Origin of the sequence: Cryobacterium sp. Hz7, from assembly GCF_004402815.1 — a bacterium.
GTDB classification, from domain to species: Bacteria; Actinomycetota; Actinomycetes; order Actinomycetales; family Microbacteriaceae; genus Cryobacterium; species Cryobacterium sandaracinum.
This window is the reverse complement of sequence record NZ_SOFB01000006.1, coordinates 1-40,439: the sequence shown is the minus strand read 5'-3', so window position 1 is coordinate 40,439 and position 40,439 is coordinate 1. Positions and strand designations below refer to the sequence as shown.

The 40,439-nt window shown below is 66.5% G+C and carries 30 protein-coding genes, 1 tRNA gene and 1 other RNA gene; 29 read left to right on the top strand and 3 right to left on the bottom strand.

Annotated features, from left to right (window positions below; genetic code table 11):
• Positions 1–343 (top strand): hypothetical protein (locus E3N86_RS01020; RefSeq protein ID WP_241985898.1); only part of this gene is annotated, 343 nt, incomplete at its 5' end.
• Between the two features lie 484 nt (positions 344–827).
• On the opposite strand, the gene E3N86_RS01015 is transcribed toward E3N86_RS01020, so the two are convergent.
• Positions 828–915: transfer RNA gene (locus E3N86_RS01015), tRNA-Ser, on the bottom strand.
• A 218-nt stretch (positions 916–1,133) separates the two neighbouring features.
• On the opposite strand from E3N86_RS01015, the gene ffs reads away from it, so the two are divergent.
• From ffs to recR, 7 genes are all read left to right on the top strand, one after another.
• An RNA gene (ffs, locus tag E3N86_RS01010) (signal recognition particle sRNA small type) lies at positions 1,134–1,230 on the top strand.
• Between the two features lie 169 nt (positions 1,231–1,399).
• Positions 1,400–3,868 (top strand): phosphoketolase, encoded by a 2,469-nt coding sequence (locus tag E3N86_RS01005; RefSeq protein WP_134511160.1) that lies wholly within the window; start codon positions 1,400–1,402, stop codon positions 3,866–3,868.
• A gap of 3 nt (positions 3,869–3,871) precedes the next feature.
• Positions 3,872–6,133 carry a phosphate acetyltransferase gene (gene pta / locus E3N86_RS01000; protein WP_104099833.1) on the top strand — a complete coding sequence of 754 codons (2,262 nt, stop codon included), beginning with the start codon at positions 3,872–3,874 and terminating at the stop codon, positions 6,131–6,133.
• Entirely contained in the window at positions 6,130–7,344 is a 1,215-nt protein-coding gene (locus E3N86_RS00995) for an acetate/propionate family kinase (protein WP_134511159.1), read from the top strand. Before pta ends, E3N86_RS00995 begins: the two co-directional genes overlap by 4 nt.
• 352 nt (positions 7,345–7,696) lie before the next feature.
• Positions 7,697–8,107 (top strand): YccF domain-containing protein, encoded by a 411-nt coding sequence (locus tag E3N86_RS00990; RefSeq protein ID WP_134511158.1) that lies wholly within the window; start codon positions 7,697–7,699, stop codon positions 8,105–8,107.
• Positions 8,108–8,349: 242 nt separating this feature from the next.
• Complete coding sequence (locus tag E3N86_RS00985; RefSeq protein WP_241985897.1) at positions 8,350–11,169, top strand: DNA polymerase III subunit gamma and tau; 2,820 nt, start codon at positions 8,350–8,352, stop codon at positions 11,167–11,169.
• Positions 11,170–11,172: 3 nt separating this feature from the next.
• On the top strand, positions 11,173–11,772 hold the full coding sequence (gene recR, locus E3N86_RS00980; protein WP_104099829.1) for a recombination mediator RecR: 600 nt from the start codon (positions 11,173–11,175) through the stop codon (positions 11,770–11,772).
• 228 nt (positions 11,773–12,000) lie between these two features.
• On the opposite strand, the gene E3N86_RS00975 is transcribed toward recR, so the two are convergent.
• Positions 12,001–12,999 (bottom strand): DUF5692 family protein, encoded by a 999-nt coding sequence (locus E3N86_RS00975; protein ID WP_134511156.1) that lies wholly within the window; start codon positions 12,997–12,999, stop codon positions 12,001–12,003.
• 51 nt (positions 13,000–13,050) lie between these two features.
• Entirely contained in the window at positions 13,051–13,707 is a 657-nt protein-coding gene (locus E3N86_RS00970; protein WP_134511155.1) for a TetR/AcrR family transcriptional regulator, read from the bottom strand.
• Between the two features lie 202 nt (positions 13,708–13,909).
• Between E3N86_RS00970 and E3N86_RS00965 the strand changes: the two genes are divergently transcribed.
• The 21 genes from E3N86_RS00965 to E3N86_RS00860 all read left to right on the top strand — a co-directional run bounded on the left by E3N86_RS00965 (position 13,910) and on the right by E3N86_RS00860 (position 40,194).
• Positions 13,910–15,247: an aspartate kinase gene (locus E3N86_RS00965; RefSeq protein WP_134342256.1), complete on the top strand. Its 1,338-nt coding sequence runs from the start codon at positions 13,910–13,912 to the stop codon at positions 15,245–15,247.
• 445 nt (positions 15,248–15,692) lie between these two features.
• Positions 15,693–16,736, top strand: coding sequence for an aspartate-semialdehyde dehydrogenase (locus E3N86_RS00955; protein WP_241985899.1), 1,044 nt, complete (start codon positions 15,693–15,695; stop codon positions 16,734–16,736).
• A gap of 52 nt (positions 16,737–16,788) precedes the next feature.
• Entirely contained in the window at positions 16,789–19,284 is a 2,496-nt protein-coding gene (locus E3N86_RS00950) for an EAL domain-containing protein (RefSeq protein WP_134511152.1), read from the top strand.
• Positions 19,281–19,733, top strand: coding sequence for a DUF1801 domain-containing protein (locus E3N86_RS17180; protein ID WP_134342253.1), 453 nt, complete (start codon positions 19,281–19,283; stop codon positions 19,731–19,733). Before E3N86_RS00950 ends, E3N86_RS17180 begins: the two co-directional genes overlap by 4 nt.
• A 164-nt stretch (positions 19,734–19,897) precedes the next feature.
• Positions 19,898–21,367 (top strand): malate:quinone oxidoreductase, encoded by a 1,470-nt coding sequence (locus E3N86_RS00940; RefSeq protein WP_134511151.1) that lies wholly within the window; start codon positions 19,898–19,900, stop codon positions 21,365–21,367.
• A 193-nt stretch (positions 21,368–21,560) separates the two neighbouring features.
• The gene (locus E3N86_RS00935; RefSeq protein WP_134511150.1) at positions 21,561–21,872 is read left to right on the top strand and encodes a transposase; all 312 of its coding nucleotides are present in this window, start codon (positions 21,561–21,563) and stop codon (positions 21,870–21,872) included.
• Positions 21,869–22,723 (top strand): IS3 family transposase, encoded by an 855-nt coding sequence (locus E3N86_RS00930; RefSeq protein WP_134511149.1) that lies wholly within the window; start codon positions 21,869–21,871, stop codon positions 22,721–22,723. Before E3N86_RS00935 ends, E3N86_RS00930 begins: the two co-directional genes overlap by 4 nt.
• A gap of 974 nt (positions 22,724–23,697) precedes the next feature.
• Complete coding sequence (locus tag E3N86_RS00925) at positions 23,698–25,044, top strand: sensor histidine kinase (protein ID WP_134511148.1); 1,347 nt, start codon at positions 23,698–23,700, stop codon at positions 25,042–25,044.
• Positions 25,041–26,381: a hypothetical protein gene (locus tag E3N86_RS00920; RefSeq protein ID WP_134511147.1), complete on the top strand. Its 1,341-nt coding sequence runs from the start codon at positions 25,041–25,043 to the stop codon at positions 26,379–26,381. Before E3N86_RS00925 ends, E3N86_RS00920 begins: the two co-directional genes overlap by 4 nt.
• Positions 26,382–26,473: 92 nt before the next feature.
• Positions 26,474–27,103, top strand: coding sequence for a thymidine kinase (locus tag E3N86_RS00915; protein ID WP_134372096.1), 630 nt, complete (start codon positions 26,474–26,476; stop codon positions 27,101–27,103).
• 247 nt (positions 27,104–27,350) lie between these two features.
• Positions 27,351–28,004, top strand: coding sequence for a response regulator transcription factor (locus E3N86_RS00910; RefSeq protein WP_104099815.1), 654 nt, complete (start codon positions 27,351–27,353; stop codon positions 28,002–28,004).
• Positions 28,001–30,343 (top strand): sensor histidine kinase, encoded by a 2,343-nt coding sequence (locus E3N86_RS00905; RefSeq protein WP_134511146.1) that lies wholly within the window; start codon positions 28,001–28,003, stop codon positions 30,341–30,343. Before E3N86_RS00910 ends, E3N86_RS00905 begins: the two co-directional genes overlap by 4 nt.
• 134 nt (positions 30,344–30,477) lie before the next feature.
• Complete coding sequence (locus E3N86_RS00900; protein ID WP_134511145.1) at positions 30,478–31,920, top strand: polysaccharide biosynthesis tyrosine autokinase; 1,443 nt, start codon at positions 30,478–30,480, stop codon at positions 31,918–31,920.
• The gene (locus E3N86_RS00895; protein ID WP_104170751.1) at positions 31,920–32,525 is read left to right on the top strand and encodes a low molecular weight phosphatase family protein; all 606 of its coding nucleotides are present in this window, start codon (positions 31,920–31,922) and stop codon (positions 32,523–32,525) included. The genes E3N86_RS00900 and E3N86_RS00895 overlap by 1 nt, the downstream gene beginning before the upstream one ends.
• Before the next feature lie 50 nt (positions 32,526–32,575).
• The gene (locus tag E3N86_RS00890) at positions 32,576–33,511 is read left to right on the top strand and encodes a hypothetical protein (RefSeq protein ID WP_134511144.1); all 936 of its coding nucleotides are present in this window, start codon (positions 32,576–32,578) and stop codon (positions 33,509–33,511) included.
• Positions 33,502–35,355, top strand: coding sequence for a nucleoside-diphosphate sugar epimerase/dehydratase (locus E3N86_RS00885; protein WP_241985896.1), 1,854 nt, complete (start codon positions 33,502–33,504; stop codon positions 35,353–35,355). The genes E3N86_RS00890 and E3N86_RS00885 overlap by 10 nt, the downstream gene beginning before the upstream one ends.
• Positions 35,352–36,488: a DegT/DnrJ/EryC1/StrS aminotransferase family protein gene (locus tag E3N86_RS00880; protein ID WP_134511143.1), complete on the top strand. Its 1,137-nt coding sequence runs from the start codon at positions 35,352–35,354 to the stop codon at positions 36,486–36,488. The genes E3N86_RS00885 and E3N86_RS00880 overlap by 4 nt, the downstream gene beginning before the upstream one ends.
• Positions 36,485–37,129 carry a sugar transferase gene (locus tag E3N86_RS00875; RefSeq protein ID WP_134511142.1) on the top strand — a complete coding sequence of 215 codons (645 nt, stop codon included), beginning with the start codon at positions 36,485–36,487 and terminating at the stop codon, positions 37,127–37,129. Before E3N86_RS00880 ends, E3N86_RS00875 begins: the two co-directional genes overlap by 4 nt.
• On the top strand, positions 37,126–37,770 hold the full coding sequence (locus E3N86_RS00870; protein ID WP_134511141.1) for an acetyltransferase: 645 nt from the start codon (positions 37,126–37,128) through the stop codon (positions 37,768–37,770). The genes E3N86_RS00875 and E3N86_RS00870 overlap by 4 nt, the downstream gene beginning before the upstream one ends.
• 203 nt (positions 37,771–37,973) lie before the next feature.
• Positions 37,974–38,927, top strand: a complete 954-nt coding sequence (locus tag E3N86_RS00865) for an NAD-dependent epimerase/dehydratase family protein (RefSeq protein ID WP_134511140.1) — start codon at positions 37,974–37,976, stop codon at positions 38,925–38,927.
• 100 nt (positions 38,928–39,027) lie between these two features.
• A complete protein-coding gene (locus E3N86_RS00860; RefSeq protein WP_134511139.1) occupies positions 39,028–40,194 on the top strand; it encodes a glycosyltransferase family 4 protein in 1,167 nt (388 codons plus the stop codon).
• Positions 40,195–40,439: the final 245 nt, after the last annotated feature.

Genomic DNA, 40,439 nt, shown 5'->3' with positions numbered 1-40,439 from the left:
GGTGCGGCTGGGCCGGGCGCCGCGCGGCTGGGTGCGGCTGGGCCGGGCGCCGCGCGGCCGGGCTGCGCTCGGCTCGGGCTCGAAGAGTAGGCTCAGCCGGATGAGCCTCGCCGCCGCCCAATTCGTCTCCAGCACCACCCTCGGAACCCGAATCGTGGTGCGCACCCGCATCGAAGGCGGGGTCACGGATGCCGTGGGTTACTTGCGGTCCGTCTCCGACACAGGGTGCATGGTTGAGACCAAACGCGGTCTGGTCGTCCTCGCGCTCGCCGATGTCGTGGCCGCGAAGCCGGTGCCGCCGCCGCCCGTGCCGCGTGCGCCGCGGCATCCGCTCGCCGACTAGCCCCCGGGCTCGCCGGTGCCCGCCGGGGCTCGCCGGTGCCCGCCGGACCTGCCCCGACACTTCCGTGGCCAACTCAGGAGATCCCTGGGCGGCCGCAGTCTGCTCCGCACTGGTCTGCGGCCACGGCGGAGCGGTCCGCGCGGATCTCCTGAGTTGGCCCCATGCCAGGCACGGTCGGAGCCTCGCTACGTGCATAACTCCTGCCAATTCTCGGCGGTGGGCTGTTTCAGGGCTCTATTGGCCACATCCGGCAGAATGTGCGGGAGCTATGGACGCGGGTCGGTGGCTAACTCAGGAGAACCACGGCCAGTTGCGGTTCCCGCCCCCGGAATCAGGCGGTGGATGTTTGCGTGCGGCTCGAATCTCCTGAGTTAGCCCCATCCGGGCACGGAAGCAGCATTGCGGGGGCGGAAGATTCGAACCCCCGAGAGTTGATTGTCGAGTTCGTCGAGACTAATGCCCGCCCGCGTGCTGCAGCGCGATCTGGCGGAGAATGGGGGATTCGAACCCCCGAGGGCTCTCACCCAACACGCTTTCCAAGCGTGCGCCATAGGCCACTAGGCGAATTCTCCTGGCCGAACGTTCCCTCAAGGAACGACCTAGGGAAGCTTACCTGTTTCCGGCGGCCTCCGCGCACACTCGCCCCGGCCGCCCGGTACAGACCCGGTACAGACTTGGTACAGACTTGGTACAAGACCCGGTGCAGACCCGGTGCAGACCCGGTGCAGACTCGGAATCGACTCGGAATCGGCCCGTTTTCGGCCTCGCCGGCTTTGCGTCTAAACTAAGGGTCGGCTCCTCGCGTGGCGCCATCTCGGCCAACTCCCCCAGGACGGAAACGTAGCAAGGGTAACCGGGCTCTGGTGGGTGCGCGAGGAGTCTTTTTCATGCCCGCACGCGCCGGAAAAACAGCCACAGCCCCGCCACAGCCCCGCCACAGCCCCGCCACAGCCCCGCCACAGCCGCAGGCCGTTAGCAATGATAACGATTTCGCCTCATCTCGTAAGATGAAACGGCGCAGATAACGCCCCCGCCCCGATAGTGCCTGGAGGCACCATGGCTGAAATATTCGGTAAACCCTTTCTCTGGCCAGACCGGTCACCGCATCCGCTCAGCGCTGAAGCGCTCGCCAGCGTCGATGCCTGGTGGCGGGCCGCCAACTATCTGTCGGTAGGGCAGATCTACCTGCTCGACAACCCGTTTTTGCGTGAGCCGCTCACGCGGGACCACATCAAGCCGCGTCTGCTCGGCCATTGGGGAACCACTCCGGGGCTCAATTTTCTTTATGCCCACCTGAACCGCGCCATCCAGGAACGGTCGATCAGCACCCTCTACGTCACCGGCCCCGGCCACGGCGGCCCCGGGATGGTGGCCAACGCCTACCTCGACGGCACGTACTCCGAGATCTACTCCGGCGTCGACCAGAGCGAGCAGGGCGTCAAGGCCCTGTTCCGCCAGTTCTCGTTCCCCGGCGGCATCCCCAGCCACGCCTCGCCCGAGACGCCCGGCTCGATCCACGAGGGCGGCGAGCTCGGTTACGCGCTCAGCCACGCCTACGGCGCCGCGTTCGACAACCCCGACCTGCTGGTCGCCGCGGTCGTCGGCGACGGCGAGGCCGAGACCGGCCCGCTGGCCACCAGCTGGCACTCGAACAAGTTCATCGATCCGCTTCAGGATGGCGTCGTGCTGCCGATCCTGCACCTCAACGGGTACAAGATCGCCAACCCCACCGTGCTCGCCCGCATCCCGGAAGAGGAACTCCTCGACCTGATGCGCGGCTACGGCCACAAGCCCTACATCGTGGATGGCGGCTTCGACGGCGAGGATCCCCTTCTCGTTCACCAGCGCATGGCGCTCACCCTCGACGAGGTGCTCAACGAGATCGCCGCGATCAAGGCGCGCGCCCTCGCCGGCGACACCGAGCGTCCGCGCTGGCCGATGATCATCCTGCGCACGCCCAAGGGCTGGACCTGCCCGCCCGTCATCGACGGGGTGCAGGTCGTCGACTCCTGGCGTTCGCACCAGGTGCCCCTGAGCAACGCCCGCGACACCGAGGCTCACACCCGGCTGCTCGAAGAGTGGCTGGCCTCTTACCGGCCGGGCGAACTCTTCGACGCGAACGGCGCCCCCGCCGCAGAGATCTCGGCGCTGGCCCCCGCGGGCGACCTGCGGATGAGCGCGAACCCGGTCTCCAACGGTGGGCTGCTGCGCCGGGCGCTGAAGCTGCCCGACTTCCGGGAGTACGCGGTGGATGTCCCTTCCCCGGGCGCCACCACCGATGAGGCGACCAAGGTTCTCGGCACCTGGCTGGCCGACGTCATCCGTGACAACCCCGACAATTTCCGCATCTTCGGGCCCGACGAGACGGCCTCCAACCGCCTCGCCCCGGCCGTCTACGCGGCCACGGACAAGCAGTGGAACGCGGAATTCCACGAGGGTGACACGAACCTCGCCCGCGCCGGCCGCGTGATGGAGATGCTCAGCGAACACCAGTGCCAGGGCTGGCTGGAGGGCTACCTGCTCACCGGCCGTCACGGCCTGTTCAACTGCTACGAGGCCTTCATTCACATCGTCGACTCGATGTTCAACCAGCACGCGAAGTGGCTCAAGGTCACCCGCGAGATCCCGTGGCGCCGCTCAATCTCGAGCCTGAACTACCTGCTCAGCTCGCACGTCTGGCGCCAGGATCACAACGGGTTCTCGCATCAGGACCCCGGGTTCATCGACCACGTCGTCAACAAGAGTGCGGATGTCGTACGCGTCTACCTGCCGTTCGACGCCAACACGCAGCTCGCCACCTACAGCCACTGCCTGCGCAGTGTGGACTACGTCAACGTGGTCGTCGCCGGCAAGCAGCCCGCGCCGAACTGGCTCACCATGGACCAGGCCGTCGCGCACTGCAAGCGGGGTCTGGGCATCTTCGACTGGGCCGGAACCGAGACGTTCGGCACCTCACCCGACGTCGTGCTGGCCGCCGCCGGCGAGGTGCCCACCCTCGAGGTGCTGGCCGCGGCCGCCATCCTGCGGGAATGGCTGCCCGACCTATCGGTGCGCGTTGTGAACGTCGTTGACCTGATGCGCCTGCAGTCCGAGGCGGACCACCCGCACGGCCTCAGCGACAACGAGTTCGACGCCATCTTCACGGCAGACAAGCCGATCGTGTTCGCCTACCACGGGTATCCGTGGCTGATCCATCGCCTGACCTACAAGCGCACCGGGCACGGTAACCTGCACGCCCGCGGCTACAAGGAGAACGGCACCACCACCACGCCGTTCGACATGGTCATGCTCAACGACCTCGACCGGTACCACCTGGTGATGGACGTCATCGACCGGGTTCCCGGACTCGGCGCCCGCGCCGCCCTGCTTCGCCAGGAGATGCAGGATGCCCGCCTTCGGGCCCGCAATTACACCCGCGACCACGGGGAAGACATCCCCGCCGTCACCGAATGGGTCTGGGACGCCGATGGCGTCGGCGTGACCCCCGACAATGCCGGTGTCTCCACCGGCGGAGACAACGTATAAACCGTGGCTGACAGTATCTACATCACCTCTGCCGAGGGAAATACCGGCAAATCCACCATCGCCCTGGGCGTGCTCGACACCCTGCTCCGTTCGGTGGAGCGCGTCGGTGTGTTCCGGCCCGTGGCTCGCTCGGCGCACCATCCCGACTACGTGCTCAAGCTGCTGCTCTCGCACCTGTCGAGTGCGTCTGCGCTCACCGTGCAGCCCCCGCTGACCTACGACGACTGCGTCGGCGTCACCTACGACGAGGTGCACCTCGACCCCGACGCGGCCCTCGGCCGCATCGTGCAGCGCTTCAAGGCCGTCGAGGCCCAGTGTGACGCGGTGGTCGTGATCGGCTCCGATTACACGGATGTCGGCAGTCCCACCGAGCTCGCCTTCAACCTGCGCATCGCCGCCAACCTGGGGGTGCCGGTGCTGCTGGTGCTCGGCGGGCGGGTCGGTCCCGGCCAGCGCGACACGCTCAGCCAGGGTGACCGGCAGCTCGGCCAGAGCGACCCGCGCACGGCCGAGGACATCCGCCAGTTGACCGACGTGACCCTGGCGGAACTGCGCGACGAGCACGTTTCACTGCTTGGCGTGATCGTCAACCGCGCCGATCCGACTCGGCTCGATGAGCTCATCGACGCCGTGCGGAGCGTCGTCGACGCCGACACGAAGCCCGGCAGCGGGCGCAACGCGGTGCCGGTCTGGGCGCTGCCCGAAGACCCGTTCCTCGTGGCCCCGAGCATGAAGAGCATCCTCAAGGCCACCGACGGCACGCTCGTCAAGGGTGACCCCGCGCTGCTGTCCCGGGAGGCGCTCGGCGTGGTCGTGGCGGCCATGTCGATGGTCAACGTGCTGCCGCGCCTGTTCGAGGGCGCCGTGGTTGTGGTTCCCAGCGACCGCCCGCAGGTGCTGCTGGCCGTTCTGATGGCGAACTCGTCCGCTACGTTCCCGTCGATCGCCGGCATCGTGCTGGTCGGCGGCTTCGCCCTGCCCGAGGAGATCGGGCGGCTCGTCGAGGGGCTCGACGCCTCGGTGCCGATCATCAGCACCGAGCTGAACTCCTATGACGCCGCGCTGCGCATCACACACACGCCCGGACGGATGGCCGCCGACTCGCAACGCAAGCGCGACACGGCGCTGGCGCTCTTCGAAGGCCACGTGGAGGCATCCGTGCTGCTCGACCGGCTCAAGGTGAGCCGCGCCGACGTGGTGACGCCGCTGATGTTCGAGTACATGCTGCTCGAACGCGCACGCACCAACCAAAAGCGCATCGTGCTGCCCGAAGGGGACGACGACCGCGTGCTGCGCGCCGCCGCGACCCTGCTGGCCCGCGATGTGGCCGACATCACGATTCTCGGTGAGGAGTTCGAGGTGCGCTCGCGTGCCATCGGCCTCGGCCTGGACATCGCCAAGGCGCAGGTTCTGAGCCCCTTCGACGACGTGCTGCGGCGCAAGTTCGCGGAGGCGTACGCGAAGCTGCGCGCCCACAAGGGCGTCACGGTCGAGCAGGCCATGGAACTCGTCACCGACGTGTCCTACTTCGGCACCATGATGGTGCAGCTCGGGCTGGCGGACGGCATGGTCTCCGGGGCGACGCACACCACGGCGCACACCATCCGGCCGAGCCTGCAGATCATCAAGACGCGTCCGGGAGTCTCGGTCGTGTCCAGCGTGTTCCTGATGGCGCTGGCCGACAAGGTTCTCGTCTACGGCGACTGCGCGGTGAACCCTGACCCCACCGCGGAGCAGCTCGCCGACATCGCCATCTCGGCGTCGGAGACGGCCGTCGAATTCGGTATCGAGCCGCGCATCGCCATGCTGAGCTACTCGACCGGCGAGTCCGGGCAGGGTGCCGACGTGGACAAGGTGCGGGCCGCCACCGCCCTCGTGCGGGAGCGTCGCCCCGACCTTCTGATCGAGGGTCCCATCCAGTACGACGCGGCAGCGGATGCCGCCGTCGCCGCCACGAAGATGCCCGGTTCGGCTGTCGCCGGCCGCGCCACCGTCTTCATCTTCCCCGACCTGAATACGGGCAACAACACGTACAAGGCCGTGCAGCGGAGCGCCGGAGCAGTGGCCATCGGCCCCGTCCTCCAGGGCCTGCGCAAACCCATCAATGACCTTTCTCGAGGAGCACTAGTGCAGGACATCGTCAACACCGTAGCCATCACCGCGATCCAGGCCGCGACGCTCGCAGCGTCCGAGTCCGGCACCCCGGCAGCTTCGGCTTCCGGTGCGGCATCTTCCGCATCGGCCGCAGCGGCGGTGTCCGCATGACCGCCATCCTGGTCGTCAACTCCGGATCGTCGTCGTTCAAGTACCAGCTGATCGACATGGACACCGAAACGGAGTTCGCCAGCGGCCTGGTCGAGCGCATCGGCGAGCCGATCGGGCACTCACGGCACACCGCGGGAACGTCGAAGGGCGGCCGCACCGAGCGCGACCTGCCGATCATGGACCACACCGCCGGCTTCGCCGTGATGATCGAGGCCTTCGCCGAGCACGGCCCGAAGCTGTCCGAGACGAACCTGATCGCCGTCGGCCACCGCGTGGTGCAGGGCGGCAACCGGTTCTTCGAGCCGACCGAGATCACCCACCTGGTCGAGCTGAACATCGAGGACCTCTCCGAGATCGCTCCGCTGCACAACCCGGCCAACGTGCAGGGCATCCGTGCCGCCCGCGCCAGCTTCCCGAACGTGCCTCACGTCGCCGTGTTCGACACCGCGTTTCACCAGACGCTGCCGCCGGCCGCGTACACCTACGCGATCGACAGGGACATCGCGACGCGGTACCGCGTGCGCAAGTACGGCTTCCACGGCACCTCGCACAAGTTCGTCTCGGAGGCCGCGGCGGCCTACCTCGACCGGCCCCTGGCCGAGCTCAAGACGATCGTGCTGCACCTGGGAAACGGGGCATCCGTGTGTGCCGTCGACGGCGGCGAATCGATCGACACCTCCATGGGCATGACCCCGCTGCAGGGGCTCGCGATGGGCACCCGCTCGGGCGACATCGACCCGGCCGTGATCTTCCACCTGCGCCGCCGGGCCGGGATGACCACCGCCGAGCTCGACGACCTGCTCAACCGCCGCGGCGGCATGCTGGCCCTGGCCGGCAACGGCGATATGCGCGACGTGGAGGATGCCGCGGTCGCGGGCGACCCGGTCGCCCAGGCTGCCCTCGACGTGTACTTCCACCGCGTCAAAGGCTATGTCGGCAACTACTACGCGCAACTCGGAACCGTGGACGTCATCGTCTTCACCGCGGGCGTCGGTGAGAACTCGCCGATCGTGCGCGCGGGCGCCCTGGCCGGACTCGAGGGCATGGGGATCGAAATCGACCCCGTGCGCAACGAAGCCAAGTCCCGCACGCCGCGCGTGATCTCCACGGACAACTCCCGGGTAACCGTGCTCGTCATCCCGACGAACGAGGAGCTGGAGATCGCCCGGCAGACGCTGGGGACGATCAAGCGCACGCATCCTTCGGTGTAGGGGGTTCGCTGATAGGGGTTTCGGCTCCTGTGTCTCGTTGATGCCTTTGTTGATGCTTTCGTTGATCGGCCGTTCCCGGGTTCCGGGGGCGGCCGATTGGCGTGTGGGGGTTCGGGGCGCTCGGGATGCGGGGTGCGAGGTGCGGGGTGCTGTAGGACGTGACTTCGAAGTTTTTAGGCGACACGGGTCACCCCAGCGCCGTGGGCGGCGTGTTGCGAAATTCTCCGAGTTTAAAGTCGAGCCGGGAGCCGGGTGCCGGGAGGGCAACACGCGGCCGGCGACGGATGTCCGCGCTCGCCGCGCCCGATTCCGATCTCGCGACCTCCGCCTCCTGCGCGGGTAGTATTTTCGCGTGAGCACACTCCTGAACTTGATCTGGCTCGTGCTGAGCGGGTTCTGGCTGTTCCTGGGCTACCTCGCCGCAGGCATTCTGCTCTGCGTGCTGATCGTTACGATCCCGTGGGGCATCGCGTCGTTCCGCATCGCCGCCTACGCGCTCTGGCCGTTCGGCCGCACCGTCGTGGCCAAACCCACCAGTGGAGCGTTCTCGTTCATCGGCAACGTGATCTGGGTGATCCTCGCGGGCTGGTGGCTGGCCCTGGCGCACATCGTCTCGGGAATCGCGCTCTGCCTCACCATCATCGGAATCCCCCTCGGCATCGCCGACGTCAAGATGGTGCCGGTTTCGCTCGCGCCCCTCGGCAAGCAAATCGTGAGCAATCGCCCCGGCGCGTTCGACCAGGCCGTCGCCCGCCGCGCCTGAGCCGCCGTGCCTGAGCCGCCGCGCCTGAGCCCCGCCCGCTTGAGCCCCGCCGCGCCTGAGCCTGCCCACCTGACAAACGGATGCCACCCGCCCTACCACACACCCCACCCACACCACACGCACCCCGCACACACGCCCCGCCCCACGCACCGCCCCACACCGCACTGTCAGTGGCTCCGGCTACGATTGACCTCGTGGTTACCGCCCTGTATCGCCGCTACCGGCCCGAGACTTTTGCCGAAATGATCGGTCAGTCTCAGGTGACCGATCCGCTGATGACGGCCCTGCGCACGAACCGGGTGAATCACGCCTATCTGTTCAGCGGGCCCCGAGGTTGCGGCAAGACGACATCCGCCCGTATTCTCGCGCGCTGCCTGAACTGCGCCGAGGGTCCCACCGACACACCATGCGGGGTCTGCCCGAGCTGTGTGGAGCTGTCCCGCGACGGCGGCGGATCCCTCGACGTGGTCGAGATCGACGCGGCCAGCCACAACGGGGTCGACGATGCCCGGGACATCCGTGAGCGCGCGATCTTCGCTCCCGCCCGCGACCGATACAAGATCTTCATCCTGGACGAGGCGCACATGGTCACGCCGCAGGGCTTCAACGCGCTGCTGAAGATCGTCGAAGAGCCGCCCGAGCACGTCAAGTTCATCTTTGCGACAACGGAGCCCGAAAAGGTGATCGGCACCATCCGTTCGCGCACGCATCACTACCCGTTCCGGCTCGTGCCGCCCGGGCCGATGCTCGAATACGTGCAGCAGATGTGCGACACCGAGCAAATGACCGTCGCGCCGGGCGTGCTGCCGCTCGTGGTGCGGGCCGGCGGCGGGTCGCCGCGCGACACCTTGTCGCTGCTCGATCAGCTGATGGCCGGATCCGACGGGCACTCCGTCGAATACGACCGCGCCGTGGCGCTGCTCGGCTACACGAACGCGTCGCTGCTCGACGAGTCCATCGACGCGATCGCCGACCGCGACCCGTCCGCCGCGTTCGACGCCGTCGACCGGGTCGTGCAGACCGGCCAGGACCCGCGCCGCTTCGTCGAAGACCTGCTCGAACGCCTGCGCGACCTCATCATCGTGGGCGCCACGAGTGCCGCCGCCGCTGCCGCCGTGCTGCGCGGCGTGCCGCAGGAGGAACTCGACCGCATGGCCGTGCAAGCCGCGAAGTTCGGCCCCGCCGAGCTCTCCCGCACCGCCGACGTGATCAACGCCGCCCTCACCGAGATGACCGGCGCGACCAGCCCCCGCCTGCACCTCGAACTCATGATTGCCCGCGTGCTCATCCCTGCGAGCGACGATTCCACCCGCGGCGCGCTCGCCCGCGTCGAACGCCTCGAACGCCGCATCGGGGTCGGTTCCGGTTCTGGTTCCGGGTCTGGTTCTGGTTCTGATCCCGGCGACAGCCCGGCGACGGATGCCCCAGCCACCAGCCCGGTCGGCTCGCCCCCGCGCGCGGCTGCGGTCTCGGCGACGCATGCCTCCGGCCGGCCCGCGGTCTCCGGCGGTGCTGCTGCTGCTGCTGCTTCTGCCGCCGCGCCTGCTGCCGCTGCGCCCGCGACCCAAGTCGCGGCCCCGCCCCGCCCTGTCGGACCCGTCACCCTGCAGCAGGTAAAGGACTCTTGGCCGCAGATCCTCGAGGCAGTCAAGGCCGCCAAGATCAGCGCCTGGCTCGTGCTCTACACGGCCCGCGCCATGGAACTGCGTGGCGGCGACCTGTTGGTGCTCTCCTTCCCGAGCCAGAACGACGTCGCCGGACTCAAGCAGTCGGCGGCCCCCGGGCAGGGCGTCGGCGACTATCTCAAGCGCGCCGTCAACGAGGTGCTCGGCTTCACGCCCCAGCTCACCGCCCGGGTCGACTCCCCGAGAACGGATGCCCCAGCCACCCCCAACGCATCCGCCCCCGCTCCGGCACCGGTCGCCCCGGTCCCCCCGGGGGCAGGGTTCGGCGTGCAGGACTCCACCGCGCCGAGCCCTGTCGCGCGGGCCACAACCGTCAGCGGCTCGGCCGCAGCCGGGTCCGGAAGCGGCGACACCGGCTCCAGGACGACACCCAAATCCGCAGCTGCAACAACCGACGAGGCGTCGCCCGCCGACGCCGACCCCGATCCGGCTGCTGCCGCCGACCCCGATCCGGCTGCTGCCGTGAACGCTGCAGCCGGTTCCGCCCCGGCCGGCGTTGGCAAGGTTGACGCCCCAGAAGCGCCTGCGGCATCGGCTGCCGGCCCCACGGTGACCAGCCCCACGGTGACCAGCCCCACGGCGGCCAGCCCGGCGGCGGCCAGCCCGGCAGTGGCCAGCCCGACAGTGCCCGAGTCGCCGGTGACCAGCCGCGCAACTGCCAGCCCGGCGGTCGCCGCGACCGCGACCGGCTGGGCGACCGCTGCCATTCCGAGTCCCTCGGATGCCGGCACCGGCTGGGCCACGGTGGCCATCCCGGGGTCAGCCCCGGCTGCTGAATCCGCTGCTCCTGCGTCTGCGGCCTCCGCTGCGACCCCCGATGCCCCCGCGCACGCATCCGCCCCGCAGACCGCCCCGCGTTCCACGCCGAGCGCGCCGGCGCCCACGACGCTTCCCGCGTCCGGGCGAGACCCTGAACCGCGGCCGCCCTACGACGACGAGCCCCCGCCCTACGACGAGGAATTCCCGCCGGACCTGCACCCGAACGGCGGCCAGCCCGGCCGCTACCAGGCGCCCGCCGCGCGTGCGGGATTGTCCGCAGCGGGAGCCCAGCACCAATCGGGAGCCCAGTCTCAGCCGGGAGCCCAGGCCCAGGCCCAGTCCCAGTCCCAGTCTCAGTCTCAGCCGGGAGTCCAGTCCCAGTCCCAGTCTCAGAACGGCGCCCAGAACGGCTTCCCAAACGGCGCCCAGCCCGGAACCCCGGCGCGCACCCAGGTGCAGGCTCCGAACCGGGCGGGCGGCGAAGCATCCGTTGCCCGTCGTGGGCCCGCCTTTGCGGAGAAGCAGCGCTACGGCGAGTCGGTGGTGCGCGAAATCCTCGGCGCCACCTTCCTCGAAGAACAGCCGCACGATCCGGCATCCCGAACCAGAGGCGATTAAACCATGTACGAAGGCATCGTTCAGGAACTGATCGACGAGCTCGGCACGCTGCCCGGAATCGGGCCCAAGTCCGCGCAGAGGATCGCGTTCCACATCTTGCAGACCGAGCAGTTCGACGTGACCCGGCTCGCCAACGTGCTGCTCGAGGTGCGCGACAAGGTGAAGTTCTGCGACATCTGCGGCAACGTGTCCGAGCAGAAGACCTGCATGATCTGCCGCGACCCGCGCCGCAATCCCGCGATGATCTGCGTGGTGGAAGAGGCCAAGGACGTCGTCGCGATCGAGCGCACCCGCGAATTCAAGGGGCTCTACCACGTGCTCGGCGGGGCGATCAGCCCCATCGACGGCGTCGGACCGGACGACCTGCGCATCCGTCAGCTGATGCAGCGCCTTGCCGACAACACGGTGCAGGAGGTCATCATCGCCACCGACCCGAACCTCGAGGGGGAGGCGACCGCGACCTACCTGTCGCGCCTGCTGACCACCCTCGAGATCAAGGTCTCCCGGCTCGCGTCAGGGCTGCCGGTCGGCGGCGACCTCGAGTACGCCGACGAGGTCACTCTCGGGCGGGCCTTCGAGGGCCGCCGTACCGTCACGAACTAGCCCCCCCCCCGCGCCGCCTGCCCACTGCCGCAAGTGTTGCCGGAGCGGACAACTGTGCCCGGTGTGCCGGCAACAGTTGTCCGCTCGGGCAACAGTTGCCGTCAGGAGTGGCCAGGGGACAGCATCCGCCACCGACCTCGCCGGACTGGACCGCCCGCCCGCCCGGACGACAGACGGGCCGGGGCGACGGATGCCGCGTGTCGCGAAATTCTCCGCAGTTACGGCGTTCTATTTCGCGCTGGCGGTCGCCCGCGGGTGCGCGGCTGGAGCAGCCGCCGCCGGCACCAGCGGCTTGTTCGCTTCGAGCACCGTGCGGTACGCGGGCAGGTGCGTGAACAGCCCGTCGATGAGCGGGTTGCGGCGTCTCTTCACGATCGTGTAGATCTGGTAGACCACAACGGCGATGTTGGCCGCGAGGGCCACGGCGCTCACCCAGAACAGGGCGACCGGGTCGTGCGACGACTTCACTGCGAACTGCGAACTGCGAACTGCGAACTGCGAGCTCGACACGAAGGTCGTGAAGGCCATGGTGAACATCATCCAGAACGCCAGGGTCTGCGCGCGGTGCTGCAGCCAGGCGCCGCGCTTGATGAAGAAGGCGGGGATCGTGCACAACACGAGCAGGGCCGCGCCGGCGTAGAACGAGTGGTCGCCGACCGCGTTGTAGACGTAGGCGAAGTTCCAGAGGTCGTAGGCGATGATCCAGAACCACAGCATGTCCGGCCAGATCATGTCCTTCTTGGGGCCGCGGCTGATGATGATCCCGGCCCAGCCGCAGATCGTGAGCAGGTTCAGCAGCCCGGCGATACCGTTCATGATGTTCCACGGCCCGCCCACCATGAACACTCCGTCGACCATCCCGTTCAGCCCGTAGACCTGGAAGTCGCGAATCACGGCCTCGAAGATGTTGAGAGCCAGAATGAGCGCGGGGAACATCAGCGCGTACCGGTTCTTGGCCAGACGCGGAATGAAACGGATGGCCATGAAGTCCAGGCATCCGGCAAGTGCCGAGTAGACCTTGACCCAGTGAAACCAGGTGCCCGTGCTGGACCCGGCGCCGACGGTGGTGGGCCATACGAAGATCGTCAGCGCCACCGGCAGTGCAATAAACAGCGCCAGCGACGCCCATTTGCTCGACCGTGCGACCTCGTTGGCGATCATCAGCCCCGCGACGACCGCGACCCACATCAGGGTCGACGACCACGGGATGGCATCGAATAGGAACATATGCGAATACTTCTTTGTACTGGGTGAAAAAGTGATGCTAGAGAAAAGTTCTTAGGCCGGCGCGTTGTGGTCGAGGTGGAGCGTCCGGCGCACAATCGCCACGAGCACATCGTCCGAGACGGTGGGCGTGGAACGTACGAGCCCGATCAGCCCGAACACCAGCACAGAGAACACCTCGGAGACGTTGTCGATCCGGATCTCGTGCCGCCGCGCGTAGGCCTCGACGGTCGTGACCTGCAGCCGGTCGACGACGGCCCTGACGGCCCGGTCGACGAACTCGTTGTAGAGCCCGGCGTACTCGGTGCGGCCGAGTTCCTCGCGGAAGAGGTCGGTGCGATGCAGGTGGTGACGGAACAGTGCGACGCACTCGACCAGCGCGCGGTCGATGTCGCCGGGGATGCGGGCGGCGTCCCAGAGGTTGAGGTCGGTCACGAACTCCGCGATGTGGTCCTCGCAGATGAGGTCGATGATCGCGTCCTTGTGCGGAAAGTAGTGGTAGATCAGGCCGCGGGTGACGCCGACCCGGGCGGCGATGTCGGTGATCTTCACGCGGGCCATGCCGCGCTCGGCGACCAGTTCCCGGGCGGCGCGCAGAATGTCGTCCCGGCGCTCGTCCGGCTGCTTGCTCTGGCGCACCGGCACCGGCACCGGCACCGGCACCGGCACCGGCACCGGCACCGGCGCTTTCGACGTGAACTCGTCGGGCATAGGAGCTTCCTCGGCAACTGGGTCAAAGCGCGTGGCGGGGCGGGATCCACCCTCTGCCCCGATCCTGCGACCGCGATTGACATAGTGTCAATGACAGGGCGTCAATGGGTGCCGCACACCGTCACATGACCGCTGCCGAATACAACAGCATTTATGATGGGAGCTTGCCTGTGCCCGCGTACCCGAACCCTTGGAGTGCCACGTGAGCTTGATCGTGCAGAAGTTCGGCGGATCATCCGTCGCCGACGCCGAAAGCATCAAACGCGTGGCCAAACGCATCGTCGACACCCGCAAAGCGGGCAACGAGGTCGTCGTCGCCGTCTCCGCGATGGGAGACTCCACCGACGAGCTGCTCGACCTTGCGCACCAGGTCACCCCGATCCCCGCGCCGCGCGAGCTCGACATGCTCCTCACCGCGGGCGAGCGCATCTCGATGGCGCTGCTCGCCATGGCGATCAAGAGCATGGGCTACGACGCCCGCTCCTTCACCGGCAGTCAGGCCGGCATGATCACGGATGCCCAACACGGCGCCGCCCGCATCGTCGACGTGACTCCCGGGCGCATCCGCGATGCCCTCGACGACGGTGCCGTGGCGATTGTCGCCGGTTTCCAGGGCTTCAATCGCGACACCAAGGACATCACCACGCTCGGCCGCGGCGGTTCTGACACGACCGCCGTCGCGCTGGCCGCCGCGCTCAGCGCCGATATCTGCGAGATCTACACGGATGTCGACGGCGTCTTCACCGCCGACCCGCGCGTCGTTCCCCGGGCCCACAAACTCGACCGCATCTCCAGCGAGGAAATGCTCGAGCTCGCCGCCGCTGGTGCGAAGGTCCTCTATATTCGGGCGGTGGAATATGCGCGTCGGCACGGTGTGACGCTGCATGTGCGGTCCTCGTTCAACAACAACGTGGGAACCATTGTCTACAACCCCGACACCACGAGCCCGCATGTCGCGATCCCGAATTCGTCGGCCACCGAGCGCACACATCCCAATAACGCATCCGCGAATGGAGAGACAGTGGAAGAGCCAATCATCGCCGGGGTCGCCGCCGACCTGAGCGAAGCCAAGGTCACGGTCGTCGGCGTTCCCGACATTCCGGGCAAAGCCGCGCAGATCTTCAAAATCGTCGCGAAGACCAACGCGAACGTCGACATGATCGTGCAGAACGTCTCGGCCGCGTCCACGGGACTGACCGACATTTCCTTCACCCTGCCCAAATCGGAGGGCCAGCAGGTGCTGACCGCGCTGAGCAACGAGCAGACCAACGTCGGGTTCGCCGGTCTGCAGTATGACGACCAGATCGGCAAGCTCGCGCTCGTCGGCGCCGGCATGCGCACCAACACGGGCGTGTCCGCGAAGCTGTTCGAGGCGCTGTTCGAGGCCGGGATCAACATTGAAATGATCTCGACCAGCGAGATCCGCATCTCCGTGGTCACCCGCGCCGACACCATCAACCAGGCGCTGCGGGTCGTGCACACCGCATTCGGCCTGGACTCCACCAACGACGCCGTCGTGCACGGCGGCACCGGCCGCTAGCCGGCATCCGTCGGCCCAACCGGGCTCGGCCGGACGCCAGCCGGGCTCGGTCCCACCCCGCCTCACCCCGGCTCACCCCACCCCGCCTCACCCCACCCCGACCCCGTTCAACCGGTTTCCCTGGGGCTAACTCAGGAGAACCAGAGGCCACAGGCGCGATCCGGCTGGAATTCGGGCCAAGTCGCGAGAATCTCCTGAGTTAGCCACAAATGCAAGTGCAGATGCAGATGCAGATGCAAGTGCAAGTGCAAGTGCAAGTGCAAGTGCAAGTGCAAGTGCACGTGCACGGGCGAGAGCGAGACCACCAGCACCACCAGCACCAGCAGCCACGGCATCCAGCGGAGGAAACACAGTGAACAGCACCGCAGCAAACAGCACCGCAGCAACCAGCACCGCAGCAACCAGCACCGCAGCAACCAGCACCGCAGCAACCAGCACCACAGGAATCCAGATCGGCGTCGTCGGGGCCACCGGCCAGGTCGGAGCCGTCGTGCGCAGCCTGCTCGAGGAACGGGACTTCCCGGTCGGCGGCATCCGTTTCTTCGCGTCGTCCCGGTCCGCCGGCTCCGTGCTGAACTTCAAGGGCGAGAAGATCGTCGTCGAAGACGCCGCCACCGCCGACCCCAGCGGACTCGACGTGGCCATCTTCTCCGCCGGCGCGACGCTCTCGAAAATTCAGGCTCCCCGGTTCGCCGCGGCCGGCGTCACCGTGATCGACAACTCCTCCGGGTGGCGGATGGACCCCGACGTGCCGCTGGTCGTCAGCGAGGTCAACCCCGAGGCCATCAAACTCGCCACCAAGGGCATCATCGCGAACCCGAACTGCACCACCATGGCGGCCATGCCCGTGCTCAAGGTGCTGCACGACGAGGCCGGCCTCGAACGCCTCATCGTCAGCACCTACCAGGCGGTCTCCGGCAGCGGCCTGGCCGGCGCCCGCGAGCTCGCCAGCCAGGTGCGGGCCGCCGCCCTGAGCGACAACCTGCTCCAGCTGGTCCACGACGGGTCCGCTGTGCCCATGCCGGCACCCATCGTCTACGCCCGCCCGATCGCGTTCGACGTGATCCCGCTGGCCGGTTCCATCGTCGACGACGGCGAATTCGAGACCGACGAGGAGAAGAAACTCCGCAACGAGAGCCGCAAGATCCTCGAGCTGCCCGATCTGCTCGTTTCCGGCACCTGCGTGCGCGTGCCCGTCTTCACCGGCCACGCCCTCTCGATCAACGCCGAGTTCGCCAACCCGTTGACCGTCGCCCGCGCCCTCGAACTGCTCGCCACCGCCCCCGGCGTGGTCGTGACGGATGTCCCCACACCCCTCGAAGCGGCCGGCCAGGACCCGAGCTTCGTCGGCCGCGTGCGTCAGGACCGCGGCGTGCCGAACGGGCGTGGATTGGCCCTGTTCATCACCAGCGACAACCTTCGTAAAGGTGCGGCACTCAACGCCGTGCAGATCGCGGAACTCGTCGCCGCGGACCTGCTCGTTCGCTGACCTCAGCGTGGTGGTGTATAACCGGGCGCTCACTCCGCTAGTGTCAGACTTCGTGGGCGGGAATCGGAACTCAAGGGGCGTCAAACGCCTGGCTTTCCTTGCGTTCGCCGGCATCGGCCTCGCGCTCATCGCCACGTCGTTCGTGCTGCTCCTTGATGACCCCTCAGACAGCTGGCTGATCGCCGGGGTCGGTGTGGTCTGCGCGGCCGCCCTCGAGCTCACCTGGGTGCGCGTGGGCGCCGTGGCGCACCGCAGCCCGATGATCAGCCTCCCCGTTCTGGCGCTGCCGGCGCTGGCCCCTACCCTCTCCCTGCCGGTCTCGGCCGGGCTGATCGCGCTCGGCGTTCTGCTGGCCATCCTGATCGAGTCCGGGCGGGCATCGGTCGCGCTCTACAGCGCCGGCCTGCAGGGTGCCGGCGCCCTCGCCGCCAGCGGCCTGTTCACCTGGTTCGGCGCGGGCGGACTGCCGATTCTGGTGGGCGTGGCCGCGGCATCCGTGGGCTATGTCTTCTTCATCATCGCGACCGAGGTGCTGCGCCAGCGCTTCGTCGCCGGCCCGCTTGGTCGGCGCAGCGGCGGGCGACCCCTGTCGCCGTTGCGGGTTCTGCTGGTGCTGGTCGGAACCGTCGTGGTCACGGTGACGGCCGCGCACTGGAGTGTCGTCGGGCTGCCGTTTCTGGTGGAGGTCACCAACACGCTCGATGCCGTCATCGTGCTGTTCGCCCTGATGATCGTCGCCTCCGTGGTCAAGGTCTCCACGGTGATGGCGGTCATGCGCCACCGGCTGGCCGGCATGGTCGCCGCCACGAGCGCGCTTGCCGCCGACCCGGCCACCGGGCCCTCCGGGTGGGTCACCCCAACGAGCCCAGCCACCACAGGCATCGGCGCCACGAGCGCCGCCGACAACACCTACCCCGCCACGAGTGCCGCCGACGCCACCCCAGAGCCCGAGCCCGGCTCCCCGGCGGCCGTCACCGACCTGCTGCGCCGGGTGGTGGCGGATGCAATCGGTGCCGAATCCGTCATCGTGCGCAGCGAGCCCGCGCAGCCCGGCGAGATCAGCATGCTGCTGCCGCTGGCCGGCGCCATCGGGCCGGACCAGTACATCGTGGCCCGGCGCGACGCCATGGACGGCGCCTTCACCGGCAACGACCGCCGCGCCCTCCAGGCCCTGGCCACGACCGCCGAGATGGTCGTGCGGGCCCGCCGCAACATCGCCGGCCTCACCCTGCGCGCCAACACCGATCCGCTCACGAGCCTGCCCAACTACGGCGCGTTCCAAGAGGCCCTGGCGAACATCAACGACCACCGGGATTACTCCGAAGCCCTGGCCGTGCTATTCATCGACCTCGACGAGTTCAAACGCCTGAACGACCGGTTCGGCCACCAGACCGGCGACGAGGTGCTGCGCGAGCTCGGGCGTCGGCTGAGCGCCGTGGTGCGCCCGAATGACGTGGTCGCCCGGGTCGGCGGCGACGAGTTCGTGATCATCCTCACCCACCTGGCGTCGCTGGCCGAGGCGAAGTCCATCGCCGAGCGCATCCTGGTGGTCTCCGGGGAGCCGATGCTCATCGGCCAGACGACCCACAGCCCGATTATCAGCGTGGGCCTGGCCTACTCGGCGCACCGCGAAACCGACGTCAACCAGCTGGTCCAGGATGCCGACCGGTCGATGCTCGCGATCAAGAAGTCACGGCGGCGCGGCGGCCCGTCGAAGGAGAGCAGCCTCAACATCTCGAGCCACCGCTCCTCGCAGATGAACGACATCATCGCCCACGCCATCGACGAGGACCTGCTCGAGCTGGCCTTCCAGCCCATCGTCAGCCTCGTCACCGGGCAGATCTGGGCGTTCGAAGCCCTCGTGCGCTACACCGACCCGGACCTCGGCCCGCTATCGCCGCCGTCGATCGTCGAGAAGGCGAAGGGCCTCGGCCGGCTCGACGCGATGACCCGCCAGGTGGCCGTGAAGGCCATGGCCGCCGCGGCGGACTTCCGGCTGATCGAGCCGCGCGTGGTGTGCATGACCATCAACGTTGAGGCCGGGCAGATCCTGCCCGAGCGTGTGGGCAACTACATCGAGGAGCTCGCGGACCGCTACCCCGGCATCTCGCTCTGCCTCGAGCTCAACGAGCGGTCGATGACCAAGGTCACCCCCGCGATCCGTGCTCAGGCCGACCGCCTGCGAGACCTCGGCATGATGATCGCGCTCGACGACTACGGTTCCCAGGATTCGTCGGTCGACGCCCTGGTACGGATGCCCATGGACATCCTCAAAATCGACCGCAGCCTGGTCGACGACCTCGACGACATCCGCCAGCGGGAGGTGCTCACCGCCCTGCAGGGTTTCGGTGACAACCTCGAGTACTCGATGATCGTCGAGGGTGTGGAGAACGATGCGATGGCGAACCACCTGAGTGCGCTGGGCATCCGTAGCGCGCAGGGGTTCCACTACGGCGTGCCGGAGAGCTTTGAGAAGACCCTGTCGCGGCTGGAGTTGTACGGCGCCCGTGCGGTCGTGCCGAGGCTCGGCATTACGCTTGTTTCATGAGCACAGAACCGGTTCCGTTCGAGGTGGAGACGATCGTTTTCGACCTCGAACCCGAGCGTCGGGCGGTGATCTACCCGGTGCTCGACGTCGTGCGCGATGCCATGCCCGCGGGGTATCGGCTCGGCGTCTACGGCGGCATGCTCGGCTGGGCGGTTCCGCTGGAACTGTTGGCGAACACCGACGACAAACAGCCGCTCGTCTACGTGAGCCTGGCCGCGCAGAAGCACTACAACTCGCTCTACCTGATGGGCCTCTGCAGCTTTCCCGAGAAGGATGCCGCGTTCCGCTCCCAATGGGACGCCACCGGACGCACGCTGAACATGGGCAACAGCTGCGTGCGGTTCAAGACGCTGGCCGACCTCGATCTCGACCTGATCGTGCGCGAGGTCGCGAGCGTGTCCGTCGACGACTTCATCGCCAACTACGAGCTCCTGAAAAGTCGCGGCTGAGCCGCTTTTGGTGGCAACTGAGTCGCTTATCGGTCGCGACTGGACCGGTTTTGAGCCGCGATTGGGTCGCTTTTGAGCTCGTTGCCGAGCTAACCGTGACCTGACGCGTCTGCGTCCCGGTGGGAGGCATCCGTTGCCACCGATATGGTGGAAGAGTGAATCCAATGGCGAAGATTGATGTCGTTCTTATTGGTGGCGGCATCATGAGCGCCACCCTCGGTACCTTGATCAAGCAGTTGCAGCCCGACTGGAGCATCGAGGTTTACGAGCGATTGGGGGAAGTCGCTCAGGAAAGCTCCAACCCGTGGAACAACGCGGGCACCGGCCATGCGGCTCTGTGCGAGCTGAACTACATGCCCGAATCGAAGGACGGCTCGGTGACCGCGGCCAAGGCCGTGGCGATCAACGAGCAGTTCCAGATCAGCCGCCAGCTGTGGGCACACCTGGTCGAGACGGGCGTGCTGCCCGAGCCCACCAACTTCATCAACTCCACCCCGCACATGACTTTCGTGCACGGCAAGAGCAGCGTCGAATACCTGCGCAAGCGGTTCGCGGTACTCCAGGGCGAGCCCCTCTTCGCGGGCATGGAATACAGCGAGGATCCGGCCGTGATCGGCACCTGGACCCCGCTCCTCACCCAGAAGCGCCCGAAGAACCAGAAGATCGCGGCGACGCGCATCGTGTCCGGCACCGACGTGGACTTCGGCGCCCTCACCCGCTACCTTTTCGCCAACCTCACCGCCGAGGGCGTGGGCGTGCACACGAACCAGCAGGTCACCGGCGTGAAACAGCTCACGGATGGCTCATGGAAGCTCAACCTGCGCCGTCTGGTCGGCAACCACCCGAGCGTCGTCAACGCCCGGTTCGTCTTCGTCGGCGCGGGTGGCGGCGCCCTGGCGCTGCTGCAGCAGAGCGGCATCCCCGAGATCAAGGGTTTCGGCGGGTTCCCGATCAGCGGGCAGTTCCTGCGCACCACGAACCAGAAGCTCGTCGCCCAGCACCACGCGAAGGTCTACGGCAAGGCGGCGAAGGGTGCTCCGCCCATGTCGGTGCCGCACCTCGATACCCGCGTCGTCGATGGAGAGACCTCGCTTCTGTTCGGACCATACGCCGGCTTCACCCCCAAGTTCCTCAAGTCGAGCAGCTGGCTCGACCTGCCGTTCTCGATCCGGGTGCACAACATCGGGCCGATGCTGGCTGTGGCGGTGCACAACTTCGGCCTGATGAAGTACCTGATCGGCGAGGTGTTCGCCTCAAAGAAGACGAAGCTCAAGGCGCTGCAGGAGTTCATCCCGACCGCGAAGCTCGCCGACTGGGAACTCATCACCGCCGGACAGCGCGTGCAGGTCATGAAGAAGGATCCGGAGCAGGGCGGCGTGCTGCAGTTCGGCACCGAGGTCATCACCTCGGCCGACGGCACCATCGCCGGGCTGCTCGGCGCCTCCCCGGGAGCCTCGACCGCGGCCCCGATCATGGTTGACCTGATCAAGCGCTGCTTCCCCGAGGAGTACCCGGCCTGGGAACCCAGACTGCGCGAGATGATCCCGAGCCTCGGCACGGAGCTCTCCGACGACCCGGCCGTTGCCGCCGCGTCGCTCGCCGCGACCGCGGCCGTGCTGAACCTGACCGCGTAGGAGGTTGCCCGGGGGTGGGGTTGCCCGGGCCCCACGGGCTGGGGGGGGGTGCCTGTTCTCTGCCCGTGCCCGCGGGCTGGGGGTGCCTGTTCTCTGCCCGTAACTGCGGAGTTTTTCGCAACATGCCGTCCTGGCGGGTGGGGTGACCCAGTGTTTCCGGACAGTCTTCCTGAATTCAGGATTGGATAGATAAATGGAACACGAGAAACACAAACACTTCAGCCCGGAGTTTCGGGCTGCCGCGGTGGCCCGCGTCGCGGAGGGCGACAAATCGATCGTGAAAGTCGCCGCAGCGCTCGGGATCAACCACCGGACTCTGTGGACTTGGGTCAACGCCGCGAGGCTGAAGACCATCGATCCTGCTGGTGAGCTCACGCCGCAAGCCCGGAAACGGATCCGGGACCTGGAGAAGGAAAACGCCCTGCTGCGGAGGGATCTCGACTTCGAGAAAAAAGCGAAGGCCTTCTTCCTGGAACTCGATCAAAACGACAACGGTTCGAAATGATCTCCCGGATGAAGGCCGACTTCCCCATCGCCTACCTCTGCCGCCGGCTCGGAGTATCAACATCAGGGTTCTACGACTGGTCGCACCACGTCACCGCGCCCGCGCAGAGGCGGCATGAAGACCTCACCGCGCAGGTGATGATCGCGTTCGCCGAGTCCAAGGGCGCGGCCGGATACCGCAAAGTCACCGCGGCTCTGAACCGGTCCCGGGTCCCGGTGAACCGCAAAACCATCGCCGGAATCATGCACGATCTGGGATTAATCTCCCCAGCTGCAGAACGCGCCTTCACGATCCGCTACCAGCGGGCCTCCAGACTGGCCGACCCGGTTGATCTGCTCCTGCGGGACTTCACCTCGCTGAGCGTCGGCACGATCCTCGTCGGTGATATCACCTACATCCACACCCGGGAAGGCTGGCTCTATCTCGCCACCGTCATCGACCTAGCCTCCCGCTCCGTGCTCGGCCACGCGACCGGGGCCCGCATGACCACCCAACTCATCACCCGGGCCATGAACATGGCCCTCGAGACCGGCCACGTCAAACCAGGAGCAGTTTTCCACTCCGACCACGGAGTCCAATACCGGTCGAAACGGTTCACGAAGTACTGCGGCCGACACGGCATCATCCGCTCCATGGGCGCGAAGATGCAGTGTTGGGACAACGCCGCCGCCGAAACGTTCTTCTCCAAACTCAAGAGCGAAAGCCTCAACTGGCAAACCCTCACGACAAGGCGCAAGGCCCGCACCGAAGTCATCAACTCCGTTCACCACTTCAGCAACGTTCGCCTGCACCAAACTCTCGGCTACTCAACACCCACCGAACGCCTCATCAAACTCACACTCGCCGCCTAAAATGAAACCGAGGACCCCGGCCGAAAAGACCGGGTCACCCCAGCGCCGTGGGCGGCGTGTTGCGAAATTCTCCGAAGTTAGCTCACACTGCTGCCCCGAACGGATGCCGCGCCGCCGCATCCGTCACGCCCTGTCGCTGGCTCGCCCAAGAGCCTCGACACCCGGCCCGTGGTGGGGCTAACTCAGGAGATCTCGCCCGAGTCGCGGCCGAGTGTCGGCTACTTTGGCACTGCTTCGCGCCCGTGGTCGGGACGCCGGCTGGGATCTCCTGAGTTAGCCACATCCGATGCCGGTGACCGCGGTCGCTGCGCCCTGCTCCTGCTCCAGGAGGGCCGATATCGGTGCGGGGAAGTCCCTGCACCGGTGCCGCCGTATTTTTTTGCCTTCGCCGTGGCCCGTACCCGAGCCATGCTCTGCATAACTCCTGCAGATTCTCAGAAGCGGGTCAAAGCGGGTCAAAACGGGCCGGAATCAGCCTATTTTGGCCGAATTGCAGGAGCTGTGCGTGTCCGGTGGTGGGAAGAGGCGGGGACTGGTGGCCAACTCAGGAGATCCCGGCGGGGTCGTGGCCGAGTCGCGGCGACTTCGGCACTGATCCGTGCCCGCGCCGTGGCCAGCGGCTGGGATCTCCTGAGTTAGCCACAACCGGGCGCGGGGGGATGGCAGGGAAGGCATGGAGGGGCGCGGGGGATGGCAGGGTGGCTAGGGCCAGAGCCGCCAGAGCCGCCGGAGCCGCCAGAGCCGCCGGAGCCGCAGCGCCACCCGACCGTACGCGACGGATGCCCCGCCGCCCCGCGCGACCCCAGCCGAACGAATTCGACGGAGATCTTGCACGATGATTGCGCAAAAGGGCCCCGTGGCCACGTTATTGTGCACAATCTCCGTCGAATTCGATCTGGGCGAAGCGGATTAGCCGGGGCAGCGCGGAAGCGCCCTCGCGGAATGAGAGAATCAACCGAACAGAGAGGGTTGCCATGACGCTTGGACTCCCGGACCACCTGGTCACGAGGGCCCTCAGCCATGCCCTCGCGCGGGCTGCGCACTGGTTTGCGCTGACCTGCCTGGCCGCCTCCCTCACCGCCATCATCCTCCTCAGTTTGTCTACAACCGCAGCCACAACCGCCACAACCGCAGCCACAACCGCCACAACCGCAGCCACCACAGCCGCCGCAACGCTCGCCACCACACCCACCGAAACCCTCGCCACCATCGTCGCCCTCCTCCTCATGGCCGCCGTGCTGATCGCCCTCTCCCTGCGCCGCACCGTCGCCCTGACGATCGCCTACCTCGTGACCGGCACCGTCGCCACCTACCTCTACACGATTACCGTGCTCGGCATCCCCGCCCTGTTCCCGAGCTCGAACGTCTTCCTCGTCACCCTGCCGAAACTGGCCCTGGTCATGATCGGCGGCGCCGGAGTCTCCGCCCGTGCCGGCGTGCTCTGGAGCACCACCGCCTTCGTCCTGGCCGAAGCCGTCACGGTGTACGCCGCCACGCAAACCGAGGTGCCCTACGGCGCGGACGTCTTCACCATCTCGACCTATCTCTTCCTCGTCAGCGTGCTGCTGCTCACGGTCTTCGTGCGCCGCGAGTGGTCTGTTCAAATCGCCCTGCACCGGGCCATGCAGACCGACCAGACCCGCCTGCTGCGCCACGAGCTCGACCTGCGCACCCTCGCCCTGGGTCAGGACACTACCCTCCAGCAGCTCGTCGCCCTCGCCCGCGCGCATCCCGGGCCGCTCAGCGCCAACCTGGCCGGCAGCATCAGTGACACCCTGCAGACCCTGCGCGGCACCGACTGGCTCACCGACGCCGATGCGCTGAGCGTCGAACCGCACGGGGGCACGGATGCCTGGCTCACCAGCGCGGTCTACGCCGCCATCGAGCGCAGTCGCGATCGTGGCCTCGTGGTCGAAGTCACGGGAGACCGCGCCGCCCTCGGCCGCCTGAGCCCGGCCAGCGACCGCGAGTTGAGCCTGGCGGTGCAGCAGTGCCTCGTGAACGTGATCCTCCACTCCGGCATCGTCGCTGCCGAGGTCGTGATCGAGTCCGAGCCGAGCAGCATTTCACTGATGGTGATGGATGCCGGGCGCGGCTTCACGGAATCGGAGACCGGCGCCGACCGTCTCGGCCTGCGCCAGGCGGTGCGCCGCCGGATCGAACGCCTGGGTGGCTCGGTGAGCATCCTCACCCGGCCGGGCGCCGGCACCTCGGTGATGCTGAGCGTGCCCGTGGCGATCGAGGAACCCGGCGGGCACGCCGAGCCGACAAAACAGCCCGAACAAACAGAAACCCCAGACCCCGAGCGGGTGGCCCAGTGACACCCACGAACGCAACCTCGCCATCAGGCAGCGCCGCGGCCACGGCCGCAGCTGCAGCCGCACAGCAGAACCACACCCCCGTCCCCACGCCTCACACCAAACCGCACGCCTTCACCCAGCAGCGCCTCGACCCGCTCGGCGCCCTCGCGGTCTGGACGATCGTGCCCGGCATCGCCCTGGTCGTGTTCGGCTACGCGGTGGTGACCACGGTGCTGCAGGCCGACGAGATCCGGCATCCGTTCCTGGCCGTGCTCGCGCTCGTCGCCACCGCAGCGGCGTCCGCCGCGCTCGTGTCGGCCGTACGACCGTCGCGGTCCCCGGTGCGCCAGACGTCGCTGCTGCTGATCATCAGCCTCGGCCTGGCCGCCCACCTGCTTGACCAGGCCGCCCGCTGGGGCAGCAACTCCCTGGTGCAAGACGACTTCGGCCCGATCACCATCGGCTTCCTGCTCGTGGCCCTCGCCCCCTTCCGCCCCTGGCGTGAACTGGCGCTGACCGCGGTGCTCGCCTCTGTCATCGTGGCCGCGGTCACACTGCCGCAGGAACCGTTCCGCTCGCTGCGGGTGCCGTCGGGCGTCTTCGTGGTCGTCGCGGTCACCCAGGTGCTCGCACTCGGCCTCGCCGCCGCTGCGTATTCCCGCCGCATCGTGCGTCAACTGCTGGCCTGGCAAACGGATGCCCGCCGCGCCATCGCCCGTCGCACCGAAGAATCCCGCGGCAGCGTGGTGCGCCAGGTGGTCGAGCAGCAGCTCGCCACCCTGCAGCCCGGTGTCTTCCCCCTCTTCGACGGCGTGCTCGAACGCGGCGTGGTGACCAAGGCCGACATCAATCGCGCGAACGAGCTCGCCGCCGGGGTTCGCCGGGCGATCGTGGCGCACATCGACGAGACCTGGCTCGACGCCGTCATCGCCCGCGAACGCACGGCGCTCCTCGAGCGTGGCAAGGATCCGCTGCTCGTCGTGGCCGACCCCGAGCACCGGGCGGCGCACTTCGGCACGCAGCAGCGCGCGGCCACCTCGGCCCTGATCAGCATGCTCTGCCTGGCCCCCGGCTTCGACCCGCGCAGCCTCGTGGTGCAGGCCGACACCGAGCCCGACTCCGAGCCCGACACCCAGGTCGATCCGCCGAGCGACCGCCAGCAGCGGCACTCCGGCATCGACACGTTCTCGATCCGGGTGGCGCTCGACCTCCCGCCGCGCCGGGTGCGCGCCCTGCTGCGCTCCTACACGGCGGTGCTGCGGGTGGTGTTCCCGTGGGTGCGGGTGAGCATCCGTCGCCCCGGCCTGACGCTGGAATTCGGCGACAAGCGCCCCCGCCCGGTTCCACCAGTACGCTGAGCTAGGCGCACGCAGCGCCACGACACGCAGCGCGGCATGACGCAGCGCAGCAGAGCGGCACGAGCGCGACCAGCCGAGGGGGCGACCACGCAATGGCGAAACTGTATTTCCGCTACGGAGCCATGAACAGCGGCAAGAGCACCTCGATGCTCCAGGCCGCCTACAACTATGAGGAACGCGGCCACCAGGTGCTGTTGGCCAAACCGTCGGTCGACACCAAGGGCGACCGGGGCATCCTCTCCCGGCTCGGCGTCACCCGGGCCGTGGACTACCTGCTCACTCCCGAGACGGATGCCTACGCCCTCTTCCACGAGCACCGCGCCCGGGTGCTCGCCGAGACCGGCCTCGACGTGAGCTCCCTGCTGGTGGACGAGGCGCAATTCCTCACCGAGCAGCAGGTGGACGATCTGCTGCGCATCGCGATCCTCGAGAACATTCCGGTGCTGGCCTACGGCATCCGCACCGATTTTCAGACGGTGGCCTTTCCGGGCAGTCGGCGCCTGCTCGAGGTGGCGCACAGCCTCGAAGAGCTGAAGACCATCTGCCGGTGTGGGCGCAAGGCCGTGTTCAACGGGCGCCAGATCGACGGGGTCTTCGTCTTCGACGGCGACCAGGTGGCCATCGACGGCGCCGAGGTAACCTACGAGTCGCTGTGCGGATCGTGCTACCTCGAGGAGAGCAATGGTGTGCTGAACAACCGCAGCCGGCCGGCATCCACATGAGCACCCACGCCCGCAGGACGGACCGCACCTGCGTGACAACTGGAAGGACGGGGCGCTCGAACGACTTCGGGATCGCGAGCGCCCCACCAACCCCCCGGTTGGTTTTCCCCATGCCTAAACGTAAGGGCCGCTTTCCGGACTGACCAGCCGTTACTTCTTGTGGCACCAGAACAGGGGTCACTCCGCACGTCGTTGAACCCTGCCCGAGACCCCGGCAGGCACCGCCCCGAGAATCCAAGGATCGCTGATGTCCCGCTTTCGCGTAGCCCTGATCGATGACCACGAGATCGTCGCCCGCGGATTCGCCGGCCTCTTCGCCACGATCCCCGAGATCGAGGTGGTGGCCACGGTCGCGACCGTGACCGAGCTGCTCGAGTCTGCCGTGCAGCAGACGCCCGTCGACCTGGTCATCCTGGATCTGCGGCTCTCCGACGGGTCCACCGCCACCGGCAACGTCGACCGGCTGCGCGGGGCGGGCGCGGCGGTGCTTGCGTTCACCGGTGGCGACGACGCCGCTCTGATGCGGGCCGCGGCGCGCAGCGGCGTGCTGGGTGTGGTGCGCAAGTCCGAGCCGACCGCGGTGCTGCTCGACGCCGTCACCCGGGCGGCGGCGGGGGAGACCGTGGTCTCCACCGAGTGGGCCGCGGCCCTCGACGGCGATCCCGACCTCTCCGACGCGGGCCTGAGCGTGCGCGAGTGCGAGGTGCTCTCGCTCTACGCTGCGGGCGCGAAGGCACCGCTGGTGGCCTCGCGGATGGGACTCTCCGAGGCCACGGTGATCGACTACATCCGTCGGGTGCGCTCGAAATATGAGCGGGTCGGCCGCCCGGCGAACACCAAGATCGACCTCTACAAGCGGGCACTGGAAGACGGCCTGCTGCCCATCCCCGGCCAGCCGTGACCGGGCGCGCAGCGACCCCCCGGCAGACCCCCCAGCAGGACCGACTGCACAGGCGACCCCGGCGGCCACCCCGACCGCCGCCCCGGCCGCAGTCCTCGACCGAGCGCCTCGCCCGCCTGCTCTACGGTGCACTCGGGCCCACCGCCCTCGTCTTCGGGCTGCTCTGCCTGGGCACCGTGCTCGAGCAGGCCTGGGAGCCGCAGCGGTCCTGGTCGGTGGCGGCGTGGCTGCTGATCTTCGGGCTGCCGATGCTGCTCGCCGTGCTCTCACGCCGGGTGCCTCTGCGCGTGCTGCGGGTGATCGCGCTCGCCGAGGGGGCCCTCTTCGTGCTGCTGCTGATGTTCTGGCTGACCGCCAGGGCGGAGCCGCTGCCGGCGGGCACGGACATCCCCTGGGCGATCAGCCTCACCGGCGTGCCCGTGATGGCCGTGGCGGTGACCACCCGCGACCGCACGGCCTGGGCCTACCTGGTGCTGGTCTGCACGATGAGCGGGCTGCTGCGTGCGGCCACCTCGACTGACCCCTCCCCGGTGCTGGTCGGTGTGGAAGACGGCCTCTACTCGTTCCTGCTGCTGAGCATGCTCGTGGGACTGACCACCATGGCGCGCCGCAGTGCCGGCAAGGTCGACCAGGCGGCCACGATCGCCCGCGTGCAACTCGTCGATCGCGCCGACCGCCTCGCGCGCAAACGGGAGCGGCTCACCATCGACGCCCTGGTGCACGACAGCGTCATCTCGACCCTGCTGATGGCCGGACGCGGCGGCACCTCGGTGCCGGTGCTGAGCCGGCACGCGGCCGACACCCTAGTGCGGCTCGACGCCCTGCGCGCCCCGCTACCCGACCCGAGTATGCCCGGCCCCCAGGTGACCCGGCGCCTCGAGCAGCTGGTGGCCGAGCTGGCACCGGATGCCCAGATCACCTCCAACCTGCCCGGCACCCTCACGGTGCCCGCCCTCGCCGTGACCGCCCTGCTCGGCGCCGTCGGCGAGGCCCTCCGCAACTCGGTCGCCGCCGACGTGCGGGAGCCCGTGCGGAGCCCGGTGGCCCGCACCCTCACCGTAAGCAGCTACCAGGGTGGCATCCGGGTGGCCGTGAATGACGACGGCGTCGGCTTCGACCCGGCAAGGGTGCCGGCCGAGCGCCTGGGCATCGCGCAGAGCATCATCGGCCGCATGGAGCGCCTCTCCGGGGGTGCCGCCGCCGTGCGCTCCCGCCCGGGCGTCGGCACCGAGGTGGTGGTCTCCTGGACGCCCACACCTGCAGCCCCCGCGCAGCCGGTCCCGTCCCTCTCGAGCGCACCCCCGACCCCGCCGCGACCCGCCACGCAGCTGAAGGGCGTGACCCGCCTGCCGAAGGCCCTGTCCACGTCCATCCTCATGGGATTCATCGCCGTGCACGCCCTTCTCGCCTTCGCCGACGGTGAACCCCTGTGGACCCTGCCCTACGAGATCCTCGGGTTCGTGGCGGTGTCTGCGGCGGCCGCCTGGCTCACCCTCGTCGTGCCTGACCCGGTGTCGCCTCGCAACGCCGTCATGGTGCTCGCGCTGTGCGGGCTGTCCGCCGTGGCCACGGCATTCCCGGTGCCGCCGGTCGGGTCGACCCCGTTCGCCCACTGGTACCTCGGCGCCATCACCATGCTGTTGGTCGTGCTGGCGGTGCGCGGCCGGCCCGGATTCGCCTGGTACGGCTACGGCATGATCATGGCCATCTCGATCGTCTGGGCGCTGCTGAACGGGCTGACGCTGCTCGACGGGGTGAACCTGGCTATCCGTCACGCCGGCACCCTGCTCGCCGGAACCCTGTTCGCCGTGGGTCTGAAGCGCTCCACCCAAACCCTGGCCGGGCTGAACCGGGAGCGGGCCCGCAGCGGCGCCGCGGCGGCCACGGCGGCGGCGGCCCTCGAGGAGCGCGAGACCCAGCTGACCCGGGTGAACATGCTGGCCCGCCCCACCCTGCAGCGCCTCGCGAATTTGCTGCAAAGCGACGCGCTTCAGATTGAACCGACCCTGCGAGCGGAAAGCCTGCTCGTGGAGGCCACCCTGCGCGATGCCATCCGGGGGCGCTCGCTCTTCGTCGAGCCGGTAATCAGTGCCGCCCGCGCCGCCCGCATCCGGGGCGTCGACGTGACCTTGCTCGACGACAGCGCCGACCGGCCGCCCCGGCAGCTGGCCGCCGCGGCCGCCATCGTGGCCGACCAGCTCGACGCCCTCACCCAGGGTCACCTGATCGCCCGTCTGCTGCCCGCGGACCGCCCCGCGATCGCCTCGATCGTGGTCGACGCCGGCGAGCCACGGATGCTCACGGTCACCCCCGACGGACTCCTCCAGCCGTCTTTGTAGCACTTCATCTAAAACGCGAGAGAACTTCACACCCCCCATGGGGGGTGGCCCCATACCCCTATGTGCAAGGATGGACAAGGGGATAATGCGATTCGAGCGGTTCCTCTCTGCCTAGTACTACCGGAGGAACGCGCGTGGAGCTCAAGGACTACCTCAGGATCTTTCATAAAAGTTGGATCCTGATTCTCGCTTGCACCCTCTTCGGAATCGCCGGCGCGGCCGGTGCGGCCATCGCGACCACCCCGAAGTACATCGCCAACACCCAGCTCTACGTCGCCGTGCAGGCCTCCGCCGGCGCTGTGACCGGAGACCTGGTTCAGGGAACCAGCTTTGCCCGGCAGGCCGTCACGTCGTACGTCGACGTCGTCAACAGTGCCATCGTGCTCGACGAGGTCATCAAGCAACTGAACCTCGACCTGACCGCCGCGCAGCTCGCCTCCACAATCACCTCCACGTCACCCCTCAACACCGTTCTGATCGACGTCTCCGTGACCAACAGCGACCCGGAGCTAGCCGCTCAGATCGCCAACTCCGTCGGGCAGAACTTCAGCAAGGTCGTCGTCGACCGGCTTGAGAAGCCCGATGGCGACGCAGCCAGCCCCGTGAAGATCGAGACGATCCAGCCGGCGATCGTGCCGACAACGCCGGCCAGCCCCAACGTGCCGCTCAACATCGCCCTCGGCCTTCTCGTGGGTCTCGCGGTCGGCATCGGGCTCGCTGTGCTGCGCAGCGTGCTCGACACCCGCATCCACAGCCTGCACGACATCGAGCTGGTCACCGACTCACCGATGCTCGGCGGCATCACCAACGACCCCAGCGCGAGCCTTCGCCCCCTGGTCGTGCACACCGACCCGAAGAACCCGCGGGCCGAGGCATTCCGCAGCCTGCGCACCAACCTGCAGTTCGTGAACATCGAGGGTGGCCCGCGCAGCTTCGTGGTCACCAGTTCGGTGCCCGGTGAGGGAAAGAGCACGACCACGGCGAACCTCGCAATCGCCCTCGCCGAGACCGGCGCCCGGGTCGCGTTGATCGACGGGGACCTGCGCCTGCCACGCGTGGCGGAATACATGGGCATCGAGGGCGGCGTCGGCCTTACCGACGTGCTCATCGGTCGCGCCGAGCTCGCGGACGTTCTGCAGAAGTGGGGCAAGAACAAGCTGTTCGTTCTGCCCAGCGGCCGCGTTCCCCCGAACCCGAGCGAATTGCTCGGCTCCGCTGCGATGGCCCGCATGCTCGGCGCGCTCACCGAGGAGTTCGACGTGGTGCTGATCGACGCCCCGCCGCTGCTCCTGGTGACGGATGCCGCCGTGCTGAGCAAGCTCTGCGGCGGCGCCATCATGGTGGTGGCCTCCGGGCGCACGAAGCGCAACGAGCTGACCAGCGCCGTGAAGGCTTTGGAGCGCGCGGGGAGCCGCCTCGTCGGCATGGTCATCACCATGCTTCCCACCAGGGGGCCCGACTCCTACGGCTACGGCCAGTACAGCTACGGCACGATTCACGAGGAAGAGAAAGCAACTGTCGGTGCCGCAGCGCCTGCGGTGCGGGGCATCCGCAAGGCCCGACGGAGAACCGCGTGATGCAGACCTTCTCCATTCTCACGGTCTGCTCGGGCAACATCTGCCGCTCGCCGCTGGCCGAACAGCTCTTACGTGTCGGCCTGGCGTCGTGGCCGCAGGTGCAGCTGGCCAGTGCCGGAACAATCGGCCTGACCGGTCAGGGCATGCCAGCGCAAGCCGCCGACCTGTCGCGCCATTTCGGCGGTGACCCGAGTGCCCACGTGGCCCAAGAGCTGACCGCCGAGCACGTGCAGAACGCCGACCTGGTGTTCGCGATGTCCCGCGAACACCGACGCGCCATCGTTGAGTTGGTGCCACGCGCCATCCGTTACACGTTCACGATCCGCGAGTTCGCGCGTCTCGTTGCGGACCTCACCGATGACGACCTCGACGAGGCTGCCGCTCTGCCCCTCGATGACCTTGTTGGGCGCCTCTCCACTCTGATCGGGTTGGCCGCGTCTCAGCGTGGCGCTGTCGCCCCCCTATTATCGGCCGATGACGACGACGTTGTTGACCCCTATCGCCGTAGCGACGAGGTCTATGTGGAGTCCGCCCAACAGCTCGTGCCGGCCATTAACGCTGTCACTGCCCTGTTCCATAGAGCCGCAACGGTGCAGCCGAGCTAGTGAACGCCGTGGGAGGAAATAGGCCTAAGAGTCGCAAGAACCGCGACAGCGTGCTTCGCCGTCGCCTGCTCATTGCGGGTCTGGCCGTGTTCGTGCTGTTCGACGTTGCCCTGGTGTCCTTTGCACTCACCGCGTCGAAGCCTTCCGCCAATGCGGGCACGGCGGTCGGGCCTGTCGAGACCACGACGCCGACCGCAGAGCCCGCGGCAACGGAGCAGCCGGTGGTCGAGCCTGTCGAGCCCACGGCAATTGAATCTTCGACCCCTGGCCGTATCCTCACCGCCCTCGACGCGTCCACACTCTGGCGTGCCACGACCGGTGAGTGCCCCGCTGCCACCGCGAACCCGGAGCTCTCCACCGACGCCGGTGAAACCTGGACAGCACTCGACGCTTCGGCCGACACCGATTCCTCCTCCGTCCTGTCGATCACTATCTCCAGCGAGTCGGAGGCCTCCATGGTCACGCTCACGGCCGCAGACTGCACCCCGCAACGCGTGACTACCTTCGTGGCCGGAGATCAGTGGCAGGAATACCCCGATCGCGTCGGTGCCGACTGGTATGTCAACCCGGCCGACCGAGCGAGCGTGCACAGCCCGGCAGGTTCATTCGCCGCACCCTGTTCCGCGGTGATCGCACTTGCACCCCGCACCGACTCGACGGCTGCCCTGCTTTGCTCAGACGGATCCCTCTTTCGCACCGGCGATGGTGCCGCGACCTACGGGCCCGGGGTCGCTCTTCCCGGTGCCGCAAACCTGACCGTCAGTGACGACGGCTACATCATCGTGGCCACCGAGCAGGCCGGCTGCGCGGGCGCACAGCTGCTCGCGACGTCAGACGAGCTCGACGGGGCGCTGACCCCGAGCGGGTGCCGTGAGGCGGGAGTGACGCCGAGCGACCTGGCAGTGGCAAGCGCCGATGGAATTTTCTGGCTGTGGGTGGGGGACATAGTGAGTAGTTCGAGCGATGGGGGCACAACATGGCCGTAAGCGACTTTGCAACGACCAGAATGCAGGAGCTGCACGGGTCTGTGCCTCTCGTGCGTTTCGGTACTCAGCTCGCAATCGATGCAGGAGCTTGGGTTGTCGCCCTGTTCTTGGCCGAGATTCTTCGCTACGAGTTCGACTGGCGGCTGATTGACCTGGTGCCGCTGCTGGCTCTGTGCGCGGCTGCGTGCCTGGTTCAGTTTCTTGCGGGCGGTGCCAACCACCTCTACCAGGGGCGCCACATCTACGGGAGCTTTTCCGAGGTAAGGGCGCTGCTCGGGGTGGTCCTCGCCTCGACCGTCATCCTGGGTATCCCGGTTGCCGTCGCCGGCACGGTGGTCGGCATTCCCCGCAGCACGGTCTTCATCGCCCTGCCCATGGCCTTCGTCTTGATGGGCGGCGTGCGTTACATCAAGCGTCTCCTGGTGGAACGGTCGGTGGTTCCCAAAGAAGACATTCAGAAGGCCCTGATTTTCGGCGCCGGCTACATGGGAGCGTCGATTGCCCGGCGCATGACCACCGACCGAAACTCGCCATTCCTGGCGGTGGGGCTCATCGACGACGATCCGCGCAAGCGCAATCTGTGGCTCCATGACGTTCGCGTCGTCGGTTCACGTGCCTCCCTCTCCGCAGCGGCTCAAGCCACCGGGGCAACTGCGCTGGTCGTGGCCATTGCCAAGGCCGATGCCTCCTTGCTGCGTGACATTACCGATGCCGCCAAGGCCGCACATCTCAAGGTCCTGGTTCTCCCGCCCTTGGAAGAACTGCTCAATGGCAAGTCCCGCCTCAACGACCTCCGCGATATCTCGATCGAAGACCTGATCGGTCGTCACCCCGTTGATACCCACGTTGAGTCGATCGCAGGTTATCTCGCTGGCAAACGCGTGCTGGTCACGGGCGCGGGCGGCTCCATCGGCTCCGAACTGTGCCGTCAGATCACCCAGTTCGGCCCGAGCGAACTCATCATGCTCGACCGCGACGAGACCGGCCTCCAGGGCACCCAGATCTCGATCCTCGGTCACGGGCTTCTCGACACCAAAGACGTGGTGCTCGCGGACATCCGGGATGCCGAGGCACTGACGACCATCTTTGCCGAGCGTCGACCCGAGGTGGTTTTTCACGCCGCGGCCCTCAAACACCTTCCGATGCTGGAGCAGTACCCCGACGAGGCGTGGAAGACCAATGTGCTCGGCACGCTGAATGTGCTGGAAGCCGCCCAGGCGGTCGGCGTGACCACGTTCGTGAACATCTCCACCGACAAGGCCGCGAACCCCACGAGTGTGCTCGGTCATTCCAAACGTGTGGCCGAGAAGCTCACGGCGTGGGCCGCCCAGGAATCCAAGCGCGCATACCTCTCGGTTCGCTTCGGCAATGTCATCGGCAGCCGTGGCTCGATGCTGCCGACCTTCACCACCCTCATCGAGGCCGGTGGGCCGCTGACGATCACCCATCCTGACGTCACGCGATTCTTCATGACCATTCCCGAGGCGTGCCAACTGGTCATCCAGGCTGGCGGTATCGGTGGTCCCGCCGAGGTGCTTATCCTCGACATGGGCGAGCCCGTCAGAATCTTGGACGTGGCCGAGCGAATGATTGGAATGTCGGGCAAGGACATCGAGATCATCTACACCGGACTCCGCCCCGGGGAGAAGCTGCACGAAGAACTCATCGGCGACCACGAAACGGACGCACGCCCGATCCACCCGAAGATCACTCACGCCTCCATAGCGCCCATCCGCCCCGAGAATCTGAACAAGCCAGGTTGGGATGAGCGCTGCCGACAAGATCTAACTCACCGAACAGCCCAAGCTGAGCCCACGCTGGCCGGAACAGGAACACCCCTATGAGCGAACGCATCTACATGTCATCCCCTGACGTCGGTGATCTCGAAGAACAGTACATGGTTGCCGCGATCAGATCCGGCTGGATTGCACCTCTAGGACCCGATGTCAATGCCTTCGAAGCGGAGATGGCGGAGCGTATCGGTGTCGAACACGCCGTAGCCCTCAGCTCCGGGACTGCGGCCCTGCACCTCGGGCTGCTCGGGCTCGGAGTCGGGCCGGGTGACGTGGTGGTCACGTCGACGATGACATTCGCGGCAACGGCAAACGCAATCGTCTATACGCGAGCTGAGCCGTACTTCATTGACTGTGAACTTGAAACCGGAAACATGGATCCGACCCTGCTCCGCGAGGCGCTCGAGCGCCTGATGCGTGACGGCGAGAAGGTCGCAGCGATCGTGCCTGTGGATCTTCTCGGCAAGGCCATCAACTACACCGAGATCTGCACGATTGCGGATGAGTACAGGATTCCCGTTCTGGCTGACGCGGCTGAATCTCTCGGAGCCGCGCACCGCACCCGGGCGGCCGGCTCGTTCGGACGCGCATCGGCGGTGTCATTCAACGGCAACAAAATTATGACCACATCTGGCGGGGGAATGCTGCTGACCGACGACGTGGAACTCGCTGCGAACACCCGCTACCTGGCGACCCAGGCCCGTCAGCCCGTTGCACACTACGAACACATCGACATTGGCTACAACTACCGGCTCAGTAACCTGCTCGCCGCTCTCGGACGTGCCCAGCTGACCCGCCTCGACGACATGATCGGTCGCCGCCGCGCCATGCGCGAGCGGTACCGAGAACTCTTCGCGGCCGTGGACGGCGTCGAGATCTTCGGCGGAGTTGACGACGAAGAGGACAACTGTTGGCTCACGTCCATCGTGGTCGACTCGGTTGCCGCCGGCTGGCATCCGGAGGATCTCACCGCTGCGCTACTCGCCGACAACATCGAAAGCCGCCCACTGTGGAAGCCTATGCACCTCCAGCCGGTGTTTTCGGGCGCCCGCGGTTTGGTGAATGGCAACGCGAATCGTCTCTTCGAGAGGGGCCTCACCCTTCCCAGTGGTTCAGCCCTGTCTGAGTCGGATATCGATCGCGTGCTATCCAATCTCAGTGAATTTATCGGCTGGCGCTCTTGACGAGCGCCAGCGAGCGTCGGCGGTACGACGCTGTAAAGCGAGTCTTGGATGTCACGACGGCCACGGCCGCGCTGGTTGCGCTTTGGCCCGTTCTCGCCGTCGTGGCGGCTCTGGTCTCCGTGCGACTGGGTCGCCCGGTTATATTCCGACAGGACCGCCCAGGCCGTGACGGAAACGTCTTCCGTCTCTACAAGTTTCGGACAATGAGAGATGTTGACATCACGCGGGGCCTGATAACTGATGAACAACGACTCACACCGTTTGGACTCGCGCTTCGTTCGACAAGCCTTGATGAACTGCCAACCTTGGTGAATGTAATCAAAGGCGACATGAGCATTGTTGGGCCGAGGCCCTTACTGGTACGGTACCTTGCGCGTTACTCACTGGAGCAGTCCAGACGACACGAGGTGCGACCGGGCATTACCGGTCTTGCCCAGGTCAGCGGCCGAAATGCTCTTGCTTGGAAGGACAAGTTCGAGCTTGACGTCGACTACGTTGAGACGCGAAGTTTTCGCGGAGACCTGAGAATCCTGAGAATGACCGTTCTCGCAGTGGCAAAGCGGAGTGGCGTCTCTGCGGACGGACACGCGACAGCACCCGAGTTCATGGGCACGGACCTCAGGCTGGAGCAGCGCCGATGAGCACGCCGTTGGTAGTTGTCGGGGCCGGGGGATTTGGGCGTGAGGTCCTCGATATCGTGGATGCTCTTAACCGCGCCGCGGAGACCGTTGTTTTCGAGATCATTGGTGTCCTCGACGCTAACCCGAGTGCGGAGAATCTCGGTCGGCTGTCAGCTCGGAGTGTCCGTTACCTTGGCACGGAATCGGCCTGGCGAGAAACGGGTAGTCGGGCTCAGTACCTTATCGGCGTCGGGAATCCAGCCGCACGGCAGGAGATTGACAAAGCATTCACTGCTTTAGGCTTGACGGCAGCAACTGTAGTTCATCCCGCCGCTACGACAGGTTCTTCTTTCACTGTCGGCCAAGGATCGGTCCTCTGCGGTGGCGTGCAGGTTTCCACGAATGTGACTCTCGGACGACATGTGCACCTGAATCCGAACTCGATAATTGGGCACGATTCTGTCCTCAACGATTTTGTCTCCATCAATCCGTCAGCCACGATCTCTGGGGACGTCCGTATAGGCCCACGGTCGCTTGTCGGTGCTGGGGCTGTCGTCCTGCAGGGTCTTTGCATCGGGGCAGACACAGTCGTGGGCGCCAGCGCCTGCGTCACACGCGGCGTTGGGGATCGATCCGTGGTGAAGGGCATCCCCGCGAGATGATGCGATTCCAGAAGGCGAGCCTTGCGAATCCGATGGGCGTCTTTTCGAAGAACTGGGACTAAGACGCCGATGCGCTATTGAAATGAACCATTTTTTTCGCGAGGCATCACGCTCGCCTTCGCCGTGCAAGCGCTATTGCGCTGAGCACCAAATTTTTGTTGAATCCGTCGAAACGCGGTATAGAAGTAAAGGGGTATGTGAAAATGAAAGCGCTGGTCACAGGGGCGGCAGGGTTCATCGGCAGTTCGATCGCCAGACGTCTCCTATCTGAGGGACACACCGTCATCGGCGTGGATGCTCTGACCGATTACTACTCCATTGAACTGAAGCAGCAGAATTTGTCGGAAACTCAAGCGGAGAACTTCACGTTCGTACACGCTGATCTGAATGAGCTGGATCTGGACGAGCTGCTGGTTGGGGTTGGCATCATTTTCCATGAGGCGGGTCAGCCCGGCGTCCGGAAGTCCTGGGGTGATGACTTCGCGATCTACACAAGCCAGAACGTCAACGCAACTCAACGGTTGCTAGAGGCCGCGAAGCGGTCCAAAAGCCTGAAGCGGCTCGTCTATGCTTCGTCATCATCCCTGTATGGGGACGCTCAGAGCTATCCCACGGCAGAGACCGATTTGCCTCAGCCCATCAGTCCGTACGGTGTATCGAAGCTGGCCGCGGAACATTTGTGCACGCTCTATGGTCGCAATTTTGGAGTTCCAACCGTTTCACTTCGGTATTTCACTGTCTACGGTCCGCGTCAGCGGCCCGATATGGCTTTCACTCGTTTCATTCGTGCTGCCCTCGTGGGCGATGAAATTTCCATCTTCGGGACGGGGGAGCAGATCCGAGACTTCACGTACATCGACGACGTTGTGGAGGCAAATATGCTCGCAGCATTTACCGACTCCGTTGAACCGGGGGCGGTTTTCAACGTCGCTGGTGGAAGCAGCATCTCGGTCAATGAAGTGTTGGATGTGATCGAGGGCATTGCAGGGCACCCCCTCCGGATTAACCGTATCGGGTCCGTTCCGGGCGACGTATTCCGCACTGGAGGATTGACACGTGAGATCGAATTGGCGCTTGGGTGGAAAGCGAAGGTACCCATCGAAGACGGCATCGCACTCCAGTTCGATTGGGGCCGGTCAGTCTTCCTCGATCACTAGCAGTCGTAGCAGCCGTCGTTCATGACGCTTGGCACCATCTCATCGTCCTACCCGCCTATCACCAGCTCCAGATTCGGAGCATCCCAGGGAGAATCACAGCGTGACAAGAAGACCAAAAATCGTGCTCGGCGTGACGGTGGATATCTCCCTGACACTCATGAGGGGGCTGCCTGCTTTTCTGGCGTCAGAAGGCTGGGAAGTCCATGTTGTGACTTCGCCAGGTCCTCATCTCGAGGGGCTCGTGGGCATCTCCGGTGTCGTGGCGCACGCAATCCCGATGAAACGAAATCCTTCACCTCTACGGGATATTGTTTCGCTTTTCTCGTGGATATCGCTGCTGCGCAATATACGGCCGGACGTCATTTCGGTCGGTACGCCAAAGGCCGGTCTCTTGGGTGGCATTGCAGGTTGGCTGACGGGCGTTCCTAAGCGGGTTTATCATCTGCGTGGCTTACGCCTTGAGACCGCGGGCGGAGTTCAACTCGCGATCCTGGCAGCTATGGAGAAACTCACGGCACGGGTCGCGACTCATGTGCTCTCCGTCAGTCATAGCTTGCGCGACCGGGTCGTCGAGGGCGGCCTGGTTCCGGCGGACAAGATCGTCGTTCTCGGCTCAGGCAGTTCCAATGGGGTCCAACTCGAAGACTTTGACCAAGCAGCATTCACTGTTGGTGACATCGAGGCCCTGAGGGATCAACTTGGAGTGCTTCCAGACCTTCCTGTCATCGGATTCGTCGGTCGATTGACTGAAGACAAGGGGCTCTCCGTCCTTGCGCAGGCCAGAGAAATCCTGGAGAAAGATGGTGTTGACTATCAAATGCTCGTCGTTGGGGGATTCGACGGCCCAGAGGGGGAGGACCAACTCGCTGCGGTGAATGCTCATGGCAGGCCGGCTCTTGTGTCCGGCTATGTCAGCAGGCCGGCAATCTACTATCGCCTTATGGATATTTTTTGCCTGCCGACCCTGAGAGAGGGTTACCCGAACGTTGTACTTGAAGCGAGTGCGTCCTCCCTCCCCACGGTGACAACGAATGCTACCGGTGCTTTCGACTCGACCATCGATGGCTTGACCGGTTTGATCGCATCAGCAGGAGACGCGACAATGCTTGCGCTTGCGCTCCGAAGCCTCATTGAGAGACCAGAGTTGAGAGTAGAAATGGGCCGCAACGCTCTGGCTAGAGTCTCGACAGAGTTCTCCCGAGAGCAGGTCTGGCAACTGCTCAAGGATTACTACGCAGTCGAGGCCCTCCGAGCAGCACGACCTTAGAAGGCTTTGCGGTTAAAAAAGTGAACCAGCCGTACACCTTCATGAGTTCTGGCTTCGGCGCTACATGTGTATTTGGTGCAAAACTCAACCCCCGTTTGCGAACTATTTGAGAAACAGATGCGGTCCGGACCCGAGGCCCTACGTGATGCTCCTATAGTTGTCAATTGATATTTTGGACGGCTTTTTGCTCGTGGAGCCAGTCCCGAAATTGGCTCGCGAGGTTGTCGTCTCGGCTGAGTCCTCGT

What these genes read in the sequence shown, in the direction of transcription:
- E3N86_RS01005 (WP_134511160.1), top strand. Translation starts at nt 1,400, where the DNA reads ATGGCTGAAATATTCGGTAAACCCTTTCTCTGGCCAGACCGGTCACCG.
- E3N86_RS00995 (WP_134511159.1), top strand. Translation starts at nt 6,130, where the DNA reads ATGACCGCCATCCTGGTCGTCAACTCCGGATCGTCGTCGTTCAAGTAC.
- E3N86_RS00985 (WP_241985897.1), top strand. Translation starts at nt 8,350, where the DNA reads ATGATCGGTCAGTCTCAGGTGACCGATCCGCTGATGACGGCCCTGCGC.
- recR (WP_104099829.1), top strand. Translation starts at nt 11,173, where the DNA reads ATGTACGAAGGCATCGTTCAGGAACTGATCGACGAGCTCGGCACGCTG.
- E3N86_RS00975 (WP_134511156.1), bottom strand. Translation starts at nt 12,999, where the DNA reads ATGTTCCTATTCGATGCCATCCCGTGGTCGTCGACCCTGATGTGGGTC.
- E3N86_RS00970 (WP_134511155.1), bottom strand. Translation starts at nt 13,707, where the DNA reads ATGCCCGACGAGTTCACGTCGAAAGCGCCGGTGCCGGTGCCGGTGCCG.
- E3N86_RS17180 (WP_134342253.1), top strand. Translation starts at nt 19,281, where the DNA reads ATGAGCACAGAACCGGTTCCGTTCGAGGTGGAGACGATCGTTTTCGAC.
- E3N86_RS00940 (WP_134511151.1), top strand. Translation starts at nt 19,898, where the DNA reads ATGGCGAAGATTGATGTCGTTCTTATTGGTGGCGGCATCATGAGCGCC.
- E3N86_RS00935 (WP_134511150.1), top strand. Translation starts at nt 21,561, where the DNA reads ATGGAACACGAGAAACACAAACACTTCAGCCCGGAGTTTCGGGCTGCC.
- E3N86_RS00930 (WP_134511149.1), top strand. Translation starts at nt 21,869, where the DNA reads ATGATCTCCCGGATGAAGGCCGACTTCCCCATCGCCTACCTCTGCCGC.
- E3N86_RS00925 (WP_134511148.1), top strand. Translation starts at nt 23,698, where the DNA reads ATGACGCTTGGACTCCCGGACCACCTGGTCACGAGGGCCCTCAGCCAT.
- E3N86_RS00915 (WP_134372096.1), top strand. Translation starts at nt 26,474, where the DNA reads ATGGCGAAACTGTATTTCCGCTACGGAGCCATGAACAGCGGCAAGAGC.
- E3N86_RS00910 (WP_104099815.1), top strand. Translation starts at nt 27,351, where the DNA reads ATGTCCCGCTTTCGCGTAGCCCTGATCGATGACCACGAGATCGTCGCC.
- E3N86_RS00895 (WP_104170751.1), top strand. Translation starts at nt 31,920, where the DNA reads ATGCAGACCTTCTCCATTCTCACGGTCTGCTCGGGCAACATCTGCCGC.
- E3N86_RS00885 (WP_241985896.1), top strand. Translation starts at nt 33,502, where the DNA reads ATGGCCGTAAGCGACTTTGCAACGACCAGAATGCAGGAGCTGCACGGG.
- E3N86_RS00880 (WP_134511143.1), top strand. Translation starts at nt 35,352, where the DNA reads ATGAGCGAACGCATCTACATGTCATCCCCTGACGTCGGTGATCTCGAA.
- E3N86_RS00870 (WP_134511141.1), top strand. Translation starts at nt 37,126, where the DNA reads ATGAGCACGCCGTTGGTAGTTGTCGGGGCCGGGGGATTTGGGCGTGAG.
- E3N86_RS00865 (WP_134511140.1), top strand. Translation starts at nt 37,974, where the DNA reads ATGAAAGCGCTGGTCACAGGGGCGGCAGGGTTCATCGGCAGTTCGATC.